Source organism: Fusobacteria bacterium ZRK30, from assembly GCA_024628785.1.
Taxonomy (GTDB): domain Bacteria; phylum Fusobacteriota; class Fusobacteriia; order Fusobacteriales; family Fusobacteriaceae; genus Psychrilyobacter.
Window position 1 is genome coordinate 576716 of sequence record CP102405.1, and the last position, 57671, is coordinate 634386.

56 protein-coding genes, 6 tRNA genes, 6 rRNA genes, 1 pseudogene and 1 riboswitch (2 of these 70 running past the window's edge) are annotated in these 57671 nt (G+C 36.2%); of the genes and pseudogenes, 67 read left to right on the forward strand and 2 right to left on the reverse strand.

The window, feature by feature from the left end; genetic code table 11:
• The 3 genes from NRK67_07785 to NRK67_07795 form a co-directional block, all read left to right on the forward strand.
• Positions 1 to 82 carry the 3' portion of an L-aspartate oxidase gene (locus NRK67_07785; protein UUV19339.1) on the forward strand. It extends 1244 nt beyond the left edge of the window, so the window shows 82 of its 1326 coding nt (coding positions 1245-1326); its start codon lies beyond the left edge, outside the window; its stop codon occupies positions 80 to 82.
• Positions 60 to 899 (forward strand): carboxylating nicotinate-nucleotide diphosphorylase, encoded by an 840-nt coding sequence (gene nadC, locus NRK67_07790; GenBank protein ID UUV19340.1) that lies wholly within the window; start codon positions 60 to 62, stop codon positions 897 to 899. Before NRK67_07785 ends, nadC begins: the two co-directional genes overlap by 23 nt.
• A 67-nt stretch (positions 900 to 966) precedes the next feature.
• Positions 967 to 1068: riboswitch (purine riboswitch) on the forward strand.
• 40 nt (positions 1069 to 1108) lie between these two features.
• Positions 1109 to 2026 (forward strand): EamA family transporter, encoded by a 918-nt coding sequence (locus tag NRK67_07795; protein ID UUV19341.1) that lies wholly within the window; start codon positions 1109 to 1111, stop codon positions 2024 to 2026.
• A 63-nt stretch (positions 2027 to 2089) separates the two neighbouring features.
• On the opposite strand, the gene NRK67_07800 is transcribed toward NRK67_07795, so the two are convergent.
• Positions 2090 to 3424 carry a PhoH family protein gene (locus tag NRK67_07800; GenBank protein UUV19342.1) on the reverse strand — a complete coding sequence of 445 codons (1335 nt, stop codon included), beginning with the start codon at positions 3422 to 3424 and terminating at the stop codon, positions 2090 to 2092.
• 355 nt (positions 3425 to 3779) lie between these two features.
• On the opposite strand from NRK67_07800, the gene NRK67_07805 reads away from it, so the two are divergent.
• The 31 genes from NRK67_07805 (at position 3780) to secY (ending at position 21796) form a co-directional block, all read left to right on the forward strand.
• A tRNA-Val gene (locus NRK67_07805) sits at positions 3780 to 3855 on the forward strand.
• A 24-nt stretch (positions 3856 to 3879) separates the two neighbouring features.
• Positions 3880 to 3956 (forward strand) — tRNA-Asp (locus NRK67_07810).
• An 8-nt stretch (positions 3957 to 3964) separates the two neighbouring features.
• Positions 3965 to 4040 (forward strand) — tRNA-Phe (locus NRK67_07815).
• A 27-nt stretch (positions 4041 to 4067) separates the two neighbouring features.
• A tRNA-Cys gene (locus NRK67_07820) sits at positions 4068 to 4141 on the forward strand.
• Between the two features lie 140 nt (positions 4142 to 4281).
• A complete protein-coding gene (locus NRK67_07825) occupies positions 4282 to 5235 on the forward strand; it encodes a LacI family DNA-binding transcriptional regulator (protein UUV19343.1) in 954 nt (317 codons plus the stop codon).
• 183 nt (positions 5236 to 5418) lie between these two features.
• Positions 5419 to 6858, forward strand: a complete 1440-nt coding sequence (gene treB, locus NRK67_07830; protein ID UUV19344.1) for a PTS trehalose transporter subunit IIBC — start codon at positions 5419 to 5421, stop codon at positions 6856 to 6858.
• A gap of 103 nt (positions 6859 to 6961) precedes the next feature.
• Entirely contained in the window at positions 6962 to 8587 is a 1626-nt protein-coding gene (treC, locus tag NRK67_07835) for an alpha,alpha-phosphotrehalase (protein UUV19345.1), read from the forward strand.
• A gap of 214 nt (positions 8588 to 8801) precedes the next feature.
• Entirely contained in the window at positions 8802 to 9851 is a 1050-nt protein-coding gene (gene recA, locus NRK67_07840; GenBank protein UUV19902.1) for a recombinase RecA, read from the forward strand.
• Positions 9823 to 10383 carry a recombination regulator RecX gene (locus NRK67_07845; GenBank protein UUV19346.1) on the forward strand — a complete coding sequence of 187 codons (561 nt, stop codon included), beginning with the start codon at positions 9823 to 9825 and terminating at the stop codon, positions 10381 to 10383. Before recA ends, NRK67_07845 begins: the two co-directional genes overlap by 29 nt.
• A 487-nt stretch (positions 10384 to 10870) precedes the next feature.
• Entirely contained in the window at positions 10871 to 11179 is a 309-nt protein-coding gene (rpsJ, locus tag NRK67_07850) for a 30S ribosomal protein S10 (protein ID UUV19347.1), read from the forward strand.
• A gap of 165 nt (positions 11180 to 11344) precedes the next feature.
• Positions 11345 to 11971 (forward strand): 50S ribosomal protein L3, encoded by a 627-nt coding sequence (gene rplC, locus NRK67_07855; protein UUV19348.1) that lies wholly within the window; start codon positions 11345 to 11347, stop codon positions 11969 to 11971.
• A 30-nt stretch (positions 11972 to 12001) separates the two neighbouring features.
• Positions 12002 to 12634, forward strand: coding sequence for a 50S ribosomal protein L4 (gene rplD, locus NRK67_07860; GenBank protein ID UUV19349.1), 633 nt, complete (start codon positions 12002 to 12004; stop codon positions 12632 to 12634).
• A complete protein-coding gene (rplW, locus tag NRK67_07865) occupies positions 12634 to 12921 on the forward strand; it encodes a 50S ribosomal protein L23 (GenBank protein UUV19350.1) in 288 nt (95 codons plus the stop codon). Before rplD ends, rplW begins: the two co-directional genes overlap by 1 nt.
• A 55-nt stretch (positions 12922 to 12976) precedes the next feature.
• The gene (rplB, locus tag NRK67_07870; GenBank protein ID UUV19351.1) at positions 12977 to 13810 is read left to right on the forward strand and encodes a 50S ribosomal protein L2; all 834 of its coding nucleotides are present in this window, start codon (positions 12977 to 12979) and stop codon (positions 13808 to 13810) included.
• A 21-nt stretch (positions 13811 to 13831) separates the two neighbouring features.
• Entirely contained in the window at positions 13832 to 14113 is a 282-nt protein-coding gene (gene rpsS, locus NRK67_07875) for a 30S ribosomal protein S19 (protein ID UUV19352.1), read from the forward strand.
• 36 nt (positions 14114 to 14149) lie between these two features.
• Positions 14150 to 14482: a 50S ribosomal protein L22 gene (gene rplV, locus NRK67_07880; GenBank protein ID UUV19353.1), complete on the forward strand. Its 333-nt coding sequence runs from the start codon at positions 14150 to 14152 to the stop codon at positions 14480 to 14482.
• A 17-nt stretch (positions 14483 to 14499) separates the two neighbouring features.
• Positions 14500 to 15156, forward strand: coding sequence for a 30S ribosomal protein S3 (gene rpsC / locus NRK67_07885; protein ID UUV19354.1), 657 nt, complete (start codon positions 14500 to 14502; stop codon positions 15154 to 15156).
• A 2-nt stretch (positions 15157 to 15158) separates the two neighbouring features.
• Positions 15159 to 15578, forward strand: coding sequence for a 50S ribosomal protein L16 (rplP, locus tag NRK67_07890; GenBank protein ID UUV19355.1), 420 nt, complete (start codon positions 15159 to 15161; stop codon positions 15576 to 15578).
• Positions 15578 to 15766: a 50S ribosomal protein L29 gene (gene rpmC, locus NRK67_07895; protein UUV19356.1), complete on the forward strand. Its 189-nt coding sequence runs from the start codon at positions 15578 to 15580 to the stop codon at positions 15764 to 15766. The genes rplP and rpmC overlap by 1 nt, the downstream gene beginning before the upstream one ends.
• A 41-nt stretch (positions 15767 to 15807) precedes the next feature.
• Positions 15808 to 16059: a 30S ribosomal protein S17 gene (gene rpsQ / locus NRK67_07900; protein ID UUV19357.1), complete on the forward strand. Its 252-nt coding sequence runs from the start codon at positions 15808 to 15810 to the stop codon at positions 16057 to 16059.
• Positions 16060 to 16094: 35 nt separating this feature from the next.
• A complete protein-coding gene (rplN, locus tag NRK67_07905; GenBank protein UUV19358.1) occupies positions 16095 to 16463 on the forward strand; it encodes a 50S ribosomal protein L14 in 369 nt (122 codons plus the stop codon).
• 53 nt (positions 16464 to 16516) lie between these two features.
• Positions 16517 to 16822 (forward strand): 50S ribosomal protein L24, encoded by a 306-nt coding sequence (gene rplX, locus NRK67_07910; GenBank protein ID UUV19903.1) that lies wholly within the window; start codon positions 16517 to 16519, stop codon positions 16820 to 16822.
• A 16-nt stretch (positions 16823 to 16838) separates the two neighbouring features.
• Positions 16839 to 17390 (forward strand): 50S ribosomal protein L5, encoded by a 552-nt coding sequence (gene rplE / locus NRK67_07915; protein UUV19359.1) that lies wholly within the window; start codon positions 16839 to 16841, stop codon positions 17388 to 17390.
• A gap of 18 nt (positions 17391 to 17408) precedes the next feature.
• A complete protein-coding gene (rpsN, locus tag NRK67_07920; GenBank protein UUV19360.1) occupies positions 17409 to 17696 on the forward strand; it encodes a 30S ribosomal protein S14 in 288 nt (95 codons plus the stop codon).
• Positions 17697 to 17752: 56 nt separating this feature from the next.
• The gene (gene rpsH, locus NRK67_07925; GenBank protein UUV19361.1) at positions 17753 to 18148 is read left to right on the forward strand and encodes a 30S ribosomal protein S8; all 396 of its coding nucleotides are present in this window, start codon (positions 17753 to 17755) and stop codon (positions 18146 to 18148) included.
• Between the two features lie 25 nt (positions 18149 to 18173).
• Positions 18174 to 18710: a 50S ribosomal protein L6 gene (gene rplF, locus NRK67_07930; GenBank protein ID UUV19362.1), complete on the forward strand. Its 537-nt coding sequence runs from the start codon at positions 18174 to 18176 to the stop codon at positions 18708 to 18710.
• A gap of 29 nt (positions 18711 to 18739) precedes the next feature.
• The gene (gene rplR, locus NRK67_07935; GenBank protein ID UUV19363.1) at positions 18740 to 19108 is read left to right on the forward strand and encodes a 50S ribosomal protein L18; all 369 of its coding nucleotides are present in this window, start codon (positions 18740 to 18742) and stop codon (positions 19106 to 19108) included.
• Between the two features lie 18 nt (positions 19109 to 19126).
• Complete coding sequence (rpsE, locus tag NRK67_07940; protein UUV19364.1) at positions 19127 to 19627, forward strand: 30S ribosomal protein S5; 501 nt, start codon at positions 19127 to 19129, stop codon at positions 19625 to 19627.
• 15 nt (positions 19628 to 19642) lie between these two features.
• Positions 19643 to 19825, forward strand: coding sequence for a 50S ribosomal protein L30 (gene rpmD, locus NRK67_07945; GenBank protein ID UUV19365.1), 183 nt, complete (start codon positions 19643 to 19645; stop codon positions 19823 to 19825).
• A complete protein-coding gene (gene rplO, locus NRK67_07950; GenBank protein UUV19366.1) occupies positions 19825 to 20331 on the forward strand; it encodes a 50S ribosomal protein L15 in 507 nt (168 codons plus the stop codon). The genes rpmD and rplO overlap by 1 nt, the downstream gene beginning before the upstream one ends.
• A gap of 184 nt (positions 20332 to 20515) precedes the next feature.
• Positions 20516 to 21796 (forward strand): preprotein translocase subunit SecY, encoded by a 1281-nt coding sequence (gene secY, locus NRK67_07955; protein ID UUV19367.1) that lies wholly within the window; start codon positions 20516 to 20518, stop codon positions 21794 to 21796.
• A 72-nt stretch (positions 21797 to 21868) separates the two neighbouring features.
• Here the strand turns inward: secY and NRK67_07960 are convergent, their stop codons facing one another.
• Positions 21869 to 22534 (reverse strand): cyclic nucleotide-binding domain-containing protein, encoded by a 666-nt coding sequence (locus NRK67_07960; GenBank protein ID UUV19368.1) that lies wholly within the window; start codon positions 22532 to 22534, stop codon positions 21869 to 21871.
• Positions 22535 to 22609: 75 nt separating this feature from the next.
• On the opposite strand from NRK67_07960, the gene NRK67_07965 reads away from it, so the two are divergent.
• The 33 genes and pseudogenes from NRK67_07965 to NRK67_08125 all read left to right on the forward strand — a co-directional run.
• Positions 22610 to 23026: a DMT family transporter gene (locus NRK67_07965; protein ID UUV19369.1), complete on the forward strand. Its 417-nt coding sequence runs from the start codon at positions 22610 to 22612 to the stop codon at positions 23024 to 23026.
• Between the two features lie 33 nt (positions 23027 to 23059).
• Positions 23060 to 23509 carry a DMT family transporter gene (locus NRK67_07970; protein ID UUV19370.1) on the forward strand — a complete coding sequence of 150 codons (450 nt, stop codon included), beginning with the start codon at positions 23060 to 23062 and terminating at the stop codon, positions 23507 to 23509.
• A 183-nt stretch (positions 23510 to 23692) separates the two neighbouring features.
• Positions 23693 to 24244, forward strand: a pseudogene (sufC, locus tag NRK67_07975) (Fe-S cluster assembly ATPase SufC).
• Between the two features lie 11 nt (positions 24245 to 24255).
• Positions 24256 to 25800 carry a Fe-S cluster assembly protein SufB gene (gene sufB / locus NRK67_07980; GenBank protein ID UUV19371.1) on the forward strand — a complete coding sequence of 515 codons (1545 nt, stop codon included), beginning with the start codon at positions 24256 to 24258 and terminating at the stop codon, positions 25798 to 25800.
• Between the two features lie 10 nt (positions 25801 to 25810).
• The gene (locus NRK67_07985; protein ID UUV19372.1) at positions 25811 to 26239 is read left to right on the forward strand and encodes an SUF system NifU family Fe-S cluster assembly protein; all 429 of its coding nucleotides are present in this window, start codon (positions 25811 to 25813) and stop codon (positions 26237 to 26239) included.
• Between the two features lie 513 nt (positions 26240 to 26752).
• Positions 26753 to 28271: ribosomal RNA gene (locus NRK67_07990) — 16S ribosomal RNA — on the forward strand.
• Positions 28272 to 28557: 286 nt separating this feature from the next.
• A 23S ribosomal RNA gene (locus NRK67_07995) occupies positions 28558 to 31500 on the forward strand.
• A gap of 83 nt (positions 31501 to 31583) precedes the next feature.
• A 5S ribosomal RNA gene (rrf, locus tag NRK67_08000) occupies positions 31584 to 31700 on the forward strand.
• Positions 31701 to 31724: 24 nt separating this feature from the next.
• Positions 31725 to 31800: transfer RNA gene (locus tag NRK67_08005), tRNA-Lys, on the forward strand.
• 672 nt (positions 31801 to 32472) lie between these two features.
• Positions 32473 to 33990, forward strand: a 16S ribosomal RNA gene (locus tag NRK67_08010).
• Between the two features lie 286 nt (positions 33991 to 34276).
• Positions 34277 to 37220: ribosomal RNA gene (locus NRK67_08015) — 23S ribosomal RNA — on the forward strand.
• An 83-nt stretch (positions 37221 to 37303) separates the two neighbouring features.
• A 5S ribosomal RNA gene (rrf, locus tag NRK67_08020) occupies positions 37304 to 37420 on the forward strand.
• Together the 16S, 23S and 5S rRNA genes with 2 tRNA genes alongside form the textbook arrangement of a ribosomal RNA operon.
• Before the next feature lie 24 nt (positions 37421 to 37444).
• Positions 37445 to 37520 (forward strand) — tRNA-Lys (locus NRK67_08025).
• Positions 37521 to 37712: 192 nt separating this feature from the next.
• Complete coding sequence (gene gmhB / locus NRK67_08030; protein ID UUV19373.1) at positions 37713 to 38288, forward strand: D-glycero-beta-D-manno-heptose 1,7-bisphosphate 7-phosphatase; 576 nt, start codon at positions 37713 to 37715, stop codon at positions 38286 to 38288.
• 41 nt (positions 38289 to 38329) lie between these two features.
• Positions 38330 to 39625, forward strand: coding sequence for a UDP-N-acetylmuramoyl-tripeptide--D-alanyl-D-alanine ligase (locus NRK67_08035; protein UUV19374.1), 1296 nt, complete (start codon positions 38330 to 38332; stop codon positions 39623 to 39625).
• Between the two features lie 11 nt (positions 39626 to 39636).
• A complete protein-coding gene (mraY, locus tag NRK67_08040; GenBank protein UUV19375.1) occupies positions 39637 to 40710 on the forward strand; it encodes a phospho-N-acetylmuramoyl-pentapeptide-transferase in 1074 nt (357 codons plus the stop codon).
• 139 nt (positions 40711 to 40849) lie between these two features.
• Entirely contained in the window at positions 40850 to 42175 is a 1326-nt protein-coding gene (gene murD / locus NRK67_08045) for a UDP-N-acetylmuramoyl-L-alanine--D-glutamate ligase (GenBank protein ID UUV19376.1), read from the forward strand.
• A 45-nt stretch (positions 42176 to 42220) separates the two neighbouring features.
• Positions 42221 to 43291: an undecaprenyldiphospho-muramoylpentapeptide beta-N-acetylglucosaminyltransferase gene (gene murG, locus NRK67_08050; GenBank protein UUV19377.1), complete on the forward strand. Its 1071-nt coding sequence runs from the start codon at positions 42221 to 42223 to the stop codon at positions 43289 to 43291.
• Complete coding sequence (gene murC / locus NRK67_08055; GenBank protein ID UUV19378.1) at positions 43292 to 44620, forward strand: UDP-N-acetylmuramate--L-alanine ligase; 1329 nt, start codon at positions 43292 to 43294, stop codon at positions 44618 to 44620.
• Complete coding sequence (gene murB / locus NRK67_08060; GenBank protein UUV19379.1) at positions 44617 to 45459, forward strand: UDP-N-acetylmuramate dehydrogenase; 843 nt, start codon at positions 44617 to 44619, stop codon at positions 45457 to 45459. Before murC ends, murB begins: the two co-directional genes overlap by 4 nt.
• A 9-nt stretch (positions 45460 to 45468) precedes the next feature.
• Entirely contained in the window at positions 45469 to 46338 is an 870-nt protein-coding gene (locus NRK67_08065; protein UUV19380.1) for a D-alanine--D-alanine ligase, read from the forward strand.
• A gap of 72 nt (positions 46339 to 46410) precedes the next feature.
• A complete protein-coding gene (locus NRK67_08070; protein UUV19381.1) occupies positions 46411 to 47100 on the forward strand; it encodes a cell division protein FtsQ/DivIB in 690 nt (229 codons plus the stop codon).
• A complete protein-coding gene (gene ftsA, locus NRK67_08075; protein UUV19382.1) occupies positions 47097 to 48392 on the forward strand; it encodes a cell division protein FtsA in 1296 nt (431 codons plus the stop codon). Before NRK67_08070 ends, ftsA begins: the two co-directional genes overlap by 4 nt.
• Positions 48393 to 48418: 26 nt before the next feature.
• Positions 48419 to 49477 (forward strand): cell division protein FtsZ, encoded by a 1059-nt coding sequence (ftsZ, locus tag NRK67_08080; protein UUV19383.1) that lies wholly within the window; start codon positions 48419 to 48421, stop codon positions 49475 to 49477.
• A gap of 138 nt (positions 49478 to 49615) precedes the next feature.
• A complete protein-coding gene (rpsF, locus tag NRK67_08085; protein ID UUV19904.1) occupies positions 49616 to 49900 on the forward strand; it encodes a 30S ribosomal protein S6 in 285 nt (94 codons plus the stop codon).
• 41 nt (positions 49901 to 49941) lie between these two features.
• On the forward strand, positions 49942 to 50376 hold the full coding sequence (locus NRK67_08090) for a single-stranded DNA-binding protein (protein ID UUV19905.1): 435 nt from the start codon (positions 49942 to 49944) through the stop codon (positions 50374 to 50376).
• Between the two features lie 18 nt (positions 50377 to 50394).
• The gene (rpsR, locus tag NRK67_08095; GenBank protein ID UUV19384.1) at positions 50395 to 50619 is read left to right on the forward strand and encodes a 30S ribosomal protein S18; all 225 of its coding nucleotides are present in this window, start codon (positions 50395 to 50397) and stop codon (positions 50617 to 50619) included.
• A gap of 306 nt (positions 50620 to 50925) precedes the next feature.
• Positions 50926 to 52206, forward strand: coding sequence for a hypothetical protein (locus tag NRK67_08100; protein UUV19385.1), 1281 nt, complete (start codon positions 50926 to 50928; stop codon positions 52204 to 52206).
• A 142-nt stretch (positions 52207 to 52348) separates the two neighbouring features.
• A complete protein-coding gene (locus NRK67_08105; protein UUV19386.1) occupies positions 52349 to 53632 on the forward strand; it encodes a hypothetical protein in 1284 nt (427 codons plus the stop codon).
• Between the two features lie 108 nt (positions 53633 to 53740).
• Positions 53741 to 55465 carry a type IV-A pilus assembly ATPase PilB gene (pilB, locus tag NRK67_08110; GenBank protein ID UUV19387.1) on the forward strand — a complete coding sequence of 575 codons (1725 nt, stop codon included), beginning with the start codon at positions 53741 to 53743 and terminating at the stop codon, positions 55463 to 55465.
• Between the two features lie 28 nt (positions 55466 to 55493).
• A complete protein-coding gene (locus NRK67_08115; protein ID UUV19388.1) occupies positions 55494 to 56693 on the forward strand; it encodes a type II secretion system F family protein in 1200 nt (399 codons plus the stop codon).
• Between the two features lie 51 nt (positions 56694 to 56744).
• Positions 56745 to 57503 carry an ABC transporter ATP-binding protein gene (locus NRK67_08120; GenBank protein ID UUV19389.1) on the forward strand — a complete coding sequence of 253 codons (759 nt, stop codon included), beginning with the start codon at positions 56745 to 56747 and terminating at the stop codon, positions 57501 to 57503.
• A 1-nt stretch (position 57504) separates the two neighbouring features.
• On the forward strand, positions 57505 to 57671 hold the 5' end (the start) of the coding sequence (locus NRK67_08125) for a hypothetical protein (protein ID UUV19390.1). The gene runs 586 nt beyond the window's last position; 167 of the gene's 753 nt are visible here — the first part of the coding sequence; the start codon lies at positions 57505 to 57507; its stop codon lies beyond the right edge, outside the window.

Genomic DNA, 57671 nt, shown 5'->3' on the forward strand with positions numbered 1-57671 from the left:
GGAAGAGAATAGAAGATTGGTTATAGATGAGATATTAAAGGTTAGGGAGGATTTGAAAGATGAACTTTCTGTTAATAGATAAGGTGATAAAAGATGCACTGTTGGAAGATGCTGTAATAGATGATATAACGACAAATTCGATCTTAGATGCCGAAGCTACGTGTGAAGTAGATCTGATAGCTAAGGAAGAGGGAGTAATCTGCGGATTGGATATCTTTAGAAGAACTTTTGATATCCTAGGTGGTGTAGAGGTAGAATTTATGACTACTGAAGGATCGGTGGTAAAACCCAAAGAAATTTTAGCTAAAATTTCTGGAATAGCAAAAAATATACTGAGTGGTGAGAGAGTAGCTCTAAACCTGATTCAGAGGATGTCGGGAATAGCTACTAAAACCAATAAGATGGTGAAGGTCCTAGATGGAACAGGGATAAAACTTATGGATACTAGAAAGACAACTCCTAATTTGAGATATTTGGAAAAATATTCGGTAAAAGTAGGAGGCGGGAACAACCATAGATATAATCTGATGGATATGGCTATGATCAAGGATAATCATATAATGGCGGCCGGGGGCAGCCTGACTAAAGCCGTATTAGCTGTGAGAAATAATCATCCCTTTGTAAAGAAGATAGAGGTGGAAACAGAGAGTCTGGATCAGGTAAGGGAAGCTGTAGAAGCAGGGGCAGATATTATAATGCTGGATAACATGGATGTAGAAACCATGGGAAAAGCCATTGAGATAATAGGCGGGAAAGCCATAGTTGAGATATCCGGAAATGTAGATGAAGCTAGGATTCAGGAGATTAGAGGATTGAAAGTTGACTATATATCTTCAGGAGCTCTTACCCATTCATATACATCCCTCGATATAAGTATGAAAAATTTAAAGTTAAGATAATTTTTTAGTAGATACCAGGGCTTTATAAGGATTGAAAAAGTTTGGGAATTGTGGTACTGTTTTTAATGGATATAAAAATAGGTAATTCCATATAATCTTTTAAATATGCTAAAAGAGTATCTACTAGGAGAGCAAAAATCTCCTTTCTATGGGCGCACGTGTGTGCCCTTTTTTTTATAGAATTATTTAAAAAATTAGGAGATGAAAAAATGGAAAAAAATGAATCAACAACGAAGTATATAATCTTCGTTCTATTGGGTGCTGTCAGTTATGGGGTTCTTTCAACTTTTGTGAAACTGGCTTATGGTGAGGGATTTACATTGGGTCAGATTGTATTTTCTCAAGCAGGAATAGGGTGCTTAGTTTTATGGCTTTTGGTCTTTTTAAAAAAATTAACAAATAAAAAATACAAGATAAATTTTAATAGAAACGATGCAATAAAGTTAATGCTTACAGGTATTCCAATTGGATTAACCAGTATAATTTATTATAAATCTGTTCAGGAGATTCCGGCTTCAATGGCTATATTGCTGCTTTTTCAATTTACATGGATGGGAAATTTAGTAGAGTGTATTTTGGAAAAAAGACTGCCTTCAAAGACTCAGGTAATGTCGATTGCACTACTTTTAATAGGGACGGCATTTTCATCCAATATTTTTGACGGCGGATTAAGTAGTTTAACATTTTTAGGCACGATCTATGGACTTCTTGCAGCATGTTCATATACAGCCTTTACCTTTGTAAGTGGAAAGGTTGCAACAAATGTAGATCCCATGGAAAGAAGTGCATTGATGTTAACTGGAGCTCTTACTTTTATAGTGATTTTATTCCCTCCGACATTTCTTGGAGATATTAAAATAGTTTTACCATTATTAAAGTATGGGGTGGCAGTAGCCTTATTTGGAACCATTATCCCGCCATTATTTTTTTCAATAGGAGTTCCTGTTGTAGGGGTAGGTTTGACCTCGATCCTTGCATCGATAGAGCTTCCAGTAGCCACACTGGCCTCTGTGACAATATTACATGAAAGTTCATCTATGATTCAGTGGGTTGGAATTTTAATAATTTTATTCGGAATTATCTTCCCGAGATATATTCAGAAAAAATTAAAATATAGGGCTGTTTAAATTATATTCAAAGCAAAAAAAAAGAACACACAAAATTTTATTTTGTGTGTTCTTTTTTTTTTATTATCCGAAAATCTTCTTATCAAAGATCAAACTGGCTTTGTCTACAAATTCACTCCTGTGAACTTTATTTAATGTAATATGAGCTGTTTCCGGAAGCACCTTAAGCCACTCAATAGAGGCATAGAGACCTGATTTATCCGGATCTAACCTGGAGACTGTCTGCTGAGCGATATCTCCTATTAAGATTAGTTTACTGCCCTCTCCTATCCTTGTGATCATCGATCTCATAGCATGGATATCAAATGATTGGGCTTCGTCTATTACAACTACCTTATTCAGGAAACTAGACCCCAGAATAGAGGAAATATCTAAAACTTCTATTTTATCCTGATCCATCAGTCCCTGTAAAATATCTACCCCTTTACGAGGTTTTTTCCCTCTCAGATGCTGAATATTTTCAAAGGTAGTGGTATAGTTGGCAAAATGCGTCAACAGTTTTTCCTCGGTGTCTCCAGTGGTGAACCCCTGGTAACTCCACTTATCCACAGGTGATGTATTTTTTCCGATTAATATTTTTTCATAACGGCTTCCTTCTAATACCTGTTCCAGGGCTCCTGCAACTGCTAAAAGAGTTTTACCACACCCCTGTCTGGAGGTTATTGTAATAAATGGAATTTTTGGGTCAAGTAGGACATCGATGGCAAATTTTTGTCTGACATCCTTAGGAGAGATCCCATATATTTTGGCATCATCATATTTTAATTTTATAACCTTATTTCTTTTTTCATCAAATTTACCGACAATCTGGTTGTAGGAAAATTCTGTATAACCGTAAAAGAATTGGTTGGGGTTCATGGATTTGATCTTAAGGTCTTCCAGGGAGATCTCCTTGGCCGTGTAGAATTTTTTTACCATCTCAGAGGTAACCTCACAGGTAATAACCCCTGTATAGAGATCATCTAATTTATGTTTATCAGAGGCGTCTAAGATAAGGCATTTTATTCCCAGGGAGGAAGCTTTGACCCTCATACTGACATCGTTGGTTAAAAGAGTTTTTTCTTTGTATTTTGGCATCATCATAAGGGCTAAGATCTTATTATCCACATAGCTTGGATCTAAACCATTGGGGATAAGGGTGAGATCTCCCTGAATTTCTGTTTTTAAAATAACTTTATTATCAACTGTTATTCCCTCTATAAGATTTCCATTTTTTTCGATCTCCTTAAAAAATCTAAAAAATTGTCTGGCACGAAATCCGCTGTTTCCTTCTCTGGATTTAATTTTGTCTAATTCTTCTAGTACGTAGATAGGAATGATTATCTCACAATCATTAAAATCCCTCATAAAGAACGGGTTGGCAATTATAACGTTAGTATCGACTATGTATGAGTTCATGAGTTATACCTCCTAATTTTGTTGATACAAGTATAGTATTTAAAATGTCAAATGGCAAGGTGGTCAGGAAAACTTTAGATGGAAGTCTACAAGAAACAAAAAAAGTCGTTAATTTTGAAGATTAAATTAGCAAAAAAAATTCTCTGGGTTATGATTGTGGTCTGCATATGGATAAAATTTATATATATGGTTTAAACACTAGTGATTACAAGGATAACAGCTGATTTATCCCTATAAAAAATCCAATATCTCTGCTTTTCGGAGTAAAAAAATAAAAAAAATTAAAAATAAATAAAAAAAAACTTGCAAACAAAAACTACTTATAGTATACTAAATGAGTTCTGAAAAAACGAATGCTCGCATAGCTCAGTTGGGAGAGCACCTGCCTTACAAGCAGGGGGTCACTGGTTCAAGTCCAGTTGTGAGCACCATTTAAAATCTTATATATCATCTATGGGGGTGTAGCTCAGTTGGTTAGAGTGCCTGCCTGTCACGCAGGATGTCGCGAGTTCGAGTCTCGTCACTCCCGCCATATATGATGCCTTGATAGCTCAGTCGGTAGAGCAGAGGACTGAAAATCCTCGTGTCCGTGGTTCGATTCCGCGTCAAGGCACCATTTTATATAAGATTAATAATAAATAACGGCGACGTCGCCAAGTGGTAAGGCAGAGGTCTGCAACATCTCCATCACCAGTTCGAATCTGGTCGTCGCCTCCAATTTATAAAATTTTAAACCAGTCTTCTGACTGGTTTTTTTGTTTATTGAGTATATACCTTATAGATTTGATGAAAATAACTTGTAAAAAAAAGATAAAGGAGTAAAATATAAAGTATATATAAAGAAGTGGAGTGATTTGATGAAGAAGTTAACTATATTTGATATAGCTAAAAAATCTGGAGTAGGAAAATCAACGGTATCTCGTGTATTGAATCACGATGAAAATGTAAAGGATGAAACCAGGGAAAAGGTATTGAAAGTTATAAATGAGATGAACTATAAACCATCTATAAATGCAAGGGGGATGAGGTCAAATAACAGTCGTGTAATAGGGATTATCACCAGTCGTTTAGATTCATCATCTGAAGCACAGGCTGTCAGGGGTATGCTGGAGATCATCTACAGTATGGGTTATGATGTGGTCCTTGCTGAGAGTTTGTTTGACCAGGAAAAAACAAAGGAACATGTAGAGATGTTTATAAATAAAAAGGTGGAGGGAATAATTTTGTTTGCCACCAGTGGTGTAGAGTATGATTATCTTAAAAAAATAAAAGTGCCGATTGTTATGATGGGCCAGGAAGTAAAGGGGTTCACTTCGATAGTTTATGATGATTATGGTGCTGTGGAGAAAATTTTGAAAGAGTTTCAAAATATGGGATTAAAAAAAATAGCCTATATGGGGGTAGATCTAAGTGATCGGACTACCGGGTATAGGAGATATCAGGCTTATGAGGAATTTGTAAATGAAAATAATATGAAAAATATAAGTGTCTTTGGAGATTTTACCTATAAAAAAGCCTATGAGCTGACTGAAGTTTTAGTGGAGCATAAAATAGATGCGATAGTCTGTGCCACCGATAATTTGGCTTTGGGAGTCAGAAAATATCTGGCAGAAAAACATATTGAAAATATAGTTGTCAGTGGTATAGGGAAAAATGAATTGTTAAGTTTTTTATATGAAAATCATATTACGGTGAATTTATCTTATAAAAAATCAGGAATAGAGGCAGGGAAGATGATTTTTAAGATGTTATCCGGTGGGTCTGCAGATGAAAAGATAGTTATGGAATCACGCTTAGTCAAGGGGAAATAAAAAGTTCTATAATGAAAAGGTAAAAGTGTGGGATTTGAAACAAAATATACTAAAAAAACACAAAAAAATTGACAGATTATAAATTGATGTGATAGAGTACCTATAAGAAAAATTTTTGTCTAAAATTGGGAACGTTCCCAAGAATGTTTTTATCTGAAAAAATTAAAATAGGGGAGGAGTGAAATGGCTAAAATTTCAAAAGATGATGTAAAAAAACTTATTGAACTTGTTGGTGGAAAAGACAATGTTGCAGCTTTAAGTCACTGTGTTACAAGGATGAGGTTTGTTTTAAAATATGAGGAAAAGGCTGATATAGAGGGAATAGAAGCTTTAAAATCTGTAAAAGGAACTTTTACCAGTGGCGGTCAATTTCAAGTTATTATTGGACCAGGTGTGAAAGATTTTTATAATAATTTCGTAGATCAAACAGGGGTAGCATCTATGGATAAGGATGAAGCTAAAAAGGCGGCAAAACAAAATATGAATGTGCTGGAGAGAACAATCTCACACCTGGCAGAGATATTTGTACCGCTGTTACCGGCAATTATAGTTGGAGGTCTTATATTAGGGTTCAGAAATGTAATAGGTGATATTAAATTGATGAATGGTGGTACTCAGACACTTACAGAGATAAGTCAGTTCTGGGCCGGGGTACATTCTTTCTTGTGGCTTATAGGGGAAGCGATATTTCACTTCCTGCCGGTAGGTGTAACTTGGTCGGTAGTTAAAAAAATGGGAGGGACACCTATACTTGGTATAGTTTTGGGTATTACTCTGGTATCGGGTCAATTAATGAACGCCTATGCCATTGGGGTAGTAGAACCGGATGTGTGGAATTTTGGTTTTGCAACTATGGAAAAAGTGGGGTATCAGGCACAGGTGATTCCGGCAATATTAGCAGGTATGTCATTGGCGCTTATTGAAAATAAAGTAAAGAAAATGGTGCCGGATTATTTAACTTTAGTGATAGTTCCATTTGTATCTCTGTTGGGAGCAGTTATCTTGGCACATGCTTTTATTGGTCCTTTAGGGAGATTAATAGGTGATGGAGTGGCATTGGTAGCAAAAGCGGCATTGACTGGACCATTTGCAGTGGTGGGATCGGCATTGTTTGGATTCCTGTATGGTCCCCTTGTAATAACCGGTGTACATCATACTACTAATGCGGTGGATCTGCAATTGGTTCAAAATTTAGGAGGGACTATGTTATGGCCGTTAATAGCTCTATCAAATATAGCTCAAGGGTCGGCGGTATTAGGTATAGTGATAGCTAACAAAAAAGATAAGCTTGAAAAAGAAGTGTCTGTACCGGCTGTTATATCAGCATATTTAGGAGTAACGGAACCGGCAATGTATGGTATTAATTTAAAATATAAATATCCTATGTTATGTGCAATGGTTGGATCAGCGGCAGCTGCAATAGTTGCAGGGATGTTTGGTGTAATGTCCAACGGTATAGGGGTAGGGGGATTACCGGGAATTTTATCTATTCAGCCCCAGTATTGGGCAGTATATGCAGTTTGTATATTGATTGCTATTGTTGTGCCGGTTATACTTACTATGGCTGTATTTAAAAGGAAGCAATTAAGTTTGAATAAGGTGGCGGCAGTTGAGGCTGAGTAATATCTAAAGTTTAGAGGGTTTTTTTATGGATCTCTCTGATTGTATAAATATAAAATGTTGAAGAAAATATAAATTTTAAGAGCAGCGAAGAAGAGGAGAAGGTATGAGAGAGTTTGCAAAGGGATCGGTGTATCAGATCTATCCGAAAAGTTTTAATGATACTACTGGTTCTGGTCAGGGAGATATCAGAGGAATAATTGAAAAATTAGATTACATAAAGGAATTAGGGGTAGAATTTATATGGCTGACTCCGATATATTCATCTCCTATGAATGATAATGGTTATGATGTGGCTGATTATACTAAGATTAATCCAGAGTTTGGAACTATGGAAGATTTTGAAGAATTAGTGGAAGAATCGAAAGAACGTGGGTTGAAAGTCATGCTGGACATGGTGTTTAATCATACATCTACTGATCATGAGTGGTTCCAAAGGGCGTTGGCAGGAGAGAAAAAATATCAGGATTACTATATATTTAAAGACTCTAAAGATGGGGAAGTTCCTACTAACTGGGTATCTAAATTTGGAGGGACAGCGTGGGGGTATGTTGAAAAATTAGGTAAATATTATCTTCATCTATTTGATAAAACCCAGGCGGACCTCAATTGGGAAAACCCAGAGGTAAGGGAAGAGATATATAAAATAACTAATTTTTGGCTGGAAAAGGGAGTTAAGGGATTCAGGCTGGATGTAATAAATCTTATAAGTAAACCTGTTCTATATATGGATGATGAAACAGGAGACGGAAGACGGTTCTATACAGATGGTCCGAAAATACATAGATATCTGAAGGAATTAAATGAAAAAACCTTTGGAAGATATGAGGATGTTGTTACTGTAGGAGAGATGAGTAGTACCTCTATTGAAAACTGCGTCAAATACAGCAGTATAAAGGAAAAGGAATTGAGTATGACATTTAATTTCCATCATTTGAAGGTAGATTATAGGGATGGGGATAAGTGGAGTCAGATAGATTTTGATTTTTTAAAATTAAAAGAGTTATTCAATACTTGGCAGACAGAGATGGATGCAGGAGGAGGCTGGAATGCGTTGTTTTGGTGTAACCATGACCAGCCTAGAATAGTCAGCAGATTTGGAGATGATACAGAGTATCACAGGGAAAGTGCCACAATGCTTGGGACAGCTGTTCATATGATGAAGGGAACTCCGTATATATATCAAGGTGAAGAGTTTGGGATGACCAATGCAAAATATAGATCTATAGATATGTATAGAGATGTTGAATCCTTAAATTATTATAAAATATTAAAATCAGAAGGGAAATCGGAAGATGAAATATTAAAAATATTAGGAGAAAAATCCAGAGATAACTCCAGGACTCCTATGCAGTGGGATGATGGTGAAAATGGAGGGTTTACAGATGGAACTCCTTGGCTGTTCCCGTGTGAAAATTATAAAAAGGTAAATGCTAAAAATGCACTTTTAGACAAAACTTCTATATTTTATCACTATAAAGAACTGCTGAGAATCAGAAAAGAATTCCCGGTAGTAGCTTATGGAAATTATGAAATAATAGATATGGATAACTCTCAATTATATGTGTATAAAAGAAAATATCAAGGGAAAGAGATCCTGGTAATATGTAATTTTTACAGGGAAGAGGTTGAGTATGACATAGATTTAGATGGGTATGAACTTCTGAATAGTAATTATAATGGAAAAAGTGATAGAATCAGACCCTATGAATCCAGGATATATATTAAATAATAATTAAAAAACCACCAATTTTGGTGGTTTTTTAATATGGAATCTGAATTTTTTATTGAGTTTAATCAGGTATACCTGGGATTATCTGTATTGAGTGATGAAAGGTATATATAAATTAATATAACTTTAATTGTAAAGAAGGGGATAATATAGTAAACTATTCTTATAGAAAAAAGAAATTTTTAAATGAGGTGAAAAGATGGCTAAAGAAAAAATGACTAAGAAAAAAGAAACGGTAGATAAAAATAAAGCGCTGGAACTTGCGATGAAGCAGATAAAGAAAGAATATGGGGATGGATCTATAATGAAAATGGGGGAAAATGCCCATATGAATGTAGAGGTAATACCTACTGGAAGTATAAATTTAGATAAAGCGTTGGGACTTGGAGGATTTCCCAGGGGAAGAGTAGTAGAGGTTTATGGAGCTGAGAGTTCAGGTAAAACAACTATAGCTCTTCATGCTATAGCAGAAGCGCAGAAGATAGGTGGAATAGCTGCATTTATAGATGCAGAGCATGCATTGGATCCTAAATATGCCAAGGCACTGGGAGTAGATGTGGAAGAATTGTTGATATCCCAGCCGGATTACGGAGAACAAGCATTGGAAATTGCAGATATGTTAGTGAGATCAGGTGCTGTTGATATAGTGGTAGTTGACTCGGTGGCGGCATTGGTTCCTAAGGTGGAGATTGACGGAGAAATGAGTGACCAGCAGATGGGATTACAGGCAAGATTGATGTCTAAGGCGCTTAGAAAACTGACGGCTAACCTGAATAAATCAAAAACAACTATGGTATTCATCAACCAAATAAGGGAAAAAATTGGTGGATTTGGATTTGGACCTCAAACGACAACAACAGGTGGTAGAGCACTTAAATTCTATTCATCTGTAAGATTAGAAGTAAAAAGAGTCGGGTCTGTAAAACAAGGTGATGATATATTAGGGAATGAAACCAAGGTAAAGGTAACTAAAAATAAGATAGCTCCTCCATTCAAGGAAGCTGCTTTCCAGATAATGTATGGAAAGGGAATCTCCAGAGTAGGAGAGATATTGGATCTTGGAATTGAGAATGATATCGTGGCAAAATCAGGTGCATGGTTTAGTTTTGGTGATATCAGATTAGGTCAAGGTAGAGAAAATGTAAAAGCCAGATTAGAGGATGATAAGGATCTTTTAGGACAGATAGAAAAAGAAGTAAATGTGATTTTAAATCCAATAGAGGAAAAGATTGTAAATGAAAGTGCTGAAATTTCAGAAGAATAAAATATACCTTGAAAATGATGAAATTATAGATATAAACAGAGATATAAAGGCTAAGTATGGGATAAAAACTGACAGTGAGATCAGTGCAGATGAATATCTGAATATTATCTATGACTCAGCTCTTTCAAAATCATATTTTTTACTGTCTAAACGAGATTATACAGTGAGAGATCTTCAGCAGAAGCTTAGGATGAAATATGAGAGAAGTGCCGCAGTTGAAGGCAGTCTGAAAAAAGTGGTTTCTAAATTATCTGAGTTAGGTTACTTAGATGACTACAGTTATGCTGAGTCTTATATAAATTCAAAAAAAAGCTTGGGTAGAAAGAGGATAGAGTATGAACTTCATCTAAAGGGGATAGACTCCTCCACTATAGATAGTATCTATGGTGAGGAGGAAGTGAATGAAAAAAAGATGATATCGGACTTATTTCATAAGGTGAAAAATAAAGAAAGAGATAAACAGGTTGCCTATTTTATGAGGAGAGGTTTTAAATTAGGGGATATACTGGATGTGATGAAAGGGTTAGACTAAATTAGTCTAATCCTTTTTTATTAACTTTGTTACTTTCTTTCTTATCTTAATTTTTTTCAGTAAAGATAAATTAAATACTCGTGAGTCGAGAAAGTAAGGGGAAAAATGTTTTTAAATTTGATTTCTAAATAAATAAAAGATGATTTATTGCTACAAAAACATACTATATATATGAAAAGATATAGGAAGAAAAAAAGTGTTAAATAGGGTTTCTTGAAATCTAGTACCATTAAAATAAATATCCTAAAAACAAAAACTTCTAAACCGGACTTTTGTCCTGTATCTTTCTCCTTGTATTTGATAAACTAACTAAGTATTTAAGAAGCGGAACGCTAAAAAGCTTGGTGATCCCCATAGTCACAAAAAAGGTTTATAACACAAAAAACATTTTGCATTTTTTAGAAAGTGTGATATAATATTTGGGTTGTGAAAGATAGTTGACCTTAAAAACTATAAAACATTACAAGACGGGAGGTGCAATATACAAATGGCATCAAAGTTAAGAATCTATTTAAATGCTTATGATCATAAATTATTAGATCAATCAGCAGCAAAAATCGCAGACGTTGCTAAAAAATCTGGAGCGGAAATCGCTGGGCCAATGCCTTTACCAACAAAGATTAAGAAGCACACTGTATTAAGATCAGTTCACGTTAACAAAGCTTCAAGAGAACAATTCGAAATGAGAGTTCACAGAAGAATGGTTGAGATTAAAGACGCTACTCAAAAGACGATTTCATCTTTAACTGCAGTTAACTTACCAGCTGGTGTAGGTATTGAAATCAAACAAGTTTAATTACTAATGGTTTCGTTTTGTTAGGTAATTTAAAAATCACATTTTAGATTGCTTTACAGAATAATACAAGTTGGCAGCAATAAGCTGTTTTCTGTAAAAAGAAAACATAGGAACCACGAGGCGAAGTTGCTAACCAATATATTATTTGATGGAGGTAGACAGAATATGTCAGGAATTTTAGGTAAAAAAATCGGAATGACTCAAATTTTCGAAGGTGGAAAAGCTGTTCCAGTAACTGTAATCGAAGCAGGTCCTAACTATGTTTTACAAAAGAAAACTGTAGAAAAAGAAGGGTACTCTGCAATTCAATTAGGTTTCGGAGAAAAGAAAGAGAAGAACACTACTAAGCCACTTATGGGAATCTTCAACAAAGCTGGAGTTAAATCTCAAAGATTTGTTAAAGAGCTTAAAGTAGACTCAGTAGAAGGTTATGAATTAGGGCAAGAGTTAAAAGTAGACGTTTTAGAAGGAACTAACTTCGTAGACATCACAGGTACTTCAAAAGGTAAAGGTACTGCCGGTGTAATGAAGAGACATAACTTCAGCGGAAACAGAGCAACTCATGGTGTTTCAAGAAATCATAGACTTGGAGGATCAATTGGTCAATCTTCAAACCCTTCTAAAGTATTCAAAGGTATGAAAATGATGGGTAGATATGGTAATGCACAAGTAACTGTTCAAAACTTAGAATTAGTAAAAGTTGATATTGAAAACAACTTATTATTAGTAAAAGGTGCGGTTCCAGGACCAAAGAACGGATACATTGTAATAAAGCCAGCTATCAAAAAATAATTTAGAAGGAAATAAGAGAGGAGGACGACAATGTCAGTTTTAAATATATATGATGTAACAGGAACTCAAACTGGTACTGTAGAAGTTAAAGATACAGTATTCGCTATTGAGCCTAATAAAACAGTTTTACACGAAGTGTTAACTGCTGAATTAGCTGCTGCAAGACAAGGGACTGCATCAACTAAGACAAGAGGAATGGTGAGAGGTGGAGGAAGAAAGCCTTTCAGACAAAAGGGAACAGGTAGAGCTAGACAAGGTACTATCAGAGCCCCTCATATGGTAGGTGGAGGAGTTACATTCGGTCCGTCACCAAGATCATTTGAAAAGAAAGTAAATAAGAAAGTAAGAAGCTTAGCTTTAAAATCAGCTTTATCAGCTAAAGTAGCTAACGGAGATATCTTAGTATTAGATGCAACATTTGATGCACCTAAGACAAAAGCAATCGTTTCGTTAACAACTGCTTTAAAAGCTACTAATAAGCAATTATTCGTAGTAAACGATTTAGCAAACAAAGAAGACTTCAACTTATATTTATCAGCTAGAAACCTAGAAAATGCAGTTGTATTACAACCAAATGAATTAGGTGTATACTGGTTATTAAAGCAAAACCAAGTAATCATTACTAAGGATGCTTTAACAACTCTTGAGGAGGTGCTAGGATAATGACTGCTTACGATATCATCAAAAAGCCTATCATCACTGAAAAATCTGAAATTTTAAGAAGAGAATTCAATAAATTCACTTTTGAAGTAAATAAAAAGGCTAACAAAATTGAAATAAGAAAAGCTATCGAAACTATCTTTAATGTAAAGGTAACTGATGTAGCTACATCTAACATCAAATCAGTTTCAGCTAGACATGGACAAAAAATGTACATGACTGCTGCTAAGAAAAAAGCTGTTGTAACATTAGCTGCAGGAAATGCAATAACTTACTTCGAAACAGTTTAATTGAAATAAATTTTTAAAATATAAGATACTTATAGGTCAATGGAGGTTAATAGAAATGGCAATCAGAAAGATGAAAGCTATGACTAACGGTACGAGACATATGTCTTACCTAGTTAGTGAAGAATTAGATAAAAATGTTAGACCTGAAAAATCTTTAACTGTACCTTTAAACTCAGCGTACGGTAGAGATAACTACGGTCACAGAACAGGTAGAAACAGACAAAAAGGTCACAAGAGAATGTATAGAATAATTGATTTCAAAAGAAATAAATTAGACATACCTGCAAAGGTAGCATCTATTCAATATGACCCAAACAGAACAGCAAACATCGCTTTATTACATTATGTAGATGGAGAAAAGAGATATATCTTAGCTCCTAAAGGATTAGTAGCTGGAGACGTTGTAATGGCAGGAGCTAACGCAGAAATCAAGCCAGGAAACGCACTTAAGTTAAAGGATATGCCAGTAGGAACGCAAATCCATAACGTTGAATTACAAATTGCTAAAGGTGGACAATTAGTAAGATCTGCAGGAACTTCAGCTAGATTAGTTGCTAAAGAAGGAACTTACTGTCATATCGAATTACCTTCTGGAGAATTAAGATTAATTCATAAAGAATGTATGGCAACTATTGGTGAGATTGGAAACGCTGAACATCAATTAGTTTCAATAGGTAAAGCAGGTAGAAACAGAAACATGGGAAGAAGACCACATGTAAGAGGATCAGCAATGAACCCTTGTGATCATCCACATGGTGGAGGAGAAGGTAGATCACCTATCGGTAGAAAATCACCTGTTACTCCTTGGGGAAAACCTACTTTAGGTAAGAAAACTAGAGGAAAGAAAGCATCTGATAAGTTCATCGTAAGAAGAAAGAAGAAAAAGTAATTTGAGAGGAGGCACTGACTAATGGCAAGATCATTAAAAAAAGGACCTTTTTGTGATCATCACTTAATGAAGAAAGTTGAAGCAGCAGTAGCGGCGGATAACATGAAAGCGGTAATCAAAACTTGGTCAAGAAGATCAACTATATTTCCTAACTTCATTGGATTAACATTTGGAGTTTATAACGGTAAAAAGCATGTACCTGTTCACGTAACAGAGTATATGGTTGGACATAAGTTAGGAGAATTTTCACCTACTAGAACTTATTACGGTCATGGTGTAGATAAAAAGAAAAAGAAAAAATAATGTATCAATTAGGATATGATAAGGGAGGTTATACTAGTGGAAGCTAGAGCAATAACTAGATATGTGAGATTATCTCCAAGAAAAGCAAGATTAGTAGCGGACTTAATAAGAGGAAAATCAGCTTTAGAAGCGTTAGATATCCTTGAATTCGCAAATAAGAAATCAGCAGTAACAATAAAGAAAACTTTATCATCAGCTATCGCTAACGCAACTAACAACCATGAAATGGATGAAGAAAAATTAGTTGTTTCTACAATAATGATCAATGAAGGACCAGTATTGAAGAGAATAAAGCCAAGAGCAATGGGTAAAGCAGACATAATCAGAAAACCTACAGCACACATCGTTGTAGCAGTATCAGAGAAGTAAATCAGGGAGGTAAGACTGTGGGACAAAAAGTAGATCCTAGAGGACTAAGACTTGGAATTACAAGAACTTGGGAATCAGCTTGGTATGCTGGAAAAAAAGAGTACGCAAATTACTTACACGAAGATATGGAAATCAGATCTTTCGTAAAGAAAGCTTACTACCATGCAGGAATTTCTAAAGTTAAAATAGAAAGAACTTCACCTTCACAGGTTGTAGTTTTAATATTCACAGCTAAAGCTGGAATTGTAATTGGAAGAAAAGGTTCTGAAATCGAATCATTAAAGACAAAATTAGTTAAGATGACTGGTAAAAAAGTTATCATTAAAGTACAAGAAGTAAGAAACTTCAACAAAGATGCAACTTTAGTAGCAGAGGGAATCGCAACTTCAATTGAGAAGAGGGTTGCTTATAAGAGAGCAATGAACCAAGCTATCATGAGAGCTGAAAAAGCTGGAGCAAAAGGAATCAAAGTAATGATTTCAGGAAGACTTAATGGAGCAGAAATCGCTAGAGCAGAGTGGAATGTAGCAGGAAAAGTACCTTTACATACTTTAAGAGCTGACATCGACTACGCAACAGCAACTGCTAGAACTACATATGGAGCTTTAGGAATCAAAGTATGGATTTTTAATGGTGAAGTGCTTCCAACTAAAAAGGAAGGAGGGGTTAAGTAATTATGTTAATGCCTAAAAGAACAAAACATAGAAAAAGTTTCAGAGGAAGAATGAAAGGTACTGCTCAAAGAGGAAATACTGTAGCATTCGGTGACTGGGGATTACAAGCTCTTGAGCCAAAATGGATCACAAACAGACAAATTGAATCTTGTAGAGTAGCTATGAACAGAACTTTCAAAAGAGAAGGAACTGTATTTATTAGAATATTCCCTGACAAGCCTATCACAGCAAGACCTGCTGGAGTTAGAATGGGTAAAGGTAAAGGTAACGTAGAAGGTTATGTTGCAGTAGTAAAGCCAGGAAGAATCATGTTTGAGGTTTCTGGAGTATCTGAGGAGCTTGCATTAGCAGCTTTAAGAAAAGCTACAATGAAATTACCAATCGCTTGTAAAATTGTAAAAAAAGATGGTGGTGAGAAATAATGGAAGCTAAAGAAATCAGAGGAATTGCTACTGAGGAATTAGTAGTAAAAGCAAAAGAATTAAAAGAAGAATTATTTAACTTAAAGTTTCAACTTTCATTAGGTCAATTAGCGAACACTGCTAAGATAAGAGAAGTTAGAAGAAACATCGCTAGAATCAAAACTATTTTAAATGAGAGAACTGCTTAATTAAGTTAAGTAACTCATTGTACAACGAGGAGGTAGGGTTCTTGAGAAACGAAAGAAAAGTTAGAGAAGGAATCGTTGTTTCGGACAAGATGGATAAAACTATCGTTGTTATGGAAGAAACTACGAAATTACACTCTTTATATAAAAAAAGAATGAAAAGAACTAACAAATTTAAGGCTCATGACGAAAACAACATCGCTAAAACTGGTGATAAAGTAAGAATCATGGAAACTAAGCCATTATCTAAAGATAAGAGATGGAGATTAGTTGAAGTAATAGCAAAAGCTAAGTAATCTTAATTAGTTAGAGATTGAGAGGAGGGTACAACATGGTACAACAACAAACTGTCCTTAATGTTGCTGATAACTCAGGTGCTAAAAAAATAATGGTAATCAGAGTTTTAGGTGGATCTGTAAGAAGATTCGGAACTATCGGTGACGTAGTTGTAGCTTCAGTTAAAGAAGCGAATCCTGGCGGAAACGTTAAAAAGGGAGACGTAATCAGAGCTGTAGTAGTTAGAACTAAAAAGGAAATAAGAAGACAAGACGGATCATATATCAAATTTGATGACAACGCAGCAGTTGTAATCAATGACAAAAAAGAGCCAAGAGGAACAAGAATATTTGGACCTGTTGCTAGAGAATTAAGAGCAAAAGACTTTATGAGAATAGTTTCTTTAGCTCCTGAAGTATTATAAGGAAGGAGGCTTAAATCATGGCTAAACCTAAAATCAAATTCGTGCCTACAAAAATGCACGTTAGAACTGGAGATACAGTAATGGTAATCTCTGGATCAGATAAAGGAAAAACTGGAAAAGTAACTAAAGTATTTACTAAAAAAGGTAAAGTTTTAGTTGAAGGAATCAATGTTGTTACTAAGCATTTAAAACCTAGCCAAGCAAACCCACAAGGTGGAGTTGTAACTATGGAAGCACCAATTTTCTCTTCAAAGGTAATGATCTTTGACGCTAAAGCTGGAAAGCCAACTAGAATTGGAACTAAGGTAGTAGATGGTAAAAAAGTAAGATACTCTAAAGTTTCTGGAGAAACTTTATAAGAAAGGAGGGTAACTAGTGGCTAAATATGTTTCTAGATGTCATACAAAGTATACAAATGAAATATCTCCTGCTCTTATGAAAGAGTTAGGATTAAAAAATATAATGGAATGTCCAAAATTAAACAAAATTGTTTTAAACATGGGTGTTGGAGAAGCGACTCAAAACTCTAAATTAATGGATGCTGCTGCTGCAGACTTAGCAACTATCTCTGGTCAAAAGCCAGTTGTAATTACAGCTAAGATGTCAGAAGCTGGATTCAAATTAAGAGAAGGTCAAGCAATCGGAACAAAAGTAACTCTTAGAGGAGAAGCTATGTACGATTTCATGGATAGATTAGTAAATGTAATCTTACCAAGAGTTAGAGACTTCGATGGAGTTTCTGCAAAAGCGTTCGACGGAAGAGGTAACTATTCTCTTGGAATGAGAGATCAATTAGTATTCCCTGAAATCGAATTCGATAAAGTAGATAAATTATTCGGAATGTCAATATCAATAGTTTCATCAGCAAAAACTGATGAGCAAGGAAGAGCATTACTAAAAGCATTTGGTATGCCTTTTAAAAAGTAGGAGTAGGAGGACAAGCACATGGCGAAAAAGTCAATGATCGCAAGAGACGTTAAAAGAGCTAAACTAGCAGATAAATTTGCTGCAAAAAGAGCAGAATTAAAAGCTAGAATAAAAGCTGGAGACGTAGAAGCTGTTGCAGAATTAAACAAGCTTCCCAAGAATGCCTCTCCAGTAAGAAAAAGAAATAGATGTCAAATAGACGGAAGACCTAGAGGATATATGAGAGAATTTGGAATCTCTAGAATTAAGTTTAGACAATTAGCTGGAGCAGGATTAATACCAGGTGTAACTAAATCATCTTGGTAATAACATCCATTCGATCGTAACATCATATAAGAAACTAGGAAGGAGGATTTGTAGATATGTTTTTAACTGATCCAATTGCAGATATGTTAACAAGAGTTAGAAATGCTAACTCAGTAATGCACGACAAAGTAGATATCCCACATTCAAAAATGAAGGTAGCTTTAGCTGCTGTATTAAAAGAGGAAGGGTATATCTCTAACTATAAAGTTATCACTGATGGGAACAAGAAGAACATCAGAGTATATTTAAAGTATGTAGGAAAAGAAAAAGTAATCAAAGGAATAAAAAGAATATCTAAACCAGGAAGAAGAGTTTACTCTTCAGCTGAGGATATGCCAAGAGTATTATCTGGATTAGGAATTGCTGTAGTTTCAACGTCTAACGGACTTGTAACTGACAGAATTGCTAGAAAGACTAATATTGGTGGAGAAGTACTTTGTTACGTTTGGTAAGAAATAACTAGGAGGTGCATTTTAAATGTCAAGAATAGGTAATAAAACCCTAGTTATCCCTGCTGGTGTAGAGGTTGCTATCAATGAAAATGTAGTAACTGTAAAAGGACCTAAAGGAACTTTAACTAGAGAAATCTTTAACGGGTTAACTGTTAAAATTGAAAATAATGAAATAACTGTAGAAAGAGCTGGAGACACTCCTATGGAGAGATCTATGCACGGAACTGCAACAGCTAATATCAACAACATGCTTGTTGGTGTAACTGAAGGATTCAGAAAAACATTAAACTTAGTAGGTGTTGGATATAGAGCCAAAGCTGCTGGGAAAGGATTAGAAATCGCATTAGGTTTCTCTCATCCAGTAATGATTTCTGAAGTTGAAGGAATTCAATTTACAGTTGAAAAAGGTAATACTACAATCCATATTGACGGAATATCAAAGGAAGTAGTTGGACAAGTAGCAGCAGAAATCAGAGCAAACAGAAAGCCTGAACCTTATAAAGGAAAAGGAGTTAAGTACTCGGATGAAGTTGTAAGAAGAAAAGAAGGTAAGAAAGCGTAATTTACCTTAACTAAAAGGAGGTAAGTCAGTTGTTTAAAAAAGTTAATAGAAAAGCTTTAAGAAGAAGAAAACAATTGTCTATTAGAAACAAGATCTCTGGTACTGTTGAAAGACCAAGATTAAATGTTTTTAGATCAAACAATAACATATTCGCTCAATTAATTGACGATGTAAATGGTGTAACATTAGTTGCAACTTCAACTATATCTAAAGATGTAAAAGCTGAAGTTAAGCACGGTGGAAACATAGAAGCAGCAAAGTTAGTAGGTAAGAAAATTGCTGAACTAGCTGTAGCAAAAGGATTAGAGACTGTAGTATTCGATAGAAGTGGTTATGTTTACACTGGTAGAGTTGCTGCATTAGCTGATGCTGCTAGAGAAGCTGGATTAAAATTCTAGTAGAGAGGAGGATATATTTTGTCTAAGTTTAAAAGAGAAGAAAAAGAATTTAAAGAAAAAATATTAAAAATCTCTAGAGTTTCTAAAACTACAAAAGGTGGAAGATCAATATCTTTCTCAGTTTTAGCAGCAATAGGTGATGAAAAAGGTAGAGTAGGTTTAGGATTAGGAAAAGCCAACGGTGTTCCTGATGCTATCAAAAAAGCTATAGCTACTGCTAAAAAGAACATGGTAACTGTTTCTTTAAAAGGAACAACTATACCTCACCAACAAGATGGTGTGTTCTTAAGTACTAAGGTGTGGATGAAGCCTGCATCTGAAGGTACTGGAGTAATTGCTGGATCATCAGCAAGAGAAATCTTAGAATTAGTTGGAGTAACTGATATCTTAACGAAGATCAGAGGATCTAAGAACAAGATAAACGTTGCAAGAGCTACTATCGAAGGATTAAAAACTCTTAGATCAGCTGAATCAGTTGCAAAATTAAGAGGTAAAGAAGTTAAGGAAATATTAAACTAAGGAGGTAGCAAAGACATGGCAAAATTATTAGTTAGACTTGTTAAGAGTCCGATTGGAAGAAAACCAAGACACATTGCTACATTAAAATCTTTAGGTTTAAAAAAAATAGATGATGTAGTAGAACACAACGATACAGCAGATATCAAAGGTAAATTACACCAAATTGGATATATGCTTAACGTTGAGGAGGTAAAATAATGAAATTAAATGAATTACAACCTTCTGTTCCTAGAAAAGATAGAAAAAGAGTTGGAAGAGGAATGTCTTCTGGTACTGGTAAAACATCTGGAAAAGGACACAATGGACAAAAATCAAGATCTGGTTCTGGATCAAGCTTAAGAGCTGGATTCGAAGGTGGACAAATGCCTTTAATCAGAAGAGTTCCTAAGAGAGGATTCTCAAACTTCAGATTCAAGAAAGAATTTGCAATCATTGATTTAGATATCTTAAACTTATTTGAGGAAGGAACTGAAGTTTCTCCAATCATGTTAGTTGAAGCTGGAATAATCAAAGATGTTAAATCTGGAATCAAGTTATTAGGAAGCGGAACTTTAAACAAGAACGTATCAGTTGTTGTTAATAAAGTATCTGTATCAGCACAAGCAGCTGTAGAAGCTAACGGTGGAACTGTTACAGTTCATACTGTTAAATCTTTTAAAGATGTAGCTGGAAACGCTAACAAGCACGCTAACAAAACTAAATAAGTTTTATTGGCTTAATCAAAGGGTCTGCAATTTTGCAGACCTTTTGTAATATAGAACTAATAACAATTAGATGATTTAGAATATATTAAAAAGAAAAAAAATGTGCTATACTTATAGTATCCGTATTTTTAGGGAAATATATATATACTACACACAATTATATTGTGCAACAAGGGGTGGACAGATGTCGTTATATGATCAATTTAATGCCAAGCTCGAGGCTGTAATGAATACGCCTGAACTTAAAAAAAGAATAATTTATACGTTGTTGATGTTTTTAGTAGCTAGAATAGGGACATTGATTCCAGTTCCGGGAGTAGACCTAGAGAGATTAGCTTCTATGGTAAATAATAACAGTGTTTTAGGATTTATAAACATGTTTTCAGGAGGAGCTTTCCAAAGGGTATCTATCTTTGCACTAGGAGTAATGCCATATATCAATGCTTCGATTGTAATGAGTTTATTAGCGGTTATTATACCAAAATTAGATGAAATTCAAAAAGAAGGGGAATCTGGAAGAAGTAAGATGACTCAATGGACTAGATATTTAACAATAGTAATCGGTTTTATACAAGCTTTTGGTGTGACTATGTGGTTACAATCTATGGGACTTGTTATGACACCTGGATTTATGTTTGTGATGACAACTGTAATTACAGTAACAGCTGGTACTGTATTCCTTATGTGGGTAGGTGAGCAAATTTCAATTAAAGGAATAGGTAATGGTATTTCACTTATTATCTTCTTAAATGTAATTGCCAGAATGCCTTCAGGAGTTATTCAAACGATACAAACTATGCAAGGAAATAAATTTTTAATACCTGTTTTAATAGCTGTAGCAGCATCTGCACTATTAACTGTAGGAGGAATAGTAGTATTTCAATTGGCACAGAGAAGAATCCCTATCCACTATGTAGGAAGAGGATTCCAAGGGAAAGGAAATGCTGCAAACAGTAGTTTCTTACCTGTAAAATTAAATTCAGCAGGAGTAATGCCGGTAATCTTTGCATCTGTAATAATGATGATACCATCGTTACTAGTGAACTCACTGCCATCAACTATGCCATACTATGCTTTAATTAATAGGATGTTAGGAAGAAATCATCCTGTGTATTTGATTCTATACGCAGTATTAGTAATCTTTTTCTCATTCTTCTACACAGCTATGATGTTTGACCCGGAAAAAATTGCTGATAACCTAAAGCAGGGTGGAGGAACAATTCCTGGGATCAGACCTGGAAATGAAACTGTAGAATATTTAGAAAAAGTAATAACTAGAATTACTTGGGGTGGAGCTGTATTTTTAGCTGCTATAGCAGTATTACCTGCCTTTATATTTACAGCAGCAGGACTGCCTGTATTCTTTGGTGGAACTGGAATAATCATCGTTGTAGGGGTAGCACTAGACACTGTACAACAAATTAATGCTCATTTAGTAATGAAAGAGTATAAAGGATTTATATAAAGGTAAAAAAAGGTTCTAAGATGAAAAATCTTAGAACCTTTTTTAGTGATTTGAAAAATTATAGTTTTCAAATCATTCCTTTATTGCATACTTATAGAGTAATTTTTTATTTAATATGTGTATAGATTGTCCCTCTTTTTCTATTATATTTTCAGTGTATAGTTCACTGAGGATCCTCCTCACATGCCGGGGAGTAACTCCTAGATAATCCGCGATCTCTTGAGTTTTAAAGTTATTTATTTTGTCTTTATCGCTAATTTCAATAAGACATGTGACTAACCTGTTTTTTATAGGATAAAGTATAACCTGAGAAAATTTTTTTGAGGTTTTAATCAATTTATCGGAGACAGATTGACTTAAAAGACGATAGAGTTCGTCTGAGATCGTGATTTCATGGATCTTACTTATAGGAATAGCAATGAGGAGACACTCTATAATAGCCTCTACATTATGATAGATATTTTTTTGCTGAATAAACTCAACATCACCAATGAAATCATAGGGTTTAGAAAAATCCAATAGCATAAAATTACCTTCATTATTTAAAAGAAAAATTTTGACCTTTCCATAAACTAATATATGTAGATATTTACATCTATCCTGGGTAAAGTATATAGATTCACCTTGTTCAAAACAATGAAGTTCCAGGTGGTCTATAGCATTTGGCTTAAATATATGGGACATATTAACTTTTTCAATATAGAATTTTAATTTTTTTATGTCATGTATTTTTTTCATAGGAACCTCCTTGGGGACAATTGTCCGCTTGAAACTTGCTGAGAATTGTTAAACTTATTTATAGGGGGGATAATAATGGAAGGAATTATGGTGCTTGCATCAGGGATGCTGATAGCAATAATGCTGGGGATAAATGGAAGTTTAGCAAATCTGGTAGGGAATAACATGTCTGTTTTTTTAATACATTTTACGGGACTTATTGTGATTTGTCTAGGGATTTTACTCAAAGGAAAAAAAATTAGATATTCTAAGGAGCTGCCTTTATATTTCTATTTTACAGGTTTTTTAGGGGTAGCTGTAGTTGCCTGTAATGTGGCTACATTTAAAAATATAGGTATTTCTAATACTATAGCTTTAGGTTTGACAGGACAGGTGTTTTTTTCGGCATTGATAGATCATTATGGATTATTTAATCGGGAAAAGAATAAGATAGGAAGGCATAAAATAGTAGGATTTGTATTTATTTTTATAGGGATATGTCTGGTAGTATAAAAATTATTAATTGAATATGAAAAGGGGTGAAAAGTGTATTATTTAATGGCGTTTTTAATAGGGGGGATAATTATATTTCAGATGATGATTAATTCAATTCTGTCATGCAGGCTGGGAAAATTAAATGGGATATTTTATAATTTCTTTACAGGAAGTCTCCTCATGGGAATATTTTATATTTTTAATATAACTGATTTTAAAGAAGGGGCAGAAAAAATCTTTGATGGAGACCTTTGGATGTTTGGAGGAGGTATTTTAGGAATCCTAATATTATCTATGTGTAACTATGCTATACCCAGGATGACAGTGGTATATGCTACATTATTCATAATGGTGGGGCAGTTAGTTACAGGAAATATAATGGAGTATATTATGACTGGGGATCTATCGATGAAAAAAATATTAGGATGTACCTTTATTTTGACAGGGGTTATGTATGACATAGGTATGGAAAAAATAAAAAAATCTAAAGCTCTAATATAAATAAGTAAAAAATCTAAAAACCACTGAACTATGAGGTTGTCATGGCTTAGTGGTTTTTTTGTATGTAAAAACTAACATTTTTAAAATGGGAGCTTATAAATAAAAGTTGATGCAGTTACTAAAGAATACTATAATAATTCTTGAATGCAGAAGTAAAGAATATGGATGTATAAAATGTCAACATTATTGGAGATAAAAGGGTTAAAATCAAAAGCAGATGAAAAAGCTAAAGCTGGAATATTTCTTTCATTTCAATACCCGGAGGAGATCCCTGGACTTACAGTGGAGGATTTTTTGAGAGCTTCAAATGGTTCAATAACAGGAAAAAGACAATCAATAACAGGGTTTAGAAAAAAATTACATACAATGATGGAAGAACTGCATATAGATAAATCTTATGGAGACAGGCATTTGAATGTAGGGTTTTCTGGGGGAGAGAAAAAGAAAAATGAAATTCTTCAAATGGCTATCTTAGAACCAAAGGTGGCTATCCTAGATGAAACAGATTCGGGGCTGGATATTGATGCAGTCAGGATCGTATATGAAGGTGTAGAAAAGTTAAGAAATGAAAATAATGCAATTATAGTAATCACTCATTATAACAAGGTACTTCAATACTTAAAGCCTGATCATGTACACATATTACACGATGGGAGAATTGTAAAATCTGGTGGGGTTGAGTTGGCTCATGAGATTGAAAAAGATGGTTTTGAAGAAATAAAAAGGGCATTTTAGGGGTGAAAAAAATGGAAACAAGAACGCATGTAGAAGATGTAGATAGAGGAATATATGATGTTATAGATAAAGAAAATCACAGTTATAAGAGTAAAAAAGGGTTAACTGAAGAGATTGTGGTGGAGATGTCAAAAGAGAAGAAAGAACCTCAATGGATGCTGGATCTCAGATTAAAATCACTAAGAATTTACAATAAAAAACCTATGCCAACTTGGGGAGCAGATCTTTCAGAGCTGGATATAGATGGGATAATTCACTATGTAAAGCCTGATACAGAACTAAATGAATCCTGGGAAGAAGTGCCCAGTGATATAAAAAATACCTTTGATAGATTAGGAATACAGGAAGCTGAAAAAGCATCTCTGGCAGGGGTAGGAGCTCAGTATGACTCAGAAGTTGTATATCATAAAGTAAATAAAGAGTTGGAAAAATTAGGAGTAATCTACACAGACATAGAAACAGCTGTAAAAGAACATGAAGAGATAGTAAAAAAATACTTCATGAAACTGATAACTCCTAACGATCATAAATTTTTAGCCCTTCACGGAGCAGTCTGGTCGGGAGGATCATTTGTATATGTGCCAAAGGGTGTTCATGTAGAACTGCCTTTACAATCATATTTTAGACTGAATGCTAAGGGGGCGGGCCAATTTGAACACACGATGATAATAGTAGAAGAGGGAGCCAGTCTCCACTTCATAGAGGGCTGTTCAGCACCAAAGCATACTGAACAGGCACTTCATGCTGGAGCAGTAGAGTTATTTGTAAAAAAAGGAGCTAAACTAAGATATTCGACTATTGAAAATTGGTCTAGAAATATGTATAACCTGAATACTAAAAGGTGTGTAGTAGAAGAAGATGGAATTATTGAATGGATTTCTGGTTCATTTGGTTCAAAGGTTTCTATGTTATACCCAATGAGTATTTTAAAGGGAGAGAGAGCCAGATGTGAATTTACAGGTATAAGTTTTGCTTCTACAGGCCAGTACCTGGATACTGGTGCCAAGGTAGTCCATGTAGCTCCTTATACAATTTCTATAGTAAACTCTAAGTCTATTTCAAAGAATGGAGGTAGGGCATTTTATAGGGGATTGTTAAAAGTGGCTCCTAATGCTCACTCTGTGAAAGCAACAGTGAACTGTGAATCGCTGATGCTGGATAATATATCAAAATCCGATACTGTACCTACAATAGAATTATTAAATGACCAGGTAGATATCGGACTAGAAAACATTAGTTCTTATGAAGATGACATTTTAAACTATGCTGTAGGAAAATTAAAGGGTTTAGAAGAGATAACGTTATATTGTGACGCTGTTTCTCGTAAAACGCCGGTTATAGCATTTAATGTAGAGGGGGTTCATCCCCATGATGTGGCTCAAGTGCTGGATTTAAAAAATGTGGCTATCAGGACAGGGCATCATTGTACTCAGCCGCTAATGAAGTATTTGGAGATACCATCATGTTGCAGGGCTAGCTTTTCAATCTATAATACTTATGAAGATGTAGATAAATTAGTTGAAGGGTTGTATAAAGTAATTAGTTACTTTAGATAGGAGGAAGAAAATGGATTTAGATAAAATTTATACTGAAGTTATTATGGATCACAATAAGAGCGGGCATAATAAAAGAGAGTTAGAAAATCCTGATTATACAGAGAGAGGTCATAATCCAAATTGTGGAGATGACTTTACAATTCAATTAAAAATTGAAAGAAATAAAATAGTAGATGGTGGGTTTGCAGGAGTAGGGTGTGCTATCTCTACAGCTTCAGCCTCAATTTTATTTGATTTAATAATTGGAAGAGAAGTACAGGACGGGAAAAGGATAGTAGAGAACTTCTTGAAAAAGATAAAACAAGAAGAGATCAGTGAAGGTGATAGGGAAGAATTAGAAGATGCTGGGTTGTTAGAGAATATATCTAATATGCCGGGGAGAGTAAAATGTGCTACATTAGCCTGGAATGGAGTGAAAGTTATCTTCGAAAAATTATAAATATTGATCTGATACAGTGTGAAAAACCTTCAATTGTTATAAAAGGTCGTTTTAATTATATATTTCTCTGCTGCTGAATAACATTGGGGTTATTCAGTAGCAGAGAAATAAAAAAGTTTTTTAATATTTTTTATAGGCGATAACACATGTGTTTTATCGACTGTATATCAATAAATTAAGTTGTTGTAGAAGGTGTGGGCGGGTTTTTAGTTCTATTTCAAAAAATGTTTTGGGAAGAACACGATAAAAAAACAAAAAAAGTGTTGACGAAAAGTTGTAAACGCGGTATACTTCTTCTTGTCCGCGAGGGAAAGCGAAAGTGACTTGAAGCGAGACAAACAACAGGACATTAGCAATTAAATAGAGAAAGAAAGTGTAAATTAAAAACTCAATTGTCGTTTGAAACTTTGTTTTCAAACAATCGATTAAGGTGTACAGTGGAATGAACCACTATAAAAATAATTATCTTTTAATAGATAGCTAAACTTCATTTATGAAGTTAGGATATAAATTTGAATGTAGAGTTTGATCCTGGCTCAGGATGAACGCTGACAGAATGCTTAACACATGCAAGTCGACTGGAATTCTTCTTCGGAAGATAGTACGGTGGCGGACGGGTGAGTAACGCGTAAAGAATTTGCCCTTCAGACTGGGACAACTAATCGAAAGGTTAGCTAATACCGGATATTATGAGATCTTGGCATCAAGAACTTATGAAAGCTATATGCGCTGGAGGAGAACTTTGCGTTCCATTAGGTAGTTGGTAGGGTAATGGCCTACCAAGCCGACGATGGATAGCCGGCCTGAGAGGGTGAACGGCCACAAGGGGACTGAGACACGGCCCTTACTCCTACGGGAGGCAGCAGTGGGGAATATTGGACAATGGACCAAAAGTCTGATCCAGCAATTCTGTGTGCACGATGAAGGTCTTCGGATTGTAAAGTGCTTTCAGGTGGGAAGAAGAAAGTGACGGTACCACCAGAAGAAGCGACGGCTAAATACGTGCCAGCAGCCGCGGTAATACGTATGTCGCAAGCGTTATCCGGAATTATTGGGCGTAAAGCGAGTCTAGGCGGCTTGTTAAGTCAGATGTGAAAATGCGGGGCTCAACTCCGTATTGCGTTTGAAACTGGCAGGCTAGAGTACTGGAGAGGTGGGCGGAACTACAAGTGTAGAGGTGAAATTCGTAGATATTTGTAGGAATGCCGATAGTGAAGACAGCTCACTGGACAGATACTGACGCTAAAGCTCGAAAGCGTGGGGAGCGAACAGGATTAGATACCCTGGTAGTCCACGCCGTAAACGATGTTCACTGGGTGTAGGGGGTCGAACCTCTGTGCCGAAGCTAACGCGATAAGTGAACCGCCTGGGGAGTACGCACGCAAGTGTGAAACTCAAAGGAATTGACGGGGACCCGCACAAGCGGTGGAGCATGTGGTTTAATTCGACGCAACGCGAGGAACCTTACCAGCACTTGACATACAACGAACTCGTCAGAGATGACTTGGTGCCGCTTCGGTGGAACGTTGATACAGGTGGTGCATGGCTGTCGTCAGCTCGTGTCGTGAGATGTTGGGTTAAGTCCCGCAACGAGCGCAACCCCTATCGTATGTTACCATCATTAAGTTGGGGACTCATGCGAGACTGCCTGCGACGAGCAGGAGGAAGGTGGGGATGACGTCAAGTCATCATGCCCCTTATGTGCTGGGCTACACACGTGCTACAATGGTTGGTACAGAGAGCAGCAATACGGCGACGTGGAGCAAATCTCAGAAAGCCAATCTTAGTTCGGATCGCAGTCTGCAACTCGACTGCGTGAAGTTGGAATCGCTAGTAATCGCGAATCAGCAATGTCGCGGTGAATACGTTCTCGGGTCTTGTACACACCGCCCGTCACACCACGAGAGTTGGTTGCACCTAAAGTAGCAGGCCTAACCATTTATGGAGGGATGTTCCTAAGGTGTGATTAGCGATTGGGGTGAAGTCGTAACAAGGTATCCGTACCGGAAGGTGCGGATGGATCACCTCCTTTCTAAGGAGCACTTTATGAGACCATGCAAATGGTATTACATAAAGAATATTTATACTGCTCTTTCTCTATTTATTTGGTAATGTTCTCTTTTTTGAGAGAAAATACCAGTTGGACATTGAAAACTATATAGTAATGAAATAATAAATTAACAATTTTATTAGATCTTCAGTTACACGAGAGTGTAACAATAATTAACGAAGAGTTAGAAATAACTGAACGATAATTAGATTTCAAAAATTCTAAAAACAAATTAAGCAAAAAATATTAAAATTCTATTTTAATAATAGGTTAAGAAATTAAGGGCGCACGGAGAATGCCTTGGTAGTAAGAGCCGATGAAGGACGTGATAAGCTGCGATAAGCTAAGACAAGCTGCAATTGAGCGTAATAGTCTTAGATTTCCGAATGGGTAAACCTACTAGTTTGAAGAACTAGTGTGGAAACGGGAACCGGATGAACTGAAACATCTAAGTAATCCGAGGAGAGAAAGTAAAAACGATTCCCTAAGTAGCGGCGAGCGAACGGGGAAGAGCCCAAACCGAACAAGTGTGATAGCATGCAGGCGTTGCTTGTTGGGGGTAGTGGGATACAGAGCGGCAGAACTGCAAGGTATGCGCTTGACTAACAAAGGTACTAGAATGAACTGGAAAGTTCAACCGTAGAAGGTGATAGTCCTGTATAGGGAACTTATGTTAGCAAGTCACTGTAATCCCAAGTAGCACGGGACACGAGAAACCCTGTGTGAATCAGCGAGGACCATATCTCGTAAGGCTAAATACTCTTACTAACCGATAGTGAATAGTACCGTGAGGGAAAGGTGAAAAGAACCCCGGGAGGGGAGTGAAATAGAACCTGAAACCGTGTGCTTACAAGCGGTCAGAGCAGAGCCTTCGGGCGTGTGATGGCGTGCCTTTTGGAGAATGATCCTGCGAGTTACGATCAATGGCGAGGTTAAGTATAACGGAGCCGAAGGGAAACCGAGTCTGAATAGGGCGAATTAGTCGTTGGTTGTAGACGCGAAACCTGGTGATCTATGCCTGTCCAAGATGAAGCTGTGGTAAGACACAGTGGAGGTCTGAACCCACCGTCGTTGAAAAGCCGGGGGATGAGGTAGGTATAGGGGTGAAAAGCCAATCGAACCAGGAGATAGCTCGTTCTCTCCGAAATGCATTTAGGTGCAGCCTTGATTGTTTAAATATGGGGGTAGAGCACTGAATGGTCTAGCGGGCATATTGCTTAGCGAAATCAATCAAACTCCGAATACCATATTTCAAGAGATCAGGAGTGAGACTATGGGTACTAAGATCCATGGTCAAAAGGGAAACAGCCCAGACCACCAACTAAGGTCCCAAATTATATCTAAGTGGGAAAGGAGGTGGAGATTCTGAAACAACCAGGATGTTGGCTTAGAAGCAGCCATACATTTAAAGAGTGCGTAATAGCTCACTGGTCGAGAGTCTCTGCGCCGACAATGTAACGGGGCTAAGATATAAACCGAAGTTGTGGAGTATACACTATGTGTAGACTGGTAGGAGAGCGTTCCGTAGGCCGTTGAAGGATAAGGGGTAACCCAATCTGGAGGTATCGGAAGTGAGAATGCAGGAATGAGTAGCGAGAAAGAGGGTGAGAATCCCTCTCGCCGGAAAACCAAGGTTTCCAGAGTAAAGCTTGTCTTCTCTGGGTAAGCCGGGACCTAAGCCGAGGCTAGATTGCGTAGGCGAATGGAAAGCAGTTTAATATTACTGCGCCACTGTAATTTGTTTGAGAGATGGAGGGACGCAGAAGGGTATGTGCGCAGACTGTTGGATATGTCTGTGTAAGCATGTAGGATGGAACCGCAGGAAAATCCACGGTTTTAGATCTGAGGTGTGATGCGGAGTGTTTGTAATGAACACGAAGGTACAAATCCCACGCTGCCGAGAAAAGCTTCTATTGAGAATTATAGTGCCCGTACCGTAAACCGACACAGGTGGTTAGGATGAGAAATCTAAGGCGTACAGGCTAACTCTCGCTAAGGAACTCTGCAAAATGGCCCCGTAACTTCGGGAGAAGGGGTGCCATTAAAGGTGATAAATACACGCGATTTTGAGCTTTTGATGGCCGCAGTGAAGAGATTCGAGCAACTGTTTAGCAAAAACACAGGTCTATGCTAAGCTGAAAGGCGATGTATATGGGCTGACACCTGCCCAGTGCCGGAAGGTTAAGAGGAGGGTTTAGCGACTCAAATTGAAGCCCCGGTGAACGGCGGCCGTAACTATAACGGTCCTAAGGTAGCGAAATTCCTTGTCGGGTAAGTTCCGACCTGCACGAATGGTGTAATGACTCGAATGCTGTCTTGGCGGGAGGCCTGGTGAAATTGTACTACCGGTGAAGATACCGGTTACCTACAGTAGGACGGAAAGACCCCGTGGAGCTTTACTATAGCTTGGTATTGGGTTGAGATGTTATGTGTATAGGATAGTTGGGAGACTGTGATTATATGGCGCTAGCTGTATATGAGTCGCTGGTGGAATACCAACCATATAACATTTTGATTCTAATCTGTGATGTGTAATCATGGAGACAGTGCTAGGTGGGTAGTTTGACTGGGGCGGTCGCCTCCGAAAGAGTAACGGAGGCGTTCAAAGGTTCCCTCAGGTTGGATGGAAATCAACCGAAGAGTGCAATGGCATAAGGGAGCTTGACTGTGAGATAGACACATCGAGCAGGTGCGAAAGCAGGACATAGTGATCCGGTGGTTCCGAATGGAAGGGCCATCGCTCAACGGATAAAAGCTACCCCGGGGATAACAGGCTGATTTTGCCCGAGAGTCCATATCGACGGCAAAGTTTGGCACCTCGATGTCGGCTCATCGCATCCTGGGGCTGGAGAAGGTCCCAAGGGTTGGGCTGTTCGCCCATTAAAGCGGTACGTGAGCTGGGTTCAGAACGTCGTGAGACAGTTCGGTCCCTATCCACTGTAGGCGTAAGAATATTGATGAGATCTGTCCTTAGTACGAGAGGACCGGGATGGACAAACCTCTAATGTACCAGTTGTCATGCCAATGGCATAGCTGGGTAGTCACGTTTGGAATGGATAACCGCTGAAAGCATCTAAGCGGGAAGCCAACTCAGAGATAAGTATTCTATCATTGATAAGTCACCTTCGAGACTAGGAGGTTGATAGGTTGGGGGTGTAAGGGCTGTGAAGTCTTTAGCTGACCAATACTAATATGACGAACACTTTACCTAAAGTAAATGATTTTTAGAAAGTTAATTTATGAAACATTATTATATAGTTTTGAATGTTTAACAATATTCAATAAGAAAGTAAGCTTGGTAAGAAAAGCTACGGGGGTACACCTGGTCACATTCCGAACCCAGAAGTTAAGTCCGTAAACGCCGAAAGTACTTAGGGGGCAGCCCCTTGGGAGGATAGGAACTTGCCAAGTCTTTTTTATTTTTTGTAAAAATATGCGCCACTAGCTCAGCTGGTAGAGCACTCGACTTTTAATCGAGTTGTCACAGGTTCAAACCCTGTGTGGCGCACCATAACCAATATAAATATCGGAGTCATCAATTAATTTTGATGGCTTTTTTTATGTATATGATCAAAAATAAAGAAAAAAAATTCTCTGGATCTACCTTTGAAACACCTGCACCATAAAATATTTTGATTATTTTTCATAAAAAACTAATGTTTATTTGTATTAAAGAGAGAAAAGAACTTGATAAAAACCTTTAATTTTCTATTTGCTCTTTGTTAGGTGAAAGATCCTGTGTAAATAAAATAACGTTTCAGTTATTAACTTGGGGGAGGAATTTAAATTTTTTTAATGTTTTTTAGAGGCGATAACGTATGTGTTTTATCGGCTGCAAGTCAATAAAAATAAGTGTAAATAGAGGGTGTTCGTGTTTGGATGCCTATTTTGGGGAATGTTAAAAAAAAATTCAATAAAAAAACAAAAAAAGTGTTGACGAAAAGTTGTAAACGCGGTATACTTCTTCTTGTCCGCGAGGGAAAGCGAAAGCGACTTGAAGCGAGACGAATAACAGGACATTAGCAATTAAATAGAGAAAGAAAGTGTAAATTAAAAACTCAATTGTCGTTTGAAACTTTGTTTTCAAACAATCGATTAAGGTGTACAGTGGAATGAACCACTATAAAAATAATTATCTTTTAATAGATAGCTAAACTTCATTTATGAAGTTAGGATATAAATTTGAATGTAGAGTTTGATCCTGGCTCAGGATGAACGCTGACAGAATGCTTAACACATGCAAGTCGACTGGAATTCTTCTTCGGAAGATAGTACGGTGGCGGACGGGTGAGTAACGCGTAAAGAATTTGCCCTTCAGACTGGGACAACTAATCGAAAGGTTAGCTAATACCGGATATTATGAGATCTTGGCATCAAGAACTTATGAAAGCTATATGCGCTGGAGGAGAACTTTGCGTTCCATTAGGTAGTTGGTAGGGTAATGGCCTACCAAGCCGACGATGGATAGCCGGCCTGAGAGGGTGAACGGCCACAAGGGGACTGAGACACGGCCCTTACTCCTACGGGAGGCAGCAGTGGGGAATATTGGACAATGGACCAAAAGTCTGATCCAGCAATTCTGTGTGCACGATGAAGGTCTTCGGATTGTAAAGTGCTTTCAGGTGGGAAGAAGAAAGTGACGGTACCACCAGAAGAAGCGACGGCTAAATACGTGCCAGCAGCCGCGGTAATACGTATGTCGCAAGCGTTATCCGGAATTATTGGGCGTAAAGCGAGTCTAGGCGGCTTGTTAAGTCAGATGTGAAAATGCGGGGCTCAACTCCGTATTGCGTTTGAAACTGGCAGGCTAGAGTACTGGAGAGGTGGGCGGAACTACAAGTGTAGAGGTGAAATTCGTAGATATTTGTAGGAATGCCGATAGTGAAGACAGCTCACTGGACAGATACTGACGCTAAAGCTCGAAAGCGTGGGGAGCGAACAGGATTAGATACCCTGGTAGTCCACGCCGTAAACGATGTTCACTGGGTGTAGGGGGTCGAACCTCTGTGCCGAAGCTAACGCGATAAGTGAACCGCCTGGGGAGTACGCACGCAAGTGTGAAACTCAAAGGAATTGACGGGGACCCGCACAAGCGGTGGAGCATGTGGTTTAATTCGACGCAACGCGAGGAACCTTACCAGCACTTGACATACAACGAACTCGTCAGAGATGACTTGGTGCCGCTTCGGTGGAACGTTGATACAGGTGGTGCATGGCTGTCGTCAGCTCGTGTCGTGAGATGTTGGGTTAAGTCCCGCAACGAGCGCAACCCCTATCGTATGTTACCATCATTAAGTTGGGGACTCATGCGAGACTGCCTGCGACGAGCAGGAGGAAGGTGGGGATGACGTCAAGTCATCATGCCCCTTATGTGCTGGGCTACACACGTGCTACAATGGTTGGTACAGAGAGCAGCAATACGGCGACGTGGAGCAAATCTCAGAAAGCCAATCTTAGTTCGGATCGCGTCTGCAACTCGACTGCGTGAAGTTGGAATCGCTAGTAATCGCGAATCAGCAATGTCGCGGTGAATACGTTCTCGGGTCTTGTACACACCGCCCGTCACACCACGAGAGTTGGTTGCACCTAAAGTAGCAGGCCTAACCATTTATGGAGGGATGTTCCTAAGGTGTGATTAGCGATTGGGGTGAAGTCGTAACAAGGTATCCGTACCGGAAGGTGCGGATGGATCACCTCCTTTCTAAGGAGCACTTTATGAGACCATGCAAATGGTATTACATAAAGAATATTTATACTGCTCTTTCTCTATTTATTTGGTAATGTTCTCTTTTTTGAGAGAAAATACCAGTTGGACATTGAAAACTATATAGTAATGAAATAATAAATTAACAATTTTATTAGATCTTCAGTTACACGAGAGTGTAACAATAATTAACGAAGAGTTAGAAATAACTGAACGATAATTAGATTTCAAAAATTCTAAAAACAAATTAAGCAAAAAATATTAAAATTCTATTTTAATAATAGGTTAAGAAATTAAGGGCGCACGGAGAATGCCTTGGTAGTAAGAGCCGATGAAGGACGTGATAAGCTGCGATAAGCTAAGACAAGCTGCAATTGAGCGTAATAGTCTTAGATTTCCGAATGGGTAAACCTACTAGTTTGAAGAACTAGTGTGGAAACGGGAACCGGATGAACTGAAACATCTAAGTAATCCGAGGAAGAGAAAGTAAAAACGATTCCCTAAGTAGCGGCGAGCGAACGGGGAAGAGCCCAAACCGAACAAGTGTGATAGCATGCAGGCGTTGCTTGTTGGGGGTAGTGGGATACAGAGCGGCAGAACTGCAAGGTATGCGCTTGACTAACAAAGGTACTAGAATGAACTGGAAAGTTCAACCGTAGAAGGTGATAGTCCTGTATAGGGAACTTATGTTAGCAAGTCACTGTAATCCCAAGTAGCACGGGACACGAGAAACCCTGTGTGAATCAGCGAGGACCATATCTCGTAAGGCTAAATACTCTTACTAACCGATAGTGAATAGTACCGTGAGGGAAAGGTGAAAAGAACCCCGGGAGGGGAGTGAAATAGAACCTGAAACCGTGTGCTTACAAGCGGTCAGAGCAGAGCCTTCGGGCGTGTGATGGCGTGCCTTTTGGAGAATGATCCTGCGAGTTACGATCAATGGCGAGGTTAAGTATAACGGAGCCGAAGGGAAACCGAGTCTGAATAGGGCGAATTAGTCGTTGGTTGTAGACGCGAAACCTGGTGATCTATGCCTGTCCAAGATGAAGCTGTGGTAAGACACAGTGGAGGTCTGAACCCACCGTCGTTGAAAAGCCGGGGGATGAGGTAGGTATAGGGGTGAAAAGCCAATCGAACCAGGAGATAGCTCGTTCTCTCCGAAATGCATTTAGGTGCAGCCTTGATTGTTTAAATATGGGGGTAGAGCACTGAATGGTCTAGCGGGCATATTGCTTAGCGAAATCAATCAAACTCCGAATACCATATTTCAAGAGATCAGGAGTGAGACTATGGGTACTAAGATCCATGGTCAAAAGGGAAACAGCCCAGACCACCAACTAAGGTCCCAAATTATATCTAAGTGGGAAAGGAGGTGGAGATTCTGAAACAACCAGGATGTTGGCTTAGAAGCAGCCATACATTTAAAGAGTGCGTAATAGCTCACTGGTCGAGAGTCTCTGCGCCGACAATGTAACGGGGCTAAGATATAAACCGAAGTTGTGGAGTATACACTATGTGTAGACTGGTAGGAGAGCGTTCCGTAGGCCGTTGAAGGATAAGGGGTAACCCAATCTGGAGGTATCGGAAGTGAGAATGCAGGAATGAGTAGCGAGAAAGAGGGTGAGAATCCCTCTCGCCGGAAAACCAAGGTTTCCAGAGTAAAGCTTGTCTTCTCTGGGTAAGCCGGGACCTAAGCCGAGGCTAGATTGCGTAGGCGAATGGAAAGCAGTTTAATATTACTGCGCCACTGTAATTTGTTTGAGAGATGGAGGGACGCAGAAGGGTATGTGCGCAGACTGTTGGATATGTCTGTGTAAGCATGTAGGATGGAACCGCAGGAAAATCCACGGTTTTAGATCTGAGGTGTGATGCGGAGTGTTTGTAATGAACACGAAGGTACAAATCCCACGCTGCCGAGAAAAGCTTCTATTGAGAATTATAGTGCCCGTACCGTAAACCGACACAGGTGGTTAGGATGAGAAATCTAAGGCGTACAGGCTAACTCTCGCTAAGGAACTCTGCAAAATGGCCCCGTAACTTCGGGAGAAGGGGTGCCATTAAAGGTGATAAATACACGCGATTTTGAGCTTTTGATGGCCGCAGTGAAGAGATTCGAGCAACTGTTTAGCAAAAACACAGGTCTATGCTAAGCTGAAAGGCGATGTATATGGGCTGACACCTGCCCAGTGCCGGAAGGTTAAGAGGAGGGTTTAGCGACTCAAATTGAAGCCCCGGTGAACGGCGGCCGTAACTATAACGGTCCTAAGGTAGCGAAATTCCTTGTCGGGTAAGTTCCGACCTGCACGAATGGTGTAATGACTCGAATGCTGTCTTGGCGGGAGGCCTGGTGAAATTGTACTACCGGTGAAGATACCGGTTACCTACAGTAGGACGGAAAGACCCCGTGGAGCTTTACTATAGCTTGGTATTGGGTTGAGATGTTATGTGTATAGGATAGTTGGGAGACTGTGATTATATGGCGCTAGCTGTATATGAGTCGCTGGTGGAATACCAACCATATAACATTTTGATTCTAATCTGTGATGTGTAATCATGGAGACAGTGCTAGGTGGGTAGTTTGACTGGGGCGGTCGCCTCCGAAAGAGTAACGGAGGCGTTCAAAGGTTCCCTCAGGTTGGATGGAAATCAACCGAAGAGTGCAATGGCATAAGGGAGCTTGACTGTGAGATAGACACATCGAGCAGGTGCGAAAGCAGGACATAGTGATCCGGTGGTTCCGAATGGAAGGGCCATCGCTCAACGGATAAAAGCTACCCCGGGGATAACAGGCTGATTTTGCCCGAGAGTCCATATCGACGGCAAAGTTTGGCACCTCGATGTCGGCTCATCGCATCCTGGGGCTGGAGAAGGTCCCAAGGGTTGGGCTGTTCGCCCATTAAAGCGGTACGTGAGCTGGGTTCAGAACGTCGTGAGACAGTTCGGTCCCTATCCACTGTAGGCGTAAGAATATTGATGAGATCTGTCCTTAGTACGAGAGGACCGGGATGGACAAACCTCTAATGTACCAGTTGTCATGCCAATGGCATAGCTGGGTAGTCACGTTTGGAATGGATAACCGCTGAAAGCATCTAAGCGGGAAGCCAACTCAGAGATAAGTATTCTATCATTGATAAGTCACCTTCGAGACTAGGAGGTTGATAGGTTGGGGGTGTAAGGGCTGTGAAGTCTTTAGCTGACCAATACTAATATGACGAACACTTTACCTAAAGTAAATGATTTTTAGAAAGTTAATTTATGAAACATTATTATATAGTTTTGAATGTTTAACAATATTCAATAAGAAAGTAAGCTTGGTAAGAAAAGCTACGGGGGTACACCTGGTCACATTCCGAACCCAGAAGTTAAGTCCGTAAACGCCGAAAGTACTTAGGGGGCAGCCCCTTGGGAGGATAGGAACTTGCCAAGTCTTTTTTATTTTTTGTAAAAATATGCGCCACTAGCTCAGCTGGTAGAGCACTCGACTTTTAATCGAGTTGTCACAGGTTCAAACCCTGTGTGGCGCACCATAGCTAATGTAAATACAGAGTCATCAATTAATTTTGATGGCTTTTTTTGTTATATTTTTATGAGTATTAAAAAAAGTAGATACAAAAATATGAAAATTATAGAAGAAATGTCTATTTTTTAAATAAAATCTGTTATAAAGTGCAAAAATTTTATATAATATAAGGGATGAAAATTATAATGGGAGGATTCTTGTGAAAAAGTGTGTTTTTTTGGATAGAGATGGAAATATAAACGTTGAAAAAGATTATCTTCATAAAGTAGAAGAGTTTGAATTTATAGATGGAGCGAGGGAAGCGATAAAAATATTCAATGATCTAGGTTATTTAGTTGTGGTAGTGACAAATCAGTCTGGGGTAGCCAGAGGTTATTATGATGAAAATAGTGTGAAAACTTTGCATGATTATCTTCAAAAAGAAGTTGAAAAGATAGGAGGGCATATAGATGGATTTTATTATTGCCCGCACCACCCAGAAAAGGGGATAGGTGAATATAAATTAAATTGTAACTGCAGAAAACCTGAACCCGGGATGTTTTTAGAGGCACAAAAAGACTTAAATATAGATTTTTCGTCTTCAATTATGGTAGGGGATAAGGTAAGTGATATAAAAGCAGGGGAAAACTTAGGAATGAGATCTATCCTGGTAAGAACAGGTCATGGATTAGAAGAGGAGAAAAAAGTAAAAAACTCTTGTGAAGTCCACGAAAATCTGTATGAATTTGCAAAGGAACTGGATAGAGAGTCAAAAACTCACCGTAAGAATGATTGAGTTAAAGGGTAAAAATTGTTATAATAAGGAGATATATAAGTATGCATAGATTAAAGTTTTTTAACGAAATGTTTCCAAATAAAAAACATCTTAAAGGGATTGAAATAGGAGAAATTCTTATAGATAGCAGGAAGGTAAAAAAAAATGATATTTTTATCGGAATAAGGTCTGGAAATAAATATGTTGAAGATGTATTGGAAAAAGGTGCTTGTTTGGTGTTTTATGATGATATAAATATTAAAATAGAGGATGAGAGAGCAGTCTATGTAGAAAATAGTATCTTATTCTTACAGGAATTAGCTAAAAAATACAGGGAAAGTTTGGATGTAACAGTTGTAGGAATTACTGGGAGTGAAGGAAAGACTTCTACAAAGGATATCCTCTATTCTATCTTATCGAAAAGATACAAGGGGAAGAAGACTCAGGGGAACTACAACAATCATATAGGTCTGCCACTGACCCTCCTACAGCTAGAGGAAGATGACAAGTTTATAGCTTTAGAGATGGGAATGAGTAACTTAGGTGAGATAAGACGATTAGGAGAGATAGCCGCTCCGGATTATGCTGTAGTGACCAATATAGGGGATTCTCACTTAGAGTTTTTAGAAAATAGAAATAATGTTTTTAAAGCAAAAACAGAGATTTTTGAATTTGTAAAACCAGAATTTAGAGTGGTTTATGGAGATGATCCTTATTTTAAAGGTGCAGAAGCTATAAGAGTAGGGAAAAATGAAAGTAATAGTTACATTATAAAGGAATTTTGCCAGGATAAAAAAGGCGGAGAATTTAAACTATCTTTTTCAGGTGAGGTGATGGAAGTGCAAACGAACCTATATGGGGAGTATAACTCTATCAATATAGCCTTAGCTATGACAGTAGCTCTAAAGATGGGAGTATCCAAGGAAGAAATTTTAGATGCCTGCAAAGATCTGAAGCTGACAGGGATGCGATTTGAAAGAGTTGAAAAAGATGGAAAAATTTTTATAAATGATGCTTATAATGCCAGTCCGATAGCTATGAAAGTATCCTTAGAAACTTTTGATGAAATTTTTAAAGGTGATTACAAGGTGGCTGTATTAGGGGATATGCTGGAATTAGGAAAAGAAAGTGGTAAGCTTCATGAAGAGTTGTCTGAAACTATAGAAAATTTAGATTTAGATGAGGTCTATTTAGTGGGAAAAGAGATGAAGAATTTATATATAAAATTGGACCATAAAAAATGTTTTTATTTTGAGACTGTGGAAGAAATAAGAGACAGAATAAAGTTGGTAAAAGATGAGGCTGCAGTATTTTTAAAGGCTTCGAATGGTATTTGTTTGAATAAAATTTTAGATTAGGAGATTGGTAGATGTTATATTATTTGGCGGAAAAGTATGAAAGTTTAACGTATTTAAAATCGATTTATTTGAGAGGTTTCCTGGGGTTTGCCATATCACTTATGATTGTGATGATCTTAGGAAAACCATTTATAGCTTATTTAAGGAAGGAAAAAATAGGAGACGAAGCAAAGGATGTAGGGCCGGAAACACATTTTACAAAGACTGGGACTCCTACAATGGGAGGAGTCTTGATAGTCTTCTCTGCAACAATAACTAATTTAATTGTGGGAAATCTGACCAATAAATTTAATTTGATGTTGCTTCTGTGCATGCTTTTATTCAGTGGGATAGGTTTCCTAGATGATTATAGAAAGTTAACAATCTGTAAAAAAGGTTTGTCAGGTAGAAAAAAGATGATTGGACAGGCGTTAATAGCAATCCTGACTTGGTTGTTTATAATTAAATTTGGAATATCGGAAACGGAGTTAGATTTTGGAATAATGAATCCATTTTCAAAGAACTATCTGTATATAGGAGCAGTTCCACTACTAGGGTGGATACTCTTGGTATTGATAGGAAGCTCAAATGCTGTAAATATAACAGATGGATTGGATGGGCTAGTGATAATGCCGGTAATTATAGCAGCGTCTATTCTAGGGCTGATAGCGTACTTTACAGGGCATATAGAGTTAAGTCAGCATTTTGATCTTTACTATATAGCAGGAACAGGGGAAATCACCGTATTTTTAACCGGTTTAATAGGAGCAGGGTTAGGATTTTTATGGTTCAATTTCTATCCAGCTGAAATATTTATGGGAGATACAGGTTCTCTGATGTTAGGTGGATTATTAGGGGTAGTTACAATATTTTTGAGACAGGAACTACTGTTTCTTTTAATTGGTTTTGTATTTGTAGTAGAAGCAGTATCTGTAATATTACAAGTAGGTTCATATAAGATGAGGAAAAAAAGGATATTTAGGATGGCTCCTATCCATCACCACTTTGAATTACAAGGTTTAGCAGAAACTAAGGTAACTATTAGATTTTGGATAATAGGATTATTGTGTGGTATAGGAAGTTTGATAATACTAAAATTAAGATAAGAAAATATTGATCAGAAAGGATAGAGAAATAGAAGTTTTACGGGGAATTTCCTATAACTTCATATTCTCTGTTCTTTATGATGAAATAGAGGCTAAATTTACAATTTCTAATTTTAAGTGAAATAAAGGTGGTAATAAGATGAAAAAAGCTATGATATATGGAGCTGGAGTCAGCGGTAAAAGTGTAATGAGATTATTTGAAGAGATCAAATGGGAAACAGTACTTGTAGATGACAAAATAGGTGTTTCGTCTACAGATGCGGTAGCTTATTTAGAAGAGGTAGACCTGTTTGTAAAAAGTCCGGGAATACCCTATAACGATCTAATAGAAAAAGCGAAAAAAAAAGGTATTAAAATAGTGGATGAGATAGAGGTATCATATAACTATATGAAAAAAACTTCTGAGACAAAAATTATAGCTATTACAGGAACTAATGGAAAGACCACAACAACAAGTAAGTTAGCCGGATTATTGAATGCAGCAGGAATTAGTAGTATAGCAGCGGGAAATATAGGAACTCCATATTCAGAAGCTGTTTTAAAGAAAAATAAATATGAATATATAGTTTTAGAACTGAGCTCCTACCAGCTGGAAAATTTATATGAATTTAAAGCTGATATAGCTATGATAATCAACCTTGCTCCCGATCATTTGAACAGGTACAGGGACGCAGATGAATACTACGATACAAAATTCAACGTAGGAATGAATCAGAGTTCAAAGGAAAAATTTATAGTAAATATAGATGACCTGGAGATAATGAAAAGATTAGATAGGGTTGATGGAAAGATTTTAAATCTATCTCTAGAAGAAAATGCTGATATCTGTGTATCTGAAGATAACCTCTATTTTAAAGGTGAAAAGGTAACAGGTATAGATAATTTTTCATTAAAAGGGAAACATAACTTACAGAATATGTTATTTGTTGTAGGAGCAGCAAAATTAATTGGTATAGATAATAATGTTATAACAAATTTTTTAGAAAATACCGACAGTTTGGAGCATAGAATGGAGGATTTTTATACCTATAAAAATCAAAATAATGCTGTAAAATTTATAAATGACTCCAAAGGAACTAATTTAGAGTCTACAATGAAGGCCATAGGAGCTTTTGAAGAACCAATTCTCATATGTGGCGGGTGTGATAAAAACCTGGAATTAACACCCCTCATTGAGGAAATTAAGGAAAGTGTAAAAGAAGTATATTTAATAGGAGAATTAGCTCCTAAACTAGAGAAGGAATTATTGGCGGTAAACTATCCTAAGGAGGATATTTATAATTTAGAAACTCTGGAAAAAGTAATGATTGCACTGGAGAAAAAAATAAAAAATATGGATTTAAAAAAAAATCTGACAGTTCTTCTGTCCCCGGCTACCTCCAGCTTTGACCAATTTAAAAGTTTTGAAGAGAGGGGAAAGGTGTTCAAAAAATTGGTTTTAGAAAAATTTAAAGAAGAGAATTAATAATGATTAATTAGACGATGGTTGAAAACCGTCAGGGAGATATATATGAAAAAAATAATTTTAACAGCAGGAGGAACAGGAGGACATATCTACCCTGCCTTGGCAGTAGCACATGAATTGAGAAAGAAAAATATAGACCTGCTTTTTATAGGGACCAGCCATAGGATGGAAAAAGAGATCGTTCCAAATGCAGGACATAAATTCATAGGCTTAGATGTTTTACCTCTAAGAAATTTTAAATCAATAATAAAAGTCTTAAAAGCTACAAAAAAAGCTATATCGATATTAAGGAAGGAAAAACCCGATGCAGTGATTGGGTTTGGAAACTATATATCTATCCCCACCCTGTTAGGTGCAATAATTTTAAGAATTCCTATATATCTGCAGGAGCAAAACGTTACCTTAGGGCTGGCTAATAAGATATTTTATAGGTTTAGTAAAAAGATGTTTTTAGCCTTTGATCTAACCTATGACGAACTGCCTTCAAAATATCAGTCTAGACTACAGGTTACAGGAAACCCCCTTAGAAAGGAATTTTATACCTTAAATCCTCATACTGAAAGAGAGAAGATAAAATTAGAAGATCATGAAAAGATGATCCTTATTATGGGTGGAAGTTTAGGAGCCAGAAGTATAAATGAAGCATTGATTAAAGAATGGGATTCATTTTTAAAGGAAAAAAATACAAGGATATATTGGGCTACCGGGGAAAAAAATTACGAAGAGGTTATGTCTAAATTATCTAAATATAAATTAACAGATCAGATAAAACCATATTTTGAAAATATGGCCAATATAATGTGTGCTGCTGACTTGGTGTTATGCAGGTCGGGAGCGTTGACAATCTCAGAATTGATAGAGCTGGGAAAACCATCGATATTAATACCATACCAGCTTCGTGAAGTTGGACAGTTTGAGAATACTAAGATCCTTTCAGAGAACAAGGCTAGTTTAATCTATAAAGATGGAGAAGCCCAAAATGCTGTTAGAATGGCTTTGGAATTGTTGAAAAATGAACACGAATTAACAGAGATGAAAGCGGCATTAAAAAGAATGAAAAAAGGAAATTCAGCAGAAAAAATAGTGGATGCTTTAGAGATTTGGGGGAATAAATAGATGAAAAAAGTATTTTTTATAGGAATAAATGGTATAGGTATGAGTGGATTAGCTAAGATAATGGCTAAGAGCGGATACTGTGTGAGCGGGTCAGACCAGGCTAAAAAAGATGTAAGTATAGAACTCGAAAGTTTAGGAGTTAAAATTCATTATAAACATGATTCAAAAAATGTAGAAGGAATTGACCTGGTAGTGAGATCAAGTGCTATTAAGGAGAGTAACCCAGAATATAAATACGCTATGGAAAATGGAATAGAAGTTATAAAAAGAGGAGAACTTTTGGCTAGGTTATTCAATGAAAAAGCCGGGATAGCTGTAGCCGGGACCCATGGAAAAACTACTACCAGTTCTATGCTGGGAGCTGTAATGCTGCCACTGGATCCATCTATTGTAGTAGGAGGGATCTTACCAGAGATAAATTCCAACGCTCATTGTGGGACAGGAGAATTTTTGGTAGCAGAAGCAGATGAAAGTGATAATTCATTTTTATACCTACTGCCGGAATACTCCATCATAACCAATATAGAGGCGGATCATTTAGAAAATCATGGTAGTTTTGAAAATATAAAGAAATCATTCATACAATTTTATGAGCAGACTAAAAAGCTTACTCTGCTGAATATAGACTGCTTGGAATCAGAAAATATATTGGGATCTAAAGATAAAATATTGACCTATAGTATTGAGAAAAAAGCTGGGATATATGCAGATAATATCAGAATAATGGACGGGAAGAGTGTTTACGATGTGATCTTAGATGGGAAACTTCTGGGAGAATTCAGATTATCTGTACCTGGAAGTCATAATATTTCCAATAGTTTAGGAGTAATATATCTGGCTTATACTCTGGGAGTATCTCTAGAGGAGATAAAGATCAGACTGGAAAAATTTAAGGGTGCCAAGAGAAGGTATGATATTCTTTTAGATGGAGACACAAGGATCATAGATGATTATGCACATCACCCCACTGAGATAAGAGCTACATTGGAAGGTGCTAAAAAAATAGAAACTAAAAAAATTACAGCTATCTTCCAACCTCATAGATATAGCAGAGTAAAATTTTTATATGAAGAATTTAGAGGGTGTTTTGATCTGGCAGATGAGGTAATCTTACTTCCTGTATATTCTGCAGGAGAGGAAGATATATATGGGATTACCTTGAAGGAGTTGGCTGCTGATATTTATACTTCTGGAGATGCAAAGATTTTAACTACTGTGGAAGAAATATTGAAAGAAATAAAAACTGAAGACAGGACCTATATCTTTATGGGAGCTGGAACTATATCCCAGATGGCATATGAGGTAGTTGAAAAGTTGGAGGTAAGATGAAAATATATAAATACCATCATATGAGAGAATATTCTAATATGAAAATTGGTGGAACAGCTAAAGAGTTGATAGTAATAGATAAAAAAGAGGAATTGGTTGAAGTTTTAAAAACCAGAGAAAAAACTTTTCTTATAGGTAATGGAACCAATACATTGATTCCGGATAGAGATATGGATATATCTTTTATAAGTTTAAATAAATTAAATAAGATAGAGGATTTAGGAGATGGAAGAGTCTATGTGGAATCAGGATTAAACTTTGATGATCTGATTGAGTTTATAGAAGAAAAAAATTATTCAGGATTGGAAAATTTAGCCGGGATTCCTGGAAGTGTAGGAGGCCTGATCTATATGAATGGAGGAGCCTATGGTTCTGAAGTTTTTGACCATATAGAAGAGGTCGAGATCGTAGATGAAAATTTTGAAATTAGAAAAATAAAGAAATCAGAGATCTATGTGACTTATAGAAATACAGAGATTCAGAAAAAAAACTGGATAGTTATAAGTGCTGTGTTTAAATTTGAAATGGGATTTGATAAAGAAAGAGTTTTGGAACTAAAGGGGAAAAGAGAGGCCAGACATCCTTTGAATATGCCTAATCTGGGAAGTACTTTTAAAAACCCTGAGGGACATTTTTCTGCTAAACTGATAATAGCTGCAGGGGTACAAGGCCACAGAGTAGGGGATATGCAGGTTTCCAATGTTCATCCTAATTTTTTGGAAAATCACGGAAACGCTAAATATAATGATGTTATTGAGATAATCAGGATAGTGAAGGAAAAAGTAAAACTAGATTCAGGGATTGAACTAGAGGAAGAGATCGTAATTATTGAAGACTAGGAGAAAAGTATGAGAATAGCAGTATTGATGGGGGGGGTCTCCTCAGAAAGAGAGATATCACTGATGAGTGGAGGAGCTATATTGCAGGGGCTTCTAAACCTGGGATATGACGCCTTTAAGATAGATCTAGTGGAAGAAAATTATTTGACTGCACTTATGGAAAATGAATATGACTTAGCATATATAGCTTTACATGGTGAGTTTGGTGAAGATGGAAGGGTACAGGCAGTCTTAGATATTTTAAAAAAGCCATATACAGGATCAGGTGTAACAGCCAGTGCTGTATCGATGGATAAAATTTTAACTAAAATAATTGTAGATGATTTTGGAATTAAAACACCAATGAAGTATACTAGTATAGATGATATAAAAAAATATCCAATAGTTATAAAACCTTCTAAAGAGGGGTCTAGTGTAGGACTCTACATCTGTCAAAACTCAGAGGAAGCAGAAAAGGCAGTAGAAAAATTAAAAGGAATAGATCTGGTGATAGAGGAATTTGTTGCTGGAGAGGAGCTGACAGCTGGAATCTTAAATGGAGAAAAATTAGGTGTAGTAAAGATAATACCTAATTCAGGAACCTATGATTTTGAGTCAAAATATACAGTCGGAAAAACTATATATGAAGTTCCTGCCATAATAGAGGAAAATTACTATGAGGAAGCTATGGAGATTGCTTCTAAAGTACACGATATATTAAACCTTAGAGGAATGAGCAGAAGTGACTTTATTCTGTCTAAAGACGGGTTGTATTTTTTAGAGGTGAATACCAGTCCTGGAATGACTACTACAAGCTTACTGCCTAAATTAGGAGAACTAAAAGGTTATAGTTTTGAAATGATATTGGAAAAAATGATATCAGATGTAACAAATTTATAATAGTTTTATGTATATATTGTAAAAAATAGATAAAAATGTTATATTTAAAATAATAGACTAGGTGAAATGAATATGAAGAAAATATTGCAAATAATATTCATAGGGATAGTATGTTGGTATACCTATACTGAGTATGGAGACTTTAAAAGAGCCTCCTTATTTGACGTTACCCAAGTAAATATAAGGGCTAAAAATATTGAGCTGATCGATGATTTAGCTGGCAGTATAGAAAACCTAAAGGGTAAAAATATACTGGAAATAGATAAAAAAAAAATGAAGGATAAAATATTAGAGGATGTAAGGGTAAAAGATGTGGTCATAAAAACTCAGATGCCCGATATTTTATTATTTGATATAAAGGAAAAAGAACCTTTTATATATATAGAATATAAAGGTAGGATTTACATATCCGATGAATTGGGTAAAATATATGGGTATATGAAAGAGAGTAAAAAATATAATATGCCTTTATTTCGGATAGATAATGAAAAAGAGATAAAAGAATTTATAGCGGTTATGGAAAAAATTAGTTTTAAAGATGAAATATCCCAGATATATAAGGTAAGTAATGGGATAGCAGTGACAACAAATACAGGGCTTAAGATAATCACAAATATAGATGTAGACAGAAAAAAATATGGGGTTGTAAAAAAACTATATGATCAGGTAAGGGCTCAAAGTAAAAGGGGTAAAAAAATAGAGTATATTGATTTGAGGTTTGAAGACTACATTATAAAAAGGATAGAGGGTGATCAAAGATGATGAGAAGGATAAGAACAGGAATAGATATAGGGTCATCTAAAACAACTATTATTGTAGGAGAATTATATGATTCTGGAAAAAATATAAAGGTATTGGGGCAGACTATTGTTCCATCTAACGGAATAAAAAAAGGTGAAATAATCGATGGGGAATTATTCAGTAGAACCTTGAGATTGGGAAAGGAAAGACTGGAAGATAAGCTTGGAGTAGTAATAAAAAAAGCTACTATAGGAGTCAGTGGAAGTGATATAAAATCTAGTACCACAGAGATTGAGTATAAGCTTTCCGATGAGGAGATAGAAGTTACTGAAGATCATTGTGATCAAATTTTTGAGATATCTAAAGAAAAGGTAGTTAAAGAAGATGAACAGGTAATTGCCAAGGAAATTTATAATTACAGGGTAGATGATTCTGGAATAATGAAAAACCCAGTAGGAAAAGTAGGAAATAAATTAAAGGTAAATGTTCATTTGATAAGGATTCCGAAATTAAAGGTAAAAAAAATAGTAGAAACACTAAATAAAGCAAAGATAGAGGTAGACAGCCTTATATATAATGGAGAAGCATCTTCAAAAGCTACTCTGAAAAAAATAGATAAGGTAAATGGTGTAGCATTGGTAGACATCGGGTATGGTTTGACAGAGATAACTATCTTTAAAAATAACAGGCTTATAAATACAAATGTAATACCTATAGGTGGTATGCACTATGTCAATGATCTTAAATATGTGTTAGAATTAAATCAAGAGGTAGTGAAAAATATCTTATTGGAGATAAAAAACAAGGATATAGATGAAAAAATTACAGTATCTTATTTAGAAAATGGAGAAAGTATGACTAAGACCTTTGAAGTTAGATATTTAAGGGAGATAATGGATGCTAGAACCGATGAGATATTGGAATATATTTCAAAGAGTATAGAGGCTTCCGGGTACAAAGAATACCTGAAAAACGGTGTTGTATTGGCTGGAGGAGTTGTAGGAGATTATGGAATTTTAGAAAAGTTAAAATCTTTACTGGATTACGATATCAGGATAGGAACTACTATCAAGATAGATGGAATGACAACTACACTAAAAAATCCTGCCTGTATTACAGGAATGGGGGTATTGCTAACAGCTCTTGAGGATGAATACAGCGATCTGCAAAAAACAAATGTAGAGGATAAGGTAGAGGAAGTAAAGGAAAAAGTGGAAACTGTCAATAAAGTAGAAAAAAAAGAAGCAGTTAAGAAAAAGACTGGAACTAAAAGTCCGTCTAAATTTAAAAAATGGTTGGGAAATTTTATATAGAGCCTATAGTCTAAGGAGGAAGATGGATGATACACACGAATGAGCATTTGGTGAAGATAAAGGTAATGGGGATAGGGGGTTCCGGAGGGAATGCAATAAATGATATGATCGAAGCAGGAGTAACAGGAGTAGAATATATTGCAGCCAATACAGATGCCCAAGATCTACACAATTCTTTAGCTGACATAAGAATACAGTTAGGGGAAAAATCAACGAGAGGGTTGGGAGCAGGAGCTAACCCGGAGATTGGAAAACAAGCAGCAGAAGAAGATTTAGACAAGATAAAAACTCTATTAGAAGAAACAGATATGTTATTCATAACATCTGGAATGGGTGGAGGTACAGGTACAGGTGCAGCTCCGGTAATAGCCAGAGTAGCAAAAGAGATGGGGATTTTAACTGTTGCAGTAGTTACAAAACCATTTACTTTTGAAGGAAAGAGCAGAATGAAAAATGCAGATTCAGGAATAGTTAACCTAAAAGAATCTGTAGATGCGCTGATTATCATACCAAATGATAAATTATTCGAACTTCCGGAAAAAACTATAACATTACAAAATGCTTTCATGGAAGCTAATAATGTTTTGAAAATTGGAATTAAAGGTCTGGCTGACCTAATATTAAAGACAGGATTAATAAACTTAGACTTCGCTGATATTAAAACGACTATGTTAGATTCAGGGATAGCTATGATAGGATTTGGAGAGATGGAAGGGGAAAATAGAGCCATTAAAGCCACTGAAAAAGCCCTTCAAAGTCCATTATTAGAAAAATCAATATCTGGGGCAAGTAAGATATTAATCAATATATCCGGATCATCGGCATTGGGATTAAATGAAGCTTTTGCAATATCAAATATGGTAAAGGAAGCTGCAGGAAAATCTGTAGATGACGTAATGTTTGGTGTTACAACTGATGATGAGATGGGAGACAGATTACAAGTAACTCTGGTTGCAACTAACTTTAGTGATGAATCAACAGAAAAAAAAGTAGTAGCTATAGAAAAACCAAGTTTAGCTAAAACAGTAGAGAAAAAAGAAGAGGAAGATTTAGAGATTCCAGCTTGGATGAGAAGAAATAATTAATATAAAAAACTAACCTATAAAATGTAGGTTAGTTTTTTATTTATCCTTGCTTTACTTTTACAGATATGATATAATATATGCACCCTGTTTGAGTGATTTATTACTTGGACAAAATCCAGAGGGAAGGAGGTCAAATTGATGACAAATTACGAAATAATGTACATTATTAACCCAACAGTTATGGAGGATGCCAGAGGTGCTATCATTGAGAAAGTAGAAACTATCTTAACAGCAGCAAACGCAACTGAATTAAAAACTACAAAAATGGGTGAAAGAAAGTTAGCTTATCCAATCGAAAAGAAAGGAACAGGTTTCTACGTATTAACTACGTTCAAAGCTGAAGGGCAAAACTTACAAGCAGCAGAAAACAAGTTAAACATTACTGAAGAAGTTATGAGATATATCATCGTTAAGAACAAGTAATTCTTAATTCAATAATTGTTTAATAGGAGGCTATTATGTCTATGAACTTAGTGGTTTTAACTGGTAGACTTGTTAGAGATCCAGAATTAAAGTATGGTCAAAGTGGAATGGCTTATTGCAAATTCACACTAGCAGTCAATAGAATGAGAAAAGATGATCCAGCAGATTTTATTAGTTGTGCTGCCTTTGGTAAGACAGCTGAATTGATTGGAGAGTACCTAAGAAAAGGTAATAATACCGGAGTACAAGGTAGAATTCAAACAAGTACTTATGAAGTTAATGGGGAAAAAAGATACAGAACAGAAGTTATTGTTGATAGAATCGAATTTTTAGAGTCTAGAAACAGTGGAGCTAATAGTTTTGAATCTGATTCAAATTCTAAACCCAAAACAACAAATAGCTATAATCAACCAAAGTATACAGAACCAAAGCAATCGGGCGTTGTCGAAGAAGAAGATGACGAATTCCCGTTCTAATTTTAGGAGGTGACTGAGTTGGCAGAATTCAGAAAGAGAAGAAAAAGAGCAAAATTAAGAGTTAAAGCTGAAGAGTTAAACTATAAGAATGCAGATTTATTAAAGAGATTCATGTCTGATAAAGGTAGAATCAATCCTGCAAGAGTAACTGGTGCAAGTGCTAAGTTACAAAGAAAGTTAACTAGAGCAATAAAGAGAGCTAGAAACATTGCTTTATTACCTTACACAAACATAGAGAAGTAAGAAATTACTTTTGGAGCCAAGAAATTATTTCTTGGCTTTTTTTGTAACTCTAAAAAAAGATAACAAAGTTGATATTTCATAGTGGAAGAGTCAAAAATGAGGTAAAAATTAAACAATTCGTATTATTGAGAATGTAGACAAGTATAAATATGACAGTGGATTTTATATCCCAATATTCGTTGATTTAAAAGAGCTGATTATTAGAAAATGAAACCAGAAAAATAAACGAAAGATTTTATAAACTATAGATAAGTAAGGCTGAATTTGATAAAGCTAAAAAGAGAAAGAGGGAGGAAAGATAGATAGATGGGGAAGATGATAAGGAGTTATAGTATATTTGTATTATTTTTATTGATGAGTATTTCGATTTTTGCGGGATGGGGAAATGGAAAAACACCACCTGGGCAAGCGAGAAAAAAAATAGGTGTAAAAGATATAGATGTTACAAATTATCCAGAAATAAAAATAATTTTAAGTGGGAATAATGGGAAAAAAACTATTTTAAATGATAAAATCACAGAAACTTCGGGATGGAGCATCTCTGGAATTGCAAATCCTCTGGGGAATAATAAAACAGAAGTAATTTATAGAACTCCTATAAAATCCAAAGTGAAACCTGGAGATAGAGTAGAAATAGAGTTATATATATATAATGGAAATGTAAAAAATGGAAATTGGATACAGACTTACTATAAAGTACCTGATTTCCTTGATTCTAAAAGTATAGAGATAAAAACTTATGAAGAGATCTATGGATGGGAGAATGGAGAAAGAACAACTATAGATGATTCTGGTAGAACATATATTTTTACAAAGGGGGGGGATTATTTTCATAAAAGCAAACCAATTATTTATGTAGAGATTCCTGAAGATAATACTGATGAAAAAGGGAAATTGAAAATAACCAAAATTAAAGTAGAAAAACTAGATTCATATGGAAGAGTTATACGGAAGAAAAACTTTAAAATAACAAAAAACACGAGATATAGAGAAATAGAATTAGACTTTATAAGAGAAGAAGCAAATATAGTTAGAGTAACGCCTATAGCTGCGGATAAATATAATATAGATGAAACACCTAAAATTTTAAATTTTATAGTGGATACTAAGATAAATAGTTCCTATCTAGACGATGAAGATATTATAGGTGAATTAAAATCAGGAGAAATAAATATAAAATTATCAGAATTTCAGGAGTTATCAGGCATAAATAAGTATAGCTATACTTTATCAAACGGTTTTCAAAGGGAAGGTAAAGGGGGAACAGTTGATGGTGGAAAATATTTGACTCCCACTGAAGATGGTAAGTTAGATGATGTAAAAATTCAATTAGGAAATTTCTCTGAAGGTTCTAGACTAACTTTATCATTTACAGTATATGACAGATTAGGACATGAAAAAACTTATGAAAAAACTTATTTTGTATCTAAACAATCTGATGGAATAGCAGCCAAGGTAAGTGGTGAGGTAAAACTGAGGAGAAGTAAAATAAAGATAATAACAGAAGGAAGTAAAGAGAAATTTGGGATAGGTAGCAGTATAGACAGAAGCTCAGAGGAAGACGAAACTAGTATAAGTGGAAGTTAAAAAATAGGAGTACATAAAATTACAATTATAGGCTGGGAACAGAAAGTGTTTTCAGCCTATTTTGTTTTTTTACCTGAGAAGGAAAAAAATAAAAGGGGGGGTATATTGTTATATAGAAGATCTATAAGGAGGGGGAGGGGAAATGAAGGGTTATAAAATATTCATTTTATTTATTTTATTAAGTATGGTTACTTTTGCAGGAAACAACGCTATATCTGTTTGGGTAGAAAGTGTAGGATTTGATTCACTGACAAATACAATGAAGGTAACGTTAAAATCAAGAACAGGTGAAAAATTTGAAGAAATGGATAGGCTTAAACTTGATGGTCTCCAAATAATAAATGGGTTAAATGATGTATCCTATACAGACGTTTATGCAGAGAGAGAAAGTGAAATAATTGAAAATCCTAAAGTTATAACGGAATGGTATGCAGAGGTTGAATTAGGCTTTGTTTTGGTAAATGAGCCGGTAACAATAAATGGAACGATATTGGTAGAAGATTTTGTCGATGGAAATCAACATGCAATAGATGGAAGAAGTATTACCTTTGGACCATTTGCAATAGCTCCAAACGATAAGACAGAACTTAAAATATATGAAAAGCTTAGTGATGAAGATAACTGGACAAATAATAGCACAAATATAGTGGGAAAAGAAATAATAGTAGATGATCGTATATTTACAAAGGGAGGTTCGGGTTCCTTTGAAGATGACCCTGGGGTATATGCACTAATATCAACTGATGGAGGAGCAAAAATAGAAAAATTAAGGGTCAAAAGAAATAATGGTGCTGAAGAAATATTAACAGTCCCTTATCCAGAAGGTTCTGAAGCGGTAGTGATGAAAATAGGTGGATTTGAAAGTAATAAAATAAATACTATAACAATAAGACCTGTAAGTATCTACGGGATAGTAGGTGACGAAGTAAATCTTGATTTTTTAATAGATACACAGATAAATACGGTGTATTTAGAAAATGGAATTATAGGGGAAATAGGTAATGATAGAAATATACAAATAGATCTATCGAAGTTAATAGAGTTAGCTGGAGTGACAGAATATAGTTATGTCTTTAGAGTGGGGAATAAGCCTGAAACAGATGATGAATCTAACCTAGATGGACAATCATTTACTACTCTTACAGAAAATTCTATAACCAGTACTCCAAAATGGGAAGATGGTAAAGTAAAAATTCCGACTTCCGGATTTATAGCCGGTTCAAAAGGAACTCTTTTATTTACCGTCTATGATAAATTAGGGCATAAAAAAACTTTTGAAAAAACTTACTTTATTCCAGATCAATCTGAAATAAAGGCTACAACAGAAGGGGAAGCAAAACAAAGAAGGAGTAAGGTTAAGTTAGTTTCTGAAGGAGCTAGTGATAAATTTGAAGTAGAAAGCAGTGTAGATACAAGCAGTGAATAAAAAGTGAAAAGAGGTTAATCAGACCTAAGGGGTAGAAAAAAAGATCATTATAATATAATATATAAGGTATAGAAAAAATAAGTAATGATGGGAACAGAGGGGTAAATTATGGTGGTAGTAAAGAGAAGACGGGGAATCGGAGAGATTTTAGTAGAGAAAAAGTTGATAACAAAAGATGGGTTGGAAAAAGCTTTGGAAGAGCAAAAAAAAACCGGGGAAAAGTTGGGAGAAATTTTAATAGAACTGGGTTATTTAGATGAGGAAAATATGCTCGATGCTTTGGGGGAGCAAAATAAAGTAAAGGTAAAGGTAATAGATGAAACAGATCTGAAATTAGAAGTATTGGCAATCTTATCAGAAGAGTATATGAAGGAAAAAATAATTTTACCATTACGGATAAATGGAAAAAAACTTATGGTAGCTATGGAGAATCCAAAAGATACGTTTTTAATAGACGAATTGCAGATGAAAACAAATATGGTTATTAAACCGGTATTAGCAATGAAATCTAATATAATGGAATATCTGGAAAAATATATCCACAAAAGAGATGAGAAAACAGAAACTCAAACAGATAATGTATTGGATGAATTGAATAAATTTGCAGAGGAAGATATAGAGATTGAAAGTAACTATAAAGATGAAGATATAGTTAGTAGTTTGGGATCTGATAGTGCACCTGTGGTAAAAGGGGTAAATGCCATAATAGTAAAAGCTGTAAAACTGCAGGCCAGTGATATCCATATAGAGCCCTATGAAAAAGAGATAAGGATAAGGTATAGATTGGACGGTTTATTGATAACTGTTAAAAAAATGCCTAAGCATATTATGAATGCTATAGTTTCAAGGATAAAAATTATGTGTGATCTGGATATTGCAGAGAAAAGACTTCCCCAGGATGGAAGGTTTAGGATAAAAATAGGAGATAGACGAGTTGATTTTCGTGTGTCCACTCTAAAAACTATTCATGGGGAAAAAGTAGTAATGAGAATATTGGATAGGGGATCGGTACAGCTGGATTTATCCAGTTTAGGTTATGATGAAAAAGCATTGAAAATAGTAAATAGAGTTATTCAAAATCCATATGGAATTATACTGGTGACAGGACCTACTGGTTCTGGGAAGTCCACAACTTTGTATTCTGTATTGGATAAATTAAATAAGGAAGATGTAAATATATCTACAGCGGAAGATCCAGTGGAATATGAATTGGAAGGAATAAATCAAGTCCAGTGTAAACCAGATATAGGGCTTACTTTTGCGGCTTCTCTTCGAAGTTTTTTGAGGCAGGATCCGGATATCATAATGGTAGGAGAGATAAGAGATGGAGAAACTGCAGAGATCTCTATTAAAGCTGCTCTAACAGGGCATTTGGTATTATCTACTCTCCATACCAATGATGCACCTAGTTCTATTCATAGATTATTAAATATGGGGGTAGAGCCATTTTTGATCTCAGCTTCTATATCGATGGTTATTGCTCAAAGGTTAGTTAGGCGAATTTGTCCTCACTGTATGGGCAAAGACGGTGAATCCTCCAACAAATTAATGGCTATGGATTTGGATAAAAATGATTATGAAGGTTTAGATTTTAAAATAGGAGCAGGTTGTGAGAAGTGTAATAATACCGGCTACAAAGGAAGAAGTGTTATATATGAGATAATGGAAGTAGATGACGAGATGAAAAACCTTATTTCTGAAAATACAACAAGTATAGACATAAAAAATTTGGCGGTAAAAAAAGGTATGGATACCTTGAGGGAATCAGGGATGAAGAAAGCTGTATTAGGAGTGACTAGTTTGGACGAGGTGATGAGAGTCACGCTGTCATAAAAAAAATAAATAGACAGGGGTGTGAATTATGTTATATAAATATACTGCCTTGGATAGTCGTGGTAAAAAAGTTAATGGAGAGATGGAGGCTAAATCTCCTATAGAACTCAGAAAAATGTTGAGACAGCAAAAATTAATTCTTGTAAAGTCGAATAAAAAGGCGAGTTTTAGTATGCAAAACGGTATGTTTCAAAGGGTCAAAACTAAGGATATAGCTGTCTTTACAAGAGGGCTATCCACCATGATAAATGCAGGGGTAGGACTTATCAGGTGTTTTGAAATCCTGGAAGCCCAAATTGAAAAACCTAAATTAAAAGAAGTTGTCTCTCAAGTGAGGGAGGAAATAAGTTCGGGGATGCCTTTGGCAGCATGTTTAGCTAAACATCCTAAATATTTTGATAAATTATATATAAGTATGGTAAAAGCAGGGGAAGCATCAGGAATGCTGGATTCGGTACTCATGAAGATAGCTACATCATTGGAAAAATCTGAAGAGATAAAGGGAAAGGTAAAGGGAGCCATGATCTATCCGTCCATTGTATTTTTCACTGCGATAGTTGTAATGTTTTTTATGTTAGCTTTTATAATTCCAAAATTTATGCTGTTATTTGAAGGAACAGGGGTGGAGATGCCACTTCTTACCAGGATGGTTATGAAAGCCAGTGATATTGCTTCTAGATTTTGGTATCTCTTTATTTTGGGAACCGGGTTGATTTTTTATGGTATAAAAAAAGCTAGATCAACTCCTAAGGGGAGAAGGACTTTTGATATTCTTCTATTAAAGGCACCTCTCTTTGGAACATTTGTGAGAAAAACAGCCATGGCCAGGTTTACGAGGACTATGTCTACTCTTTTAAATAGTGGAGTTACGATCCTTATGGCTTTTGATATATGTGGTGAGATTGTGGGGAATACTCTTATAGAGGAAGCTATATTAGAGGCCAAGGATAGTATAAGAGACGGAGCCAGTATATATAAACCATTGGCGAATAGCGGACAGTTTCCTCCTATGGTGACAGATATGATTGAAGTAGGTGAAGAGAGTGGACAGTTAACCGAAATTTTGGAAAAAGTAGCAGATTTTACCGAGATGGAATTGGAGGAAGCTGTCAGAAATTTACTCTCTGCCTTTGAGCCACTAATAATTTTATTTATGTCAGTAGGAGTAGGAATTTTGATCATCGCTATGTTCCTGCCTTTATTCAAGATGTCAGATATGGTAGGATAGTGAGCTATAATAAAAAAAGAAGAGTAAGGTTTAGAAAAAGGGGTTAATAAAATGAATAATATTATTTCTGTAAAAAATATTTCCTTGATCTATAAGGAGAGGGATATATTAAAAAAAATAAAGGGATCTAAGGGTAGTATCGGGGTAAAAAATATCTCTTTCGATGTAAACGAAGGGGAAATTTTTTCCATAATAGGTCTCAATGGAGCAGGAAAGACAAGTACGTTGAAGTGCATCTTAGGGTTGATGAAACCCGATGAGGGTGAGATAGAGGTATTTGGAAAGAAAGAATTGAAGGGAATGGATTTTGAGAAGGTAGGTTATCTGCCGGAAATCTCCTACTATCCCAAGAGTATGAAACTTATGGATTTGATGAGGTATTATGGAGAACTCTACAATATCCCAAAGGATGAATTAGATAAAAAAATAGACAAGATATTAAATAAAATAGGTCTTATGTCTAGAAAGAATGAAAGGCTGGAAAAGTTCTCCAAGGGGATGCTGCAAAAGGTTGGGATAGCTCAGGCTATCCTAAATAATCCTAAATTATTATTTTTAGATGAACCCATGTCGGGATTAGACCCTTTAGCCCGTGAGTTGGTTATAGAAATAATATTGGAATTAAAATCTAAAGGAGCTACAATATTTTTCAATACTCATATATTGGAGGATGTAGCCAGTATAGCAGATAGGGTAGCTATAATTGATAAGGGGAAATTAGTAGAGATATTGGATATGAAAAAAATTGTGTTGGAACAGGATGATTTTTTATTGAAGAATCATTTTATAAAAACAGTAGGAGAGAAGTAAAATGAAAAAAATACTGACTATTGGTAAGTATACATTGAAAGAAAATATATCTAACAAGGTATTTAATGGAATTCTTTATTTTGGAGTTCTCTCTATATTCTTTACTACCTTGTTAGATGAGGTAGCCCTCTATGAGGGGGGGCGAGTTATTCGAGACAGCGGGTTATT

Bases quoted from the DNA above. Each gene is read 5' to 3' on its own strand.
- NRK67_08090 (UUV19905.1), top strand. From the start codon at position 49,942: ATGAACTTAGTGGTTTTAACTGGTAGACTTGTTAGAGATCCAGAATTA.
- pilB (UUV19387.1), top strand. From the start codon at position 53,741: ATGGTGGTAGTAAAGAGAAGACGGGGAATCGGAGAGATTTTAGTAGAG.
- murD (UUV19376.1), top strand. From the start codon at position 40,850: ATGAAAAAAGCTATGATATATGGAGCTGGAGTCAGCGGTAAAAGTGTA.
- treB (UUV19344.1), top strand. From the start codon at position 5,419: ATGGCTAAAATTTCAAAAGATGATGTAAAAAAACTTATTGAACTTGTT.
- NRK67_08035 (UUV19374.1), top strand. From the start codon at position 38,330: ATGCATAGATTAAAGTTTTTTAACGAAATGTTTCCAAATAAAAAACAT.
- NRK67_07845 (UUV19346.1), top strand. From the start codon at position 9,823: ATGAAAGTGCTGAAATTTCAGAAGAATAAAATATACCTTGAAAATGAT.
- secY (UUV19367.1), top strand. From the start codon at position 20,516: ATGTCGTTATATGATCAATTTAATGCCAAGCTCGAGGCTGTAATGAAT.
- rpsN (UUV19360.1), top strand. From the start codon at position 17,409: ATGGCGAAAAAGTCAATGATCGCAAGAGACGTTAAAAGAGCTAAACTA.
- NRK67_07960 (UUV19368.1), bottom strand. From the start codon at position 22,534: ATGAAAAAAATACATGACATAAAAAAATTAAAATTCTATATTGAAAAA.
- NRK67_07825 (UUV19343.1), top strand. From the start codon at position 4,282: ATGAAGAAGTTAACTATATTTGATATAGCTAAAAAATCTGGAGTAGGA.
- rplN (UUV19358.1), top strand. From the start codon at position 16,095: ATGGTACAACAACAAACTGTCCTTAATGTTGCTGATAACTCAGGTGCT.
- rpsH (UUV19361.1), top strand. From the start codon at position 17,753: ATGTTTTTAACTGATCCAATTGCAGATATGTTAACAAGAGTTAGAAAT.
- NRK67_08105 (UUV19386.1), top strand. From the start codon at position 52,349: ATGAAGGGTTATAAAATATTCATTTTATTTATTTTATTAAGTATGGTT.
- ftsZ (UUV19383.1), top strand. From the start codon at position 48,419: ATGATACACACGAATGAGCATTTGGTGAAGATAAAGGTAATGGGGATA.
- rplW (UUV19350.1), top strand. From the start codon at position 12,634: ATGACTGCTTACGATATCATCAAAAAGCCTATCATCACTGAAAAATCT.
- rplX (UUV19903.1), top strand. From the start codon at position 16,517: ATGCACGTTAGAACTGGAGATACAGTAATGGTAATCTCTGGATCAGAT.
- rpmC (UUV19356.1), top strand. From the start codon at position 15,578: ATGGAAGCTAAAGAAATCAGAGGAATTGCTACTGAGGAATTAGTAGTA.
- murC (UUV19378.1), top strand. From the start codon at position 43,292: ATGAAAAAAGTATTTTTTATAGGAATAAATGGTATAGGTATGAGTGGA.
- NRK67_07795 (UUV19341.1), top strand. From the start codon at position 1,109: ATGGAAAAAAATGAATCAACAACGAAGTATATAATCTTCGTTCTATTG.
- NRK67_07800 (UUV19342.1), bottom strand. From the start codon at position 3,424: ATGAACTCATACATAGTCGATACTAACGTTATAATTGCCAACCCGTTC.
- NRK67_07965 (UUV19369.1), top strand. From the start codon at position 22,610: ATGGAAGGAATTATGGTGCTTGCATCAGGGATGCTGATAGCAATAATG.
- murG (UUV19377.1), top strand. From the start codon at position 42,221: ATGAAAAAAATAATTTTAACAGCAGGAGGAACAGGAGGACATATCTAC.
- rplD (UUV19349.1), top strand. From the start codon at position 12,002: ATGTCAGTTTTAAATATATATGATGTAACAGGAACTCAAACTGGTACT.
- NRK67_08115 (UUV19388.1), top strand. From the start codon at position 55,494: ATGTTATATAAATATACTGCCTTGGATAGTCGTGGTAAAAAAGTTAAT.
- rpsF (UUV19904.1), top strand. From the start codon at position 49,616: ATGACAAATTACGAAATAATGTACATTATTAACCCAACAGTTATGGAG.
- rpmD (UUV19365.1), top strand. From the start codon at position 19,643: ATGGCAAAATTATTAGTTAGACTTGTTAAGAGTCCGATTGGAAGAAAA.
- rplB (UUV19351.1), top strand. From the start codon at position 12,977: ATGGCAATCAGAAAGATGAAAGCTATGACTAACGGTACGAGACATATG.
- sufB (UUV19371.1), top strand. From the start codon at position 24,256: ATGGAAACAAGAACGCATGTAGAAGATGTAGATAGAGGAATATATGAT.
- NRK67_08100 (UUV19385.1), top strand. From the start codon at position 50,926: ATGGGGAAGATGATAAGGAGTTATAGTATATTTGTATTATTTTTATTG.
- mraY (UUV19375.1), top strand. From the start codon at position 39,637: ATGTTATATTATTTGGCGGAAAAGTATGAAAGTTTAACGTATTTAAAA.
- recA (UUV19902.1), top strand. From the start codon at position 8,802: ATGACTAAGAAAAAAGAAACGGTAGATAAAAATAAAGCGCTGGAACTT.
- ftsA (UUV19382.1), top strand. From the start codon at position 47,097: ATGATGAGAAGGATAAGAACAGGAATAGATATAGGGTCATCTAAAACA.
- NRK67_07985 (UUV19372.1), top strand. From the start codon at position 25,811: ATGGATTTAGATAAAATTTATACTGAAGTTATTATGGATCACAATAAG.
- rpsS (UUV19352.1), top strand. From the start codon at position 13,832: ATGGCAAGATCATTAAAAAAAGGACCTTTTTGTGATCATCACTTAATG.
- murB (UUV19379.1), top strand. From the start codon at position 44,617: ATGAAAATATATAAATACCATCATATGAGAGAATATTCTAATATGAAA.
- nadC (UUV19340.1), top strand. From the start codon at position 60: ATGAACTTTCTGTTAATAGATAAGGTGATAAAAGATGCACTGTTGGAA.
- treC (UUV19345.1), top strand. From the start codon at position 6,962: ATGAGAGAGTTTGCAAAGGGATCGGTGTATCAGATCTATCCGAAAAGT.
- rpsJ (UUV19347.1), top strand. From the start codon at position 10,871: ATGGCATCAAAGTTAAGAATCTATTTAAATGCTTATGATCATAAATTA.
- rplO (UUV19366.1), top strand. From the start codon at position 19,825: ATGAAATTAAATGAATTACAACCTTCTGTTCCTAGAAAAGATAGAAAA.
- NRK67_08070 (UUV19381.1), top strand. From the start codon at position 46,411: ATGAAGAAAATATTGCAAATAATATTCATAGGGATAGTATGTTGGTAT.
- rplC (UUV19348.1), top strand. From the start codon at position 11,345: ATGTCAGGAATTTTAGGTAAAAAAATCGGAATGACTCAAATTTTCGAA.
- NRK67_08065 (UUV19380.1), top strand. From the start codon at position 45,469: ATGAGAATAGCAGTATTGATGGGGGGGGTCTCCTCAGAAAGAGAGATA.
- NRK67_08120 (UUV19389.1), top strand. From the start codon at position 56,745: ATGAATAATATTATTTCTGTAAAAAATATTTCCTTGATCTATAAGGAG.
- rplP (UUV19355.1), top strand. From the start codon at position 15,159: ATGTTAATGCCTAAAAGAACAAAACATAGAAAAAGTTTCAGAGGAAGA.
- rplF (UUV19362.1), top strand. From the start codon at position 18,174: ATGTCAAGAATAGGTAATAAAACCCTAGTTATCCCTGCTGGTGTAGAG.